Source organism: Bacteroidota bacterium (assembly GCA_016715425.1).
GTDB lineage: Bacteria > Bacteroidota > Bacteroidia > Chitinophagales > BACL12 > JADKAC01.
Map to the genome: position 1 here is coordinate 288357 of JADKAC010000001.1, position 57671 is coordinate 346027.

Sequence of the window (57671 nt, forward strand, 5' to 3'; positions counted from 1 at the left end):
TAGTTGTTCTTGATTTTGATGATAATAAAAAACGTATCAGCCTTGGCTTAAAACAACTTACTCCGCATCCTTGGGATGTATTGGAAGAAACCATTCAGGTGGGAAGTACAGTAAATGGTAAGATTGTAAATATTGAAGATTACGGTGCATTCTTAGAAGTGCAGCCTGGTGTAGAAGGATTGGTGCATGTGTCAGAAATTTCATGGAGCAATCAACCAATAAACAGTAAGGACTTCTTTAAGATGAATGATTCTTACGAAGCGAAAGTGGTAACATTAGATCGTGAAGAACGCAAGATGTCACTTTCATTAAAACAACTTACTGAAGATCCATGGAGTAAAGTGGAAGAAAAATATCCTGTGGGTAGCAGACATACAGGTGTTGTAAAAAATCTAACACCTTATGGCGTGTTTGTAGAATTGGATGAAAATTCAGGTGGCATGGTTCACATCAGCGACTTGTCGTGGACTAAGCGTTTCCAACATCCTGGCGATTTCACTAAAGTTGGTGAAAGCTTAGATGTAATCATCATGGATATTGATAAAGAAAACCGCAAAATGTCATTAGGACATAAGCAGGTTGAAGAAGATCCATGGGATACTTTTGAAACTGTTTTCCCTGAAGGTTCAGTGCATGAAGCAACTATTATCCGTAAGGATGATAAAGGTGCTATCGTTTCTTTACCTTATGGTGTGGAAGGATACGCTCCAAATCGTCATCTTGAAAAAGAAGATGGTACTTCAGCACAAATTGAAGAGACATTATCTTTCCGGGTGATTGAATTTGATCGCAACGATAAACGTATACTTGTTTCTCATACACGCTTCCATCAGGATAAAAACAATGAAGAGCAAAAGGAGAAAAAAGAAACCATGCGCAAGGAAGAGAAGAAAACCAAGACTGTGATGAAAGGTGTTCAGAAAAACATCGAGAAAACTACACTTGGCGAATTGGATGTGTTAAATCAATTGCGGGATAGAATGGAAGCCGATTTGTCTGCTCCTAAAGCAAAAAAGGTTACTAAGGAAGAATTGCCCGCAGTAAAAGAAGTAAAGGAGCCGATTAAAACGGAAGATGCACCTGCTTTAAATACTGAAGAAACCATTGCTAAGGAAGAAGCACCTGCGGAAAAGAAGAAAAAAGCAGTTGCGAAAAAAGAAGAACCTGCTATAGAGAATGAAGATGCTGTTGCAGAAAATGAAGAACCAAAGGAAGATTCTACGGAAGAAACCGAAGGTGAAGACAAAGCATAACAGTTTTTTTTTTAAATAATAAAAAAGCCATTCGGGTGTGAGTCCGGATGGCTTTTTGTTTTTTTGTACTTTATAAAATTACAACTATGCAATATTGGTTAATAAAATCAGATCCCGAAACTTACGATTGGAACGACATTGTAAAACAAAAAACAGATGTGTGGGATGGTGTAAGAAATTATGCCGCTCGTTTGCATTTGCGGGCCATGAAAAAAAATGATTTGGTGTTATTTTATCACAGTGGTGACGACCGTTGTATTAAAGGCATTGTGCGCATTGCAAAAGAAGCATATCCTGACCCAACAGCAACGGAAGACGACTGGACGGCAGTGGATATTACTTATGTAAAACCCCTGAAACAAGATGTGAGCCTTGCAGAAATAAAAGCAGAACCAAGTTTAGCAGATATTCTCCTAATTAAAATCAGCAGACTATCCGTAATGCCAATTACCACTTTTCAATTTCAGAAAATTTTGGAAATGGGGAAGACGGGGATGTGATTATTGATTTGCAACGGCAAATTGTCTTGTCCTTAATTAAGTTTATATAGATTTACAGGAAATACTAAATTGTATTTTTTAAAGAAAATTAAAATATGAAAAACCGTTACCTGATTATCTTAACCATTTTGAGTTTTAATATATCTGCACTTGTTGCGCAGAATTTTACTGATGATTTTCAAATACTACTCGAAGCAGAAGACATCTCTGATTTAAAAAATGAGTTTACATCCTACAGTGAGGGTTTAGATGCAAACCTTTACACGAGTCGTCAGGAATTAGAAGGATTTTATATCACTATTGTAGATCAGGCCGGGTATTGGATTATTTACGGCACATCTAATGGGGATCTTCCAAAAGTATTAAACGCACTTAATATGATGGAGTTAATTCCACCTACCGGATATACAATGTTTGATTCAAATGATGACGAGTCAATTGCCCTTGGAGAAGGTACAAAAAGAAGAGTAACGTTTGTTAGCGATGACCGCTCATCCATTGCAAACTTTAATTATTCATTTGATAATTCTCTCACATTCACAATTACGAAAAAATAATAGATGGGTTCGTAAGAAAATTTTTGAGCAGCGCAGTTTTGAAGTTGGCTTGTTGAAAAAAAATTAAATAATAATGTACCTATTGCTGTAAGTTTTTATATAGGGGAAATATCAACCGATAAATAATTGTCTTTTATTACAGTTCTAAACATCTATATATCTATATATTTATATATCCAGTGTTTACTTTCGCTATTAGCCATCGTTTTATCACACTAATCCTTTCGAAAATTCGGCATACGCTTTCTCTAATTTTTCATCGTACTTATTCTGTTTATAACCACCACCATTATATCTTCTTGCAAACTCTGCCCATTGTTTTTTTTGAAGGTAGGGAATGAGTTTATTTACCATTAAAAATTTACCAAATATTTTTAAATGATTGTCTTCACTTAATTTCATTTCGCTTACAAAATCCATAACCGAATTATATCCTAATGAAGCATAATGAAAACCCATAATTTGAAACAGTCCCCAACTTGCACTTGCATGTGCAGCTTCCACACAAGCAGAGCTATTTAATATGTTACAAGCCTGATCTAAGCGATCGAATTCTGCTGCGCCACCTTTATAAAATTTCTTTGTCCATTTAGGATACAATACATTTTCATTTCCCGCAACTATTGCTGCCGGATCAATTTTTCGTTTCTTTAATTCACTCCAGAAAATATGTCCTTCAAATAAAATTTTTGGTCTGCCATCAATTAAAAATCCACGTCCGCTGCTTTCTACTTTATTCACAGCTTTTACAACTGCAGTTTCTAAACCTAATTGATCTGCAAGAGAAATAATAGCAGATTCTGATAAAAATTTCTGATCTATTTTTTCCAGACTCAAAGTAGAATTTTGCAAAAGGCGAGTCCAGGTTTTTGTAAAAACAATGCCGTCAGAAACCAAATTATTTTTCAATTGAAAATCTTTAACAGCGGCTACTGTTTCCGTATTCATAATTCCGGTAACGGCGATTGTGTAACCGGCTTCTTGTAAAAGTTCCTGCAATAAAACAACTGCATCACCTTTAGAATTTTGTTTTAGTAAAAGCATAATAATATGTTTTAATTATGAGCTAATAATATACGAAAGGTAGTTCCTTTTTTTTTGTGGTAGAGTCACCCGCCGATAGTTAAATCTGTTTTTCAGTTTTACAATTCTACAGTTTCATTTACTCAGTTCCCCAGTTCGACGATTAAACAATTAAACAATTCTACATTTCTACAATTCTACAGTTCTACAATTCCAGCCATCGCTATTTTTCAATATCACAAATTTTACTCTAAGTCAGATTTGCGGGAATGGTGAAAGCGATATATTTGATGAAAATTAGAATATGAAAAACAGTTGTTTAATTATCTTAACACTATTGAGTTTTAATATTTCTGCACTTATTGCGCAGAATTTTAATGATGAGTTACAATCACTTCTGGATACAAAAGATATATCCACTTTGAAAGGGGAGTTTACATCCTATAGAGAGAGTATAAATGCAAATCTTTATACAAGCGTTAAGCAGTTAGGTGGATTTGATCTCACTATTATTGATCAATCAGGAGACTGTATGATTTACGGTATTTCAAACAATTTTAGCATTGCGAATTTAAACATTACCATGCTAAAAATGCTTTCACCTGAGGGTTATACTATATATGATTCAGATGATGATTCGTCTATAGAACTTATGGAAGATGCAACAAGAAGGCTGACGTTAGTTAGTGCTGACCGCACCTCTATTGCAAACTTTACGTATTTTAATGACGGGTCTATCGGAATTACAATTACGAAAGAATAATTCAGCCTTCGCCATTCGTTTTTGCTTTCTCTTTTTTCGATTATACAATTCTACAATTCAAGCCATCACCATTTGCCTTCGCTTTTTCCTAATTATGAGGTAACATTATTCGAAAGGTAGTTCCTTTTCCCGGACTAGAAGACTTGACAAATATTTTTCCGCCATGATAATTTTCAACTATTCTTTTTGCCAATGTTAACCCAAGGCCCCAGCCTCTTTTTTTAGTGCTGAATCCCGGTTCAAATACAGTAGTAAATTGAGTGCGTGGAATTCCTTTTCCAGAGTCCTGAACATCTATTGTGATATGTTTATTATCCGCCGTTAATAGCAATTGAATTGTCCCGGTTCCTTCCATTGCATCCAATGCATTTTTTAATAAATTTTCAATCACCCAATTAAATAGTGTCGGATTTAATTTGCCGATAATTATATCTTGAGGATGTTTAAAAATGAATTGTACTTTTTTTGATGAACGACGCTTTATATAGTCTAAAGAATTTTCTAATTCGCTGGTAATATCTCTTTCAATCAAGTCTGGCATAGAACCCACTTTCGAAAATCTATCTGCAATTAACTCTAATCGTTTCACATCTTTTTCCATCTCATCCATGATGTTGCGTTTGGCTTCTAAATCGCCACTGCTTTCTTTTAAATAATCCACCCAAGCCACTAAAGAAGAAATAGGTGTGCCGAGTTGATGTGCTGTTTCTTTTGCCATACCTACCCAAACACGATTTTGTTCCGAGCGTCTTGCGGTATTAAATAAAGTATAAGCAAAAATTAAAAATGCGGCAATAATAAATAGTTGAATGATTGGATAAAACCGCAATTGCGTATATAAGTATGAATGTTTAAAAAAAATGAGTTGGAAATTTTCTTCTGAAATTTTAAAACGAATTGGATCCGCATAATTTTTCATTGACAATAATTCTTTTTCTAAATATTGCGGATTTGTACTTGCCTTCACACTATCTAAATTCAGAAAATCAATGATGTTACCGTTGTTATCGGTGGAGATGATAGGCACTGTTTTATTGGATTGAATCAGATCAATAAAAAAACCATAATCTTCTATATTTTCTGCAGTGCTGATGTATTGATATACATCCGCAATTTGCTGCACACGTTGTAATTCTTCATCTGCAATTTTTCCTGCTAAGCGATTGGTATATAATAATGTAGCAGTTACGAAAATGAAGGCTGTAGTTATCAGCAAATATTTCCATCGGTTATGTTTCTCAAAATTAGGTATGCTCATGCATCAGTTATTCGTGCTGCTAATTTAATGTGTAACATTTACTATTCATCTTCCCAATCAATATACTCAATAGTATCAATAGGAGTGGTAGCTTGTTTCTGCGATTCTTTTTTTAATTCTTTTTTCTTTTCTTCTACTTGATCAGGTTTAAATATATCCAGAAAATCAGGCTCATCTAATCCACTTTGTTCTAATTTTTTCTTGCCTTCTTTTTTATTGAAATTTATTTCAGGATGTTCCACTGTTCCTTTCATTACAAGATATACATTAATACCCCCTTCTGCTTTTTCATAATCATCAGATGATTTTGATCCTTTGAAGAATTTTTTCATCATCACATCTGCCATACTCAGTTTTAATTGATAGTCAATTACATTATCAAAAGTATGTGTGCCACTGATATATAAATCCATTGCAGAAGAGCGGATAGAAGTGGCAGGTATATAAATAGTGCGATCTTTTATTTCAATTTGATTTTGCAGTGTTTCGAATTTAATGTCTTGTAATTCTTTTATATCTACAAATTTTGAAAGCGATTCCAATACAGAATAATTAATCAATTGGCCATTATCAATTTTTACATTTGCAAGTGTATAAATACTTTTTTCAATCACTTCAAATTGTGGTGTAAAACCAATGGTAAAGTTTTCTACCAATACTGTTGCTTTCCCTTTTATGTTTTTATCTGTTAGTGTGGTTTGACCAAAATTTTCAAGCTCTCTAAATAATTCTGTGATATCTATATTATTTAAAATCCCCGAAGACTCCAATAAATAATTACCACCGTTTAAATAGCGAAATGTTGCAGCTAATTGCACATTGCCATTTTGAATATCTGCCGTCATATTTCTTGCAGCGATTATAGAGCCACTGCAACTGATATTTGTTTTCACATTGTTGAGTACAATGAGTTTGTATTTCATTTCATCAAATTGCACATTCAACATACCACTCATTTGCATCCATACAGGTTTGCTAATCGTGGTATTTGATTCAGAGATATTTGTAGAAGAGCTTTGAGTAAAATAGTTTCTGAGTTTATAAATATCAATTTGCTTTGAGTAAATAGAACCGTTTACTCCTAGCAAATTGCCATTAAAATTTTTTGCTAATAACAATAACCAATTATTGATTGTAACTTCTCCGGAAATATCTGCACCCGGCAACACACAATTTAAATTATTGATTACTAAGTTTTGATTTTGCAATGCTATATCCGCAGAATTAAATTGCATCAACTCATTTTGATATTTACAAGATACATTTTTTAAATGTACATTGCCCGAAGGGGGATTGCGGGAAATATTTGCATTACTAATATTATTGGGGTCACCTTTATATTTCACCTGGTCAAATGCAATAGCACCTGAAATATCCGTTGCACCCGGCAGAAATGCAGGCAGTAAAATAGAAGCAGGTAAGGTGCCATTCAGATTACAATCTATACTTGGATTGGAAAGATTAATTACATGCAGATAACCGGATAAAATTTCTCCTTTATATTTTCCTGTAAAGTTTTGAAGTTTTAATTCAGAAGCTGTATTTTTTTTCCCACCGCCATTTGAATAATAGCCACTAAATTTTACATCGGTTAATTTATCACCAAACTTTTCGTGATTAATAGTGCTTTTTTCTAAATCGAATTTTGCGGTTACTAATGGAATGGATCTCTTATTAAAAGGTCCTTTAATACTTGCAGTGAAATTGAGTTTTCCCTTGCTTTGCAATCCGTTTAAACTATTTCTGTATTTACTTGGAATGGTAATCAGCAATGCTTCAATGTTCACATTTTTTGAATCCAATTGCAAATCATAAGTAACTCCATCCGATATTTTAAAATTACCGGCCACTGCAAATGTGTTGTTATTAATTTGAACACTTGATTTTGAAAATGCATATAATTGTTCTTTCAGATTTACATCCAAATTGCAATTGAGAGTCACCTCTCGTTCTTCCAGATAAGTTTCGTTACTTACAATTAAAAAGTGCGAGAATATTTTTCCTTTCGTATCCACATCAAATTCCTCTGTATAAAAATTACCTGTTGCCGAAAGATCCTGGACAGTAAAGAACATATTTATATCATTGTTATCATCAAGATATTTAAAGTCAACATTTTTAAGAAGAATTTCTTTTAGTTGAATTTCAAATTCTGAAGATGTACTATTGCTATCTGTTTTCCAAAATTTATAATTGATATTGCCCTGCGCATCTTCCGATAATATAATTGCCGCATCCTTAATCACTAATTTATTGATGTTGTATTTTTTGTTGATGAGATCTTTGATATTAAACACCAGATTTAATTCACCGGCCTGAATAAAAAAATTATCAGACTCGGGAGTACTTTCCTTAATACCGATATTTTCAAAAGATAAAGCTAATTGTGGCCAGTTGCGCAACATGGAGAGATGAATATCTTTTTCATTCACCACCACTTCCGTAGCTAAATTTTTATTGAGCTCATTAATAAAAATCGCTTTTATTTTATTTTCGAAAAGGAGGGGAATAGCAATAATGAGCAGTAGGATTAAACCCAGCAAAGCACCGACGCCGATGAGAGAGTATTTAAGATATTTATGCATGAATAAAAAAAGTGCTCAACCAGAAATAAAGATATGTAGGAACATTAACGACCTGCACCATCAAAATTGTGAATTATGTGTATAAAATTTGCAAACTGCGGCCTGCTTGTTATATTTGCGCTCACTTTTCAGGGAGCTTAGCTCAGTTGGTTCAGAGCATCTGCCTTACAAGCAGAGGGTCACTGGTTCGAATCCAGTAGCTCCCACAAATTAGACTTCAAATTTTGAAGTCTTTTTTTTTTGAGAAAATAAGAATAAAACACTAATGAAGTATCTGCCTTACAGCAGACCCCGATAATTATCGGGGTGGTTCGAATCCAGTAGCTCCCACAAATTAGACTTCAAATTTTGAAGTCTTTTTTTTTTGAGAAAATAAGAATAAAACACTAATGAAGTATCTGCCTTACAGCAGACCCCGATAATTATCGGGGTGGTTCGAATCCAGTAGCTCCCACAAATTAGACTTTAAATTTTGAAGTGTTTTTTTTGCAATTTGCAGAACAAAATATTTATTAAGCATCTGCCTTACAGCAGACCCCGATAATTATCGGGGTGGTTCGAATCCAGTAGCTCCCACAAATTAGACTTCAAAATTTTGAAGTCTTTTTTTTGCAGTTTACGGAACAATATATTTATTAAGCATCTACCTTACAGCAGACCCCGATAATTATCGGGGTGGTTCGAATCCAGTAGCTCCCACAAATTAGACTTCAAAATTTTGAAGTCTTTTTTTTGCAATTTGCAGAACAAAATATTTATTAAGCATCTACCTTACAGCAGACCCCGATAATTATCGGGGTGGTTCGAATCCAGTAGCTCCCACAAATTAGACTTCAAAATTTTGAAGTCTTTTTTTTGCAATTTGCAGAACAAAATATTTATTAAGCATCTACCTTACAGCAGACCCCGATAATTATCGGGGTGGTTCGAATCCAGTAGCTCCCAATATAGCCACACATAGGTGTTGGAGAATTTTTAATCCTAAATATTTATTTGTTTGTTTGGTTTATTGACTTTCTTTGACCGGACTGTATTTTTCTGATATGATGGTATTATCCGCATAAATATTTAACCAGATAAAATTGTACATATTAGTAAAAGCACTATTTTAGATTATATAACAATTGTGATCTATGAAAACATTGCAGAAAAAATTAATCAGTTTATTTCTTCGGCACCCGGATTATTTTATTAGGAGCATTTCAAGTGGATACCCATTCACAAATGAACAATTAAGAAAATATTCTGATAAGCTATTATGGGGGCGCAATCATAAACCACTATCAAGTGGCGGGCTTTCAATTAATGATTCTCTGCCCTGGACTAAAGAACTTGTTAATGAACATATAGAAAAATGGAGTTGGAGTGCACTAAGTATTCAGATGATAGGAGCTAAATTTTGGTATAATGGTTTGCTGGATGATTATTATGAATGGATAAATTGGAATGGATTCTCTTATAATATGGAGCTACCTTGGACAGATGCAATAATTAATAAATATAGGGACAATCTCAATTGGGAATTTTTTAGTTCAAATGAAGGAGTTGAATGGACACCGCAGCGAATAAAGAAGTTTGAAAACTATATTGATTTTGAAGGTCTTAGCAATAGTTTAAATACGCCATGGGGAAGGCCAAGTAAATTGAGAAATCCATTTCGATTTAGTAATAAAACTTCACCATTACTTTCATTAACATTACTTGAGAAATACGAAGAAAGATTGGATTGGGATCATTTGGTTTTTCAATGGGATAAAGGGTTGAATAAAGAAGAAACTGATGAAGTGATTGAGGGGTTTATGAATCTTGCTTTTTGATAGTTAATTCAAATAAAGAACTCTGTTTGATATTTTTTAGCGATTTGATAGATTTTTTTAGACGTTTATATACTTTCATATTTGGTATTATTCCTAATCATTAATAATTTACATTCCAATGCCCTCACTCCCCAACATCCCCCTCTTCTTTCTCCTCACCATCACCTTACTCGCTTGCAAGCATAATGATGTGGTGATTAATGTTATTAATAGTGGAGATACATTAATTGAAAGAATCGCAACGCCTTCGGGTTATTCAAGAGAAACATATTCGCAGGGTACTTGGGAATATTATTTACAACATCTGGAGTTGAAGGCGCATAATTCAAAAATTTTAGATTATAAAGGGAATCCTATTTCAAATCAATCAAGTCATATAGCAATTATTAATTATGATATCGGCACTAAAGATTTACAACAATGTGCAGATGCGGTGATTCGATTAAGAGCTGAACATTTATTTGCAAATGGTAAGTCGGATGAAATACAATTTGAGTTTACCAGTGGTGATAATTTTAAATGGCTAGATTATGCGAAAGGAATGCGACCTGTTGTAAATGGTAATTCGGTGAGTTTTCGACAATCAGGTGCATCGGATAAAAGTTATGCGAGCTTTAGAAAATATCTGGATGTAATTTATATGTATGCCGGTACCATTTCATTATCGCATCAGTTAAATAAAAAGTCAAGAAGCAATGCATTGCCAATTGGCGATATAATTTTAAATCCCGGTAGTCCGGGTCATGCCGTGATTGTTATTGATAGAGCATTCAATAGTTCGAAAGAATATATCTATTTATTGGCTGAAGGTTACACACCGGCTCAATCAATTCATGTGCTGGATAGTAAAAATAATAGTACAAGTCCATGGTTTAAGATACCTAAAACCGGCACTATAAATACGGGTAGATATAAATTTAATGATCCGAATATTGTTACCTTCAAATAAATGTATTTGTAAATAAGCTATCAATTTTATTATGGCAAATAAGCGCAGTTATATTACTAAATCAGGTTACTTACTTGGAGTAAAATGTGAACTTGCTTTTCATAACTGGTGGAATAAAGTGGAAGCTGAATATTCGGAAGGTGCCGAAGCTGTTATGCAAGCGGGAACGGATATCGGAAAGCTTGCACATTCATTAGTAAGTGATGGTATTGATATGAATCTTTTTCCTGATCAATCTCCCTGGAAGCTTGCGGATAAAACATTGGAATTATTAAATAAGCACAGAGCAATTTTTGAAGCAACATTTCTCACAAAACAGAATCCGAAATTATTATGCAAGGTGGATATTTTGATTCCCGATGGAAAGGGCTGGATGATTTGGGAAGTGAAGGCAACTAATAGTGTGAAAGATGAGCATCGGGAAGATTTAGCATTTCAATATTATGTGCTTTCTGCATTAGGATTAAAAATTACACGAGCTGCAATTGTACATTTAAATAAGGAGTATATAAAAAATGGAGCTCTTGATATAAAACAATTATTTACCATTTCAGATCAAACACAAGTTGTAAAAAATTTACAAGATTCAATTCAGCAAAATATTTTTGAATTAGTTGCAACAGGTAAGTTAGAAAAAGTGCCTGTTATTCCAATTGGCAGCCATTGTAGTACTCCGTATGATTGTCCTTATTTATATATATGCTGGAAAGATTTTCCTGAGCAAGATACAATTTATACAATTCCAAGAATAGGAGCGAAGGCAGATATTTATTTGGAAAAAGGTATGTTTAACTTATCAGATATTGATCCGAATATTCTATCAGAAAATCAGAAAAAAATATATGATGCACATATCACTAATACAGAAATAATTGATAAGCCGGAAATTCAATCTTTTATAAATGGACTTCAATTTCCAATTCATTTTTTAGATTTTGAAACTATAATGCCGGCATTTCCAATTTGGGATGGAACGCATACTTATCAGCAAATTCCTTTTCAATATTCATTACATATAGTTCAAAAAAAAGGAGATGCACCTCAGCATTTTGAATTTTTAGATGCAGCATTAGGTAATGATCCAAGAATACAATTTATAGAACAGCTACTTGATGATTTGCAATCCTCAGGAACAATCTTAGTGTATAATAAATCTTTTGAAGAAGCAAGATTAAAAGAGATTGCAATTGCTTATCCCAAGTATGAGAATGCAATAATTAAAGTAATAAATAGAATACAAGATTTATGGATTCCATTTCGAAATTTTTGGTTTTATCATCCGGATATGCAGGGCAGTAGTTCCATTAAAAAAGTATTGCCTGTTTTGGTACCCGAATTAAGTTATGCAAATCTTGAAATTGGTGAAGGAGGCGCAGCGATGAATGCATTTCTCCAATTACTGCAAACAGATATTTCTAAAAATGAAAAAGAAAAAGTACTGAATGATTTAAAAGAGTATTGTAAATTGGATACACTTGCTATGGTGAAAATTCTGGAGAAGTTGCAAGATATAATTTCTAAGTAGCATCTTCTATAAATCAAATTGGAACATGTAGCATTTCACAATTAATAGTTACTATATTATTTTATTCTGTAGTTATTCTAAATCAGGTATTCTTATTTTCATACACCTCCCCCAATAGACGCTTAGGTTTCTATCAACTTCATATATGTAAGTTTTAATTGTATAATTAAAGCTATTCATTTATAAATAATCTATTGATGGTTTGCGAACAAAACGTCAAAAAAGAAATATGTAAAAAAACTTGGCAACATAGTTTCTAACCATTTACTTTGTCGCTATACATATTAAAAAAATAAATATATAATTATGAATAATCCAATAACAAATAATGAAAATAATAATAGTCAGATAAACAGAATTCGTTTATTAAAAAAGAAAATTATTGTAAAAGAATTAATATTAAAATACCGGCAACAAAAAAATCTGACACGTCAATTATATATTGAGCAACGGTTAAATCTAAAAGCATTAAGTAATAGAATTGCTATACAGAATTTAGAAATGCTTACCAACATGCTTGCAATTCAAATGACTGACCCTAACAGTTACTTTCCGGGATGTGATGCTACTGCAATTCCGGTAATTCCGGATGAAGAAAGAACTTTGATTTTAAAAAAAATTACAGAACAAATTAATTTGCTGAAGTGAGTATGATTAATGACAGTGAAAAGAATTGTGTGATGGTTTCTGAACTATTGCAATTCCGCCATCCAAAATTATTTAGGCAATTGAAACATATATTAGTTAAGAATAACATTTCATTTAGCACATTGACTGCAACAAAAGATATATGGGTTATTGATTTTATGCCTTTTCAATTAAGAGAAAATAAATTCATTTATTATTCCTATAACCCGGATTATTTAAAGCTGCCGAAATACAACCATTTAAAATCAAATGCTAAATTGGTTTGTAATTCGAACATTAAAATCCAGGATTACATTATTTGTCCTTTAGTAATTGACGGCGGCAACATTGTGCATTTTGATAACAAGATAATTTGTACTTCAAAAATATCATCTGAGAATTCACATTTATCTGAAAATGAGATAAGGGAAATAATGGAAATCTATTTTGAATCAGTAATAATATTGATACCTGTTCCGCCCGGTGACTGGCTGGGTCATGCGGATGGTGTTGTGAGATTTATTAATAGAGATACAGTACTTATTAATCGCATTGATATTAAAAATAATAATGAAAAAAAATATTTTGATGCATTAACTAAAGTCTTTTCTCAATATGGATTGCATTGGGAAATAATTTCAAAAGGTACAAGTGAAAAATTTAAAGGAGCAGAAGGATTATATCTTAATTATCTGGAAGTGGGAAATTTAATTGTTGTTCCTGAATATGGAATACCTGAAGATGAAATTGCGTATAATGAATTAAGTATTTTTTTTCCTGAGAAAATTATCCTTTCACTTAAATCGAATAGTCTTGCAAAAAGCAATGGTGTGTTGCGATGTGTGAGTTGGGTGATAAAGCAAGAATTTCAAGAAGTCCTTTTGAATAATTCTACAGTAATGTAAACCTGTTTAACGGAATTCAAGATGGTAATCTAATTAATTACACGGTCACATAAATTTCATTACATTGAAAGCTAAACTTTCTATTTAAGTAGAAATTTCATTTATATGCAGCAATTGTTTATCTATATAAATTAATGCTATTGCCTTTGAATTAATAGGGTAAGTATTAGAATTTAAATTTCTACAAGGAAACCTTTTCTTAAATTTGCGCATCAAATAACTATTACCTCATTTAAATCAATTCAAAATGAAAAACTTTTTACATTCTTCTATTAAACTGAATTCATTGATCTGCACAATACTGTTTGTTGCCGGATCAATAACTGTGCATGCACAAAGAGATTGTACTACAACGAGTGTGGGATTTACTCCATTAACTACATTAGGTACGGATACTTTTATGGGAGAGCAAGGTGGCTTATATCCTGGTGGCACTAATGTAATGCCCTCTTCACATACGAAAGCAGGCAAGTCTATTGGCAATGCAATCAAACCTCTAAATGCAGCCGGCGAAGTGGATTTTGAAAATGGTGTTGTGCTTTTTGCCGGATTTGGTGCATCTACTGCCGGAAATACTTTTAATTATTTAAAGAATACCATTGATACTTCCACAATAGGTATATATAATCCTTGCTTAAAATTTATTACATGTACAATTGGCGGAAAAGGTCTTGAAACAATGATTCCTCCACAGCATAATTGGTATTGGACTTTTATTGGAGATACTATTCCTCAATCGAAAGGATATACCCGTGATCAGGTTCAAATAGGCTGGTTAAAAACAGCATCAAAGACTGATTCTATTTCAGAATTTCCTTTGCAACCGGATTCATTATATGCTAAATATATTCCTTCAATTCAAAGACTAAAAGAAAATTTTCCAAACTTAAAAATATTATATATCAGTAGTCATGCTTACGGTGGATACGCCGGTGAATTTTCCGACAATGCAGATTTGGCTGGAGAGCCTGCTGCATATTATGGTGGATTTGCTGTGAAATGGGTAATAGAGGATCAGATTGCTGGAAGTCCGGCATTAAAATATAAAGGTGGTGCAACTAACTCACCTTGGCTTTCATGGGGTCCTTATTTTTGGGCAGACGGACTTACACCACGAGCAAACGATGGCTTAACTTGGGAGTGTGAAGATTATTCTGAATATGGTGGTGGATTCCATTTGTCAAATCAAGGCTTGCAAAAAGAAATGGATATGCTTATTAGTTTTTTCATGACTAATTCAAGTTCAAAGAAGTGGTTTAAAAACGGCCCGACCTGGAACAGTTGTGATCCAAGTATGCGACTTGCAAGTAGTACTGATCCTGATTATAATAATTTCTATTCAGATGAAATTTCAATTTTCCCAACGCCGAATAACGGTATTTTCTCCGTTGCTTTTTACAATGAAGATGGTGCTGCTAAAGTTTTGAAAATTATAAACAATCAAGGACAGGAAGTTTATGAAAAAGTAATTGATGAAACTAAAGGAGAAGTGATGTTGGAAATAGCACTTCAAAATATTCCTGCAGGTTTATACCATGTAATAATTATTGGTTCAGAAATGCACATTGAAAGATCTATAATTATTACTAAATAAAATTCTCAGAATAGAGATATAGAAAATCATTTGAGAAACTGAATTTTCAACTAACAAGAAAAATATTTTTTAAATTTTAACTGTTGCAATACTGAAATCAGAAATTATAAACTGATTTAAATATTGCAACACGTTTTTGTTTTATACATAAGCTGCTTATCCCAATTCAATTTTCTATGAACACAAATTAATTGTGAGTATCTACGGTGTAAATCTATTGCACAAAGAATTTTTCTATAATCGTTAATCTTATTTTTAATTTCACAAGGTGAAAAAATATGTGATATGCATTGCCTTCGTGCTTACTATACTTCCTATTGCAGCACAACAAATTACGGAACATTGGATTGACGTGGATAAAGGTCGCTTATATTGTCAAACAATAGGGAAGGGCGAACCACTTTTATTCATTCATGGCGGACCGGGTTTAAATCAATCTTATTTAATTCCTGCATTTGAAACGCTGGCGAAAAAGTATATGTTGATTTTTTATGATCAACGTTCATCCGGAAAATCGGCGCTATCTGTAAAAGCTACAATGAATTTCGAAACCTTTGCAGATGATATTGATTCCATCAGGAAATATTTTGTATTGGAAAAAATAAATATCATTTCACATTCCTGGGGAAGCCTGATCGCTATTAATTATGCTGCCGTTTACCCTAAAAATATCAACACTTTAATTTTATTAAATCCGGTTCCGGCAAATACCAGTTTCACTAATCAGATGAATACACTCTCCATTCAGCGCACTTCCTCCTTTGATAGTCTGGAACGAGCTCGCATTATACAAACAGAAGATTTTAAAAGTGGAAAATCAAATGCTATTCTTCAATTAATGAAACTCTCTTTTAAATTAAATTTTTGTGATACTTCATCTCTCGGGAAATTGAAACTTGAGTTGCCGGAAAATTATGCGGCTGCTGCTTTGAGTTATGAAGGATGGATGAAGGATATGAAAAATTATGATGTATCTCCTCAATTAAAAAGGATTCAATGTCCGGTTTTTATTTTATATGGCGCTTGTGATATTATTCCGGTAGAAGCGGCTGTGCAAATTCAAAATCTTATATCAAACAGTGATATAAAGATTTATGCAGATGCAGGGCATTTTTGTTTTATTGAACAAAACCGACGCAGTATTAAAGATATTCAGCGCTTTTTACAATCTGTTTCTAAACGGTGAACATGTTAATTAGGTTTTCTAAGCGCTCATGGCTATTTTTGTCTTTAGAATAAATCTAAATAGTGGCTATTACCAAAATACTTATTGCTGATTCTCAGTATCTGACTCGTGAAGGATTGAAATGCATTTTCAAACAAGAGGCACAGTTTAAGGTAATTGGTGAAACCAACGATAAGCACGAAACTTTCTATCTGCTGAAACAATTGAAACCCGACATCCTGATTTTAGATTACAATAACCTTATAGGTTTTGGTACCGAAGATATTGCATTGCTGGGTGCTATAAATAGTAAAGTGCATGTATTGATTATTGCCGATACTACCGATCATTTTGTAGTGAAACAAGTGATGGAGCAAGGCGTGGATGGCTTTCTTACAAATACTTGTGAGCGTGAAGAAATAATGGATACCATGCTTGCTTTAATCCGTGGTAAAAAAATGTATTGCCATAAAGTATTGGAAATTGTGATCGAAGATAAAAATGCAGTTGCCGATTGTAATGCTTCCATTTTATCGGATAGGGAATTAGAAATTATTCAATTAATTGCAGCAGGTTTTACTACTCAGCAGATTGCGGAATCGCTTTTCAGAAGCTATCATACGATAGCTACACACCGAAAAAATATTATGAAAAAATTACAGCTTAAAACCACTCGTGAATTAATGCTGTTTGCCATACAAAATGGTTGGGTAAATACTAATGCAACCCCTGCAATCAATATTTAGCCTTATAGGTAAATTTGTATTTATCCTTTAATTCGTAAGTTGTGCCATGAATATGTTAATGATGCGTTGGGTTATTCTGTTGGCATCCATTGCCATTGCAGGAATTATTATATCCCAAGCCTTCTGGATTCGAAAAGGGTTATTGATTAACCAATCTAATTTTGATAATGCAGTGAGCAGAATCTTAACTGAAATTTCCAATGATCTTGAAATACAATCTATAGGAGAAGTGAAAACAGAAGATCCGGTATTGCGCATTTCTCCAAGATCTTATTTGCTCAATATCAAAATTCCAATAGATGTAAATTATCTTGCTGATCGTCTTCAAACTGAGTTTGCAAATCCATTTCACAATGTGGATTTCTCATATGAAGTTTATGAATCCAGCAATAAGTTATTGGTATTTAGTGATACAATTTTTATTAAGGATCAGCAGCTAAGAAAATTTAAATATCTACCCAATTTAAATAAGTCCAGATATTATGTGATGGTTAATTTTCCGGATCGTCCCATTATTCCATCGGTTATGCTCACCATTTGGATTACCGCTATAATTATTCTCACATCTGTAATTATTTTCTTTGCATACACACTGCATGTTATTTTCAAACAACGAAGGCAAAGTGAATTTCAGAAAAGCTTTATAAATAATCTGGCGCATGAGTTTAAAACTCCTATCTCCACCATTAGTATTTCTGCACATGTATTGCAAGAGGACGATATTCTGGATGAACCAAAGCGATTAAAAAATTATGCAATGGTTATTTCTAATGAAGTAAACCGATTGAAAACTCAGGTGAATAAAATTCTAGAAATTGCTAGTATTGAAAGCAATGAAATGGCTTTAAGTCATGAAGAGTTTGACTTGAATGTACTGTTGGATGAAATAATAATGGCCTTTGAAGTAAATGTGCAAAAACGCAATGGTACGGTTACCCGAAATTTTTTATCCAAGTCTTGTATCATATATGCGGATAAGGTACATTTTACGAATGTTATTAATACCTTGTTAGATAATGCTTTGAAATATTGCGATAGAATACCTGCGATAGAAATAGAAACAAATTGTTTTGAAACGAAAGCATATATCAAAATAAAAGATAATGGTATTGGTATTGCAAAAGAAAATTTAAAACGAGTTTTCGATAAATTTTATCGGGTTCCAACTGGTGACATACATAATGTAAAAGGCTTTGGTTTGGGACTTAATTATGTGAAGATGGTAGCGAATGCACATAGCTGGAATATAAATGTGGGTAGCGAAGTGAAGAAAGGAAGTATATTTACCTTAACGTTTCCAAAAAATTAATATATGAGTAATCATAAAAAAGTAAAAGTGTTATATGTGGAAGATGATGAGAGTCTGAGTTTTGTAACTATGGATAATCTGGAGAGAAAAGGATATGATGTTACATTGTGCGCCGATGGATTATCTGCAGTGCAGGAGTTTCAACAAAAGAAATTTGATATATGCATTCTGGATGTGATGCTGCCTAAAATTGATGGCTTTGCGCTTGCCCAAAAAATACGTGATAAAGACAGTCATATTCCGATAATTTTCCTCACAGCTAAATCTATGATGGAAGATAAAATGTATGGATTTAAATTGGGTGCAGATGATTATATAACCAAGCCTTTTAGCATGGAGGAATTGTTGTATAAAATTGAAATATTTATTAAACGCAGTAAAGTGTTTACCGAGAATACTGAGTTAAAAACTATTCTGAATATCCGCAATTTTGAATTTAATTTTAAAGAGTTGAAATTAAAATATCAAGATACTGTATATGATCTTACATTGCGTGAAGCTGAATTGCTCCGCATGTTTTGTCTGAATAAAAATCAAGTAATAAAACGGGATGATATTTTAAAGCAAGTATGGGGTGAAGATGATTATTATATAGGCCGAAGTCTGGATGTATTTATTTCACGACTGCGCAAATATTTTCAAGATGATCCCGGAGTTACTATTGATAATATCCGTTCCGTTGGATTTAAATTATCTGTGAAAGATTAATTTCAACTCAGATCATTTACCAAGCGGCGAATATTTTTAATGTGTCCATAAATTACAATGATATCGTCTGTCAAAATAATTGTGGAGTTATCTACTAATCCAATAGAATTCTTCACTGTTTTTTCAAATCCAAAAATGCTTTCTTTACTTTCAGGTCTCAATAATGTTATTACCTGCAAATCATAATTTTCGAAAATTTTACTGTCGCCAATACTTATTTCATTAAATTTTAAAGTAGCTTTTACTTCTACGACATAATAATTATTACTTATTTCAAATGACTCTATAATCTGTACGAGATCTAATTTCTTGCTGAGTTGCTCGGCAGCATCTTGTTCAGGATGTACTACTTCATCTACACCAATAGCTGTTATCACTGTTTCATGTAAGGGAGAAATTACCCGACAAATTATGCGTTTTATTTTTAATTGTTTTAAAAGTGCCGTAGTTTGAATAGAAGCACCTACATCTTCTCCAATACAAACTACAACAGCGCTTGCATCTTTTAAGGGCAGCGTCTTTAAAGCAGTAATATCTGTTGAATCTATTTTTACCACATGTGTAATTTTATCTTTCAATGCTTCTACACGAATCATATTGGTATCAATACCAATTACATCATGACCTGCTGACGTTAAACTTTGTGCTAACCATGCACCAAAATTTCCAAGTCCGATAATTATAAATTTCATAGTAAGTTTTTTAGCTGATAAGAATAGATTCCTTTGGATAAGCGTAATTCAAAGTTTTTACTTTTCGGAATAAAGCAACAATAAGTGTAAGCGTACCAATGCGCCCAACAAACATAGTTAGTACTAACACTAATTTTGCAGCATCGGATAAAAAAGGGGTGATTCCCAATGTTAATCCTACCGTACTGAATGCAGAGATACATTCAAATATTACTGACATCAACTCAAATTCCGGATGCATCAGTGTAATTAGAAACACGGAAATGCCTATAAATAATAATGCAAGCGCCAATACAGATAATGCTCTTCTAATCGAGCCCACACTAATTTCTCGTTTGTATAATTCCACACGATCTTTTCCTCTTGCAATGCTGAGTGTATTGATAACTGCAACAGCAAATGTGGTGGTTTTTATCCCACCGGCAGTGGAGCCTGGCGAACCGCCAATAAGCATCAGTAAATAATAAATCAAAATAGTTGAAGGCATTAGGATGGTCATATCTACTGTATTAAATCCGGCAGTACGGGGAGTAATGGATGCAAATAAGGCGGTGATTAATTTTCCGGATAAACTTCTATCTGCAAGTGTATTTTCCCATTCTAAAATTAAATTCATTATAAAACCAAATACGATCAGACTAAAGGTTGTAATGAATACTATCTTAGAATTGATATTGATAAGCCGGGGCTGATGTAAAAACTTTTTTTTATAAAATACAGAGCGAAATTTTTGAATCAGATAATATTTTACATATCTCAGATAGTTGAAGATAATATTAAATCCTAATCCACCTAACACTATTAAGGTCATTAAAATAATTTGCAAAGAATAATTAAATCTGTAATTCACGTCGTACATTCCATCTGTTAATAAACTGAAACCCGCATTGCAAAAAGCAGAGATAGAATGGAAAATTGCAAATCTCACCTGCTCTGTATGGCTGCTGAATAAGTCGGGTTCCAAAGTAAAAAATATTAAAACTGCAGCTATAAATTCTAATGAAAGTGTAAGTACAATTATTCGCACTACGGTTTTAAAAATATTGCTGAGTTGAGCTTCATTATTCATACTGCCCAGTAGTAACTGATCTTGATAAGAAATTGAAGTGCGCAAATACATACCGAAAAAACTGGTGAATGTGAGAATACCCAGCCCACCTATCTGAATTAAAATCGCAAGAATATTTTGTCCCATCGGAGTAAAGCGATGAGCCGTATCCACCACGATTAATCCGGTAACACATACTGCACTTGTAGAGGTAAATAGCGCATCTGTAATCGTCATACTTGTGTATGTTGCTTTAGGTAGCATCAGTAAACCGGCTCCTATAAGAATTACAATTGCAAAACTGAAAATAAATATTGCTGCAGGATTTTTATTGAGACGACTTATATTTAATGACCCAATGGAAACCTCAGTAAAAAATAAAAACAGTATAAGAAATCCATTGACATAAAATTGAAAAGTTGAATTCAAAAATGTATATCCCGGAAAAAGTACCGGTAACACAAATTCATAAATCCAGATACAACTAAATGTGAGAAACAGATAATACTGGGAGCGCAAGTATTCAAATCTTTTTGCACGCAATTTTTTATAATCAATACGTAACAAAATGAAAAAATAAACTACAAATACAAATTTGCTATAGTAGGTTTTTATCTCTGTGCTGAAAGTTTCTGATTGTGTAAATCCCAGATCATAAATTAATAACAAGGTGGCGGCAACACTTAAAAATGGAATTAGAATATGAGCGATTTCTTTGAGAACCGATAACACTTTTTCTACTATGTTTGTTGTTGGTATCAACTATGTTGCGAATGCGGGGCTAAGTTAGAAGAATTGCGAATAACCCCTAGTCTTTATAATAATAATTTCTTCGTGTCAGGCAGTGTATCCAGCATTTTAAAAGTATTACTACTATGAATAATTTCTGTGCATATTGTATCATTGCCATTGCTGATAACCAAATAAGGAACTTTCAAAACCAGATTATAACGTCCTGCCTGATCCAATACATTCTGAGATAATTTTATGGCAGGTGCTTTACATTCAACAAGCATAACTGGTGTTGCGTGTTTATTAAATAAAACAATGTCCGTTCGTTTTGTTAACCCGTTGAGGGTTATTTTCTTTTCGATGCTTATTAATGCTGCCGGGAATCCGTGTGTTTCGATAAAGTACCAAACCAAATGTTGACGCACCCATTCTTCAGGAGTAAGCACAACAAATTTTTTTCGAATACGATCGAAAATCAGCTCTTTATCACCGCTGCGTTTTATGTTGAATTGATATTCGGAAAAAAGAAGTTGCACAAGCGGCTAATTTAAACTAAAATTAGGGTCAGAAGTAATGATTATGCAACAAGACGATTTATTAAATAATATTAAAAATAAAAAGCTGTCCGCAATTTATCTGTTGCACGGCGATGAATCTTATCATATTGATACTATTACCGATGCATTGGAAAATACGTTGTTGACTGAAGATGAAAAATCATTTAATCTCACCATATTTTATGGCAAGGATGCGCAGATTAGAGATATAACGGATACCTGCCGTCGATTCCCGATGTTCAGCAATTTACAAGTGGTGATTTTAAAAGAAGCACAACATTTAAAAGGTATTGAAGAATTGGAACCTTATGCTGCGAAACCGGTACCGACTACTATCTTTATTATTTGTTATAAAGGCGGCAAATTAGATGCACGAAAGAAATTATTTAAATCCATTCAACATAATGGAACTATCTTTTTAAGTGAATCGCCAAAAGAAGATCAGATTCCAAAATTTATTAAGAATTATCTTCAAGAAAAAAATCGCACTATTGATGCAAAAGCTGCAGATATACTCACCGAATATCTGGGTAACAATCTTTCTAAAATAAGTAATGAACTAGATAAGCTATGCATAAATTCAAAACCGGAAAAGGCGATTACGATTAGTGATATTGAACATAATATCGGCATCAGCAAAGAGTATAATGTGTATGAGTTGCAGAGTGCTTTATTGCAGAAGGACCTGTCTAAAGCCTATCATATTATTTTTTACATGAACAAGAATTTGAAAAATAATCCATTTGTATTAACGCTTTCAAATCTGCACAATGCATTTATAAAACTCTATCAATATATGCGGACACCAAATATCAAAGAGGGAGATTTATATCGCACCTATGGAATTCACTTTTCGCAATTACGGGATTATAAAAGAGCAAAAGATATTTATACTTTAGAACAGGTGGAGCATGTATTTGAATTGCTGATGGAGTACGATCTGCGTTCCAAAGGATTACAAAATAACTCTACGGAAGCGGCCGAGTTAGGGGTTGAATTGATTTTCAGAATTTTACATTTTCAAAATGAATTGTCAAACAATATTTCGCAGAATTCTTTATCTTGAGCCATTGCCTGTTGTAAGGTTTCCCGATTAATAAATTTTTCTTCTTTGCGAATAAATTCTATAAATTCTACAGTTAACGTATCACCATAAATATCTTCTTGTAATTGAAAAATATGTACTTCTATTCTTGTATCTGTTCCATCAAAAGTGGGTCGTGTACCGATACTCATCATACCATAAAATAGATTTGAGTTTTGACGAATAGAAACCTTAACTGCATAAATACCATTTGCAGGAATTAATTTTTCTGTATCCTGAATTTGCAAATTTGCTGTGGGATAACCCAACTCTCTTCCTATTTGATCGCCTCGAACTACTATACCTGACATCATATAATTATATCCCAATAATTCATTTGCCAAATGCAGATTTCCTTCCTTCAGATAATTGCGAATTTTTGTAGAGCTGATCGTAATATCAGAAATTTCCTGCTTGCCAACTTCATGCACTGTGATATTATCTAATTTGGCAATCGCTTTTAATAAATGAATATCACCTCGTCTGTCTTTTCCAAAACGATGATCATATCCAAACACAATTATTTTAGGTTGAAATTTCCCAATCAAAAAATCTTTGATGTAATCTTCAGCTTCCATTTCTGAAAACTCTCTGCTAAATGGCACCACCACCACATTATCCACTCCCATATCTTTTAGCAATGCAAGTTTTTCTTCTATTGTATTTAAATGTAAAAGTGCTTGTTGTGGATTAATAATATTTCTTGGATGCGGATGAAAAGTGATGATTACACTTTCTCCGTCATTTTCTTTTGCGGATTGCACAATATTGCGAATAATCACTTTATGACCATTATGTACGCCATCGAAAGTCCCGATAGTAATAACGGCATTTGAAAATTGTGGTAACTGATCCAGGTTTCTGAAAACACGCATTGCGGCAAAAATAACAGTTACAGTTTTGAATGTATTATACAAGTATTTATTTTCACCCAATGAATCATAATTGGAAACAACAAACCATGTTTTGGTTACCCGGCGTTTTGTTGTTTGTATATGTTTTAATTCGTGCCATTGTAATTCCTGTAACACATGATGAATCGAATACGATATTGACTTATGCTGCATATCCGGTGGCAGACATTATGTTATATACTGATCCTATCCCTAATAATCATATTTTAAATACCTTGCTTATTAAATTATTGGTGGCGGTTTTTGGTTTACATTCTCTTGTGGTCAGATTGCCTAATGTGTTGGGTTTTTTATTGTATTATATTTTTCTGATTCGCATTATCCGGAAAATCCAGTTGCCTCCGCTAATAGGTTTTGCTTGCATTATTCTCATGACTTGTAATCCATATTTTCTTGATTTCTTTTCGTTGGCAAGAGGATATGCATTGGCATGTGCGTTTGGTATGATGGCCGTATTTTATGCTTACTGTTTTATAACGGAAAAGCAGCAAAGTTTTTTAATTAAAAGTGTAATCTGGTCAGCAGTTGCAGTTTATACCAGCTTTACTTTTTTAAATTTTTACGTAGCACTTCTTTTCTTATTTATATTGGTATTAATTGTAAATCAAAAAGAAAAAGCGACCTCTAAATACTCAGATTTAAAAAAGCCTTTTATTTATATGGGATTAATTTCTCTTCTATTAGGTGTATTGATTATTATTCCAATAATGCGTATGTTAGAAACTGAGCAATTTGTTTTTTGGGGGAGTAAAAATTTTTATGATGATACATTACTTACTCTTGCCAAAGGGTCTTTTTACGGTAAACTATTTCTCGGTATTAACTATCATGTCTGGTGTAATATTTTTATTGTAATATTTAGTATTGTTGTTACACTTGGCGCTTATTCATTATTCAGACGAAAGTTGAAGGGCTTAAATGACTCCTTTATTTTTTTTCTATTATTGGCACTCGGTACTGTTTGTGTAAATATTTGTCAATTTTATTTAGCCGATACGCCTTATCTTACTTCCCGCACTGCATTATTGTTTATTCCAATTCTAACCTTACCGTTTATTTTTCTTGCAAATGCAGTACAATCAAAAGTGTGGTTTTGGAAATTGCCTTTTTTAATTGGAGCAAGTTTGCTGTTGGGTATTTTATTTAAAAATATGAATATTGAATTCACTTATGAGTGGTGGTTCGACAGAGATACGTTTCATGTGTTGAATTTGTTGGAACAATACCATACATCCACAGGAAATAATGTTTCGCTCAATACAAATTGGTTGTATTATCCATCATTTAATTTTCATGTTCAGGAGCGGAATTTGGAATGGTTAGATCTTACACAATTTCATTTTGATACTGATTCTTTATCCACTACTGATTTTTATTATATCATAGATAATGAAGCAAATAAATTAAATTCAAACTACAGATTGTATAGTGCCTATGGTGACTATTCCAGACGATTATTAATACATCGCTAATCCACTTTTAACGATTGCAAAAACGACTCTAAGGATAATGCATCAACTAAAAAATAATCACCAATACGAGTTCTGCATAAATTGGATAAATATGCTCCAGAGTTTAAAGCTTTACCAAAATCATTTGCCAAGGTGCGGATATAAGTGCCTTTGCTACAGTTCACTTTAAAATGAACCAATGGCATTTCAATTCCGGTAATTTCAAAAGAACTGATTTCAATTGGTCTTGCTGCAACTTCCACTTCAATTCCTTTTCTTGCATGTACGTATAAAGGTTTGCCTTGCACTTTCACTGCGGAATGCGCAGGAGGAAATTGCATTATAATACCTACAAATTGTTTTGCAGTTTCATGAATTAATTCTGATGTAATATGTGCTGTAAGATAATTGCTGTTCACTTCAGTTTCTGCATCAAAAGAAGCTGTTGTTCCTCCTAAAAAAAAGCTTCCGGAATATTCTTTATCCTGAGTAATTATAGAATCTAATTGCTTAGTAAATTTCCCTGTTGCAAGAATTAATAATCCGGTTGCCAACGGATCTAAAGTACCTGCATGTCCAACCTTTAATTTTTTTACTTTGCAATAACGTGATAAATGATAACGCACTTTATTCACCACATCATGCGATGTCCATTTGATTGGTTTATCAATTAATAAAAAAGTACCCTCTAAAAATTGAGAAGCGGGAAACATTAAATCACTTGCAGGTTTACATCTAATGCAAGAAGTATTATAATTATTGTTCCTATTATAATGCGATACCAACCAAATATTTTGAAGCCATGTTTGGTAAGATAGCCAACAAAACTGCGCATTGCCAACATTGCAATAATAAATGCTACTATATTGCCAACAATAAATGCAAGCATATTTTCTGATGAATTAAAAAGCAGTGTATATGCTTTTTCTCCGGCATCATTGTCTTTTAAGAATAAGGTATAAACTGTTGCAGCAAACATGGTAGGCACAGCAAGAAAGAATGAAAATTCTGCTGCTGTTTTGCGATTTAATTTTCTGGTTAGTCCGCCAAAAATTGTTGCTCCGGAACGGCTCACTCCGGGCAATAATGCAAGACATTGATATAAGCCAATGATGAATGCGTTTTTATAATCAATCGTATCTTCAGTTAGGGTCTCTTCAGGAAACCATTTATCAATAAATAATAAAACAACTCCTCCTAATAAAAGAGATACAGCAACCACCCAAACATTTTCTAATAATGCATCTATATAATCGCCAAATAAAAATCCCATAACCATAGCGGGAATAAATGCAACAAAAAGAATTGTATAAAATTTAAAGGATTGAAGAAATTTTTTAAAATATAAAACAACTACGGATAAAATTGCGCCAAGTTGAATGGCAACAGTAAATGTTTTTGTAAAATCATCTTCGGCAATTCCCAAAAGGGAAGATGCGATAATCATGTGTCCTGTACTGGATACCGGTAGAAATTCTGTAATGCCTTCAACGATTGCAAGGATTACTGCATGAATAATATTCATCAGATGTAGAGATTATTTTTTCTGCTTATAAAAGATGGCAAATATCTCGATAGCAAAACCAAGTAACACAACGATAGGAGCAATTGTAATCCGACGTGTACTGTATAATTCATCGCCGTTAAATACATTCGGATCTGTATATTTTCCGCCACTCATTAATATGAAGCCGATAACGATAACAACTACACCTAATAAAATAAGGTAGTAATTCATTTTGCCTAATACCATACCTTCTTCTTGTGATACGTTTTTAATCGGTTGATTTTTTATTTCCATGATAAAATTTAATAGAGATCGTCTAACCTCATTTTAATATATTTATGAACTGCTGCTCTGGTGCTTACCCATGTAATTAATATTCCCAGAGCCAACAAAATTAAAGCTAATATTCCTATTCCCGTAGTTAAACGTTGATCTGTAAAATCCCAGTAATGAAACTTTTGCTGAACAAAAAATAATATGCCGCCAATTATTGCAATTGCCACCAGCGCACTTGCAATACCATTTAATATACTGCGCTTCACATAAGGTCCTGTAACGAATTTTCTTGTTGCTCCCACCAGCTGCATACTGCGAATTAAAAAGCGATTGGAATACATACTCAAGCGGATTGTTTTATCAACGATTGCGATGGAAATAATTAAAAACAATACACATAATCCCAAAGCAACATAACCTATTATTTTAAAACTTGCATCTAAAGACCCCACTAAGTTTTCATCCGTCTTGGTAAATTTTATTCCGGGATAAGTGGCCAATCGTGCCTGATAAGCCGCAATGCTGTCGGTAGTTACCATTTCTGCTTTCAGATAAATTTCTATGGATGCAGGCAATGGATTATAATCCCCTAAAAGCTCACTGATGTCCTCACCAAATTTATTTTTTACTATTTCTGCTGCCTGCTCTTTCGAAATATATTCAGTTGTATTTACATACGATTCCGCTTCTATTTTCTTTTGTAGAATTTCTAAATCTGCGGGTTTCATTTCATCAATTAAAAATGCAGAAATACGTATGCGTTCTTTAATACGATTTTGCTCGTGTTCAAAGGATAAAAACAATATTCCCATTAAGCCAAGCAGAAACAGCGACAGGCCTGTTACTAAAATAGCGTTCAGATAATGTGTTGCTTTTCTTTTGAGTGAAGATTTTCCAGTTTGCGACATCGCTGCAAAGATATTAAGAAATGTATGGCAGGTATATGGTTTCATCCACAGTGCAATGTGTGCTAACTTTAAGCGCCTCGAAAATGAATCAAACTCGGCATAATCAGTAAGAAATGGAATACGTATTTAGCCATATAGAATCGAAATGGAAACAGCAATGGGCAGCGGATGCATTGTATAAAGTGAGTGAAGATTATTCTAAACCGAAATATTATGTGCTGGATATGTTTCCTTATCCAAGTGGTGCCGGATTGCATGTGGGCCATCCTTTGGGCTATGTGGCTACTGATATTTTTTCCAGATATAAACGCTTGAATGGTTTTAATGTACTGCATACAATGGGCTTCGATGCTTTTGGTTTACCGGCTGAACAATATGCGATTGAAACAGGAACGCATCCTGCAATTACCACCAAAAAAAATATAGAATATTATCGTGAACAACTGAATAAAATAGGTTTCTGTTATGACTGGAGTCGTGAAGTGATTACTGCTGATCCTGCATTTTATAAATGGACACAATGGATATTTATTCAATTATTTAAATCATGGTATAATCCATTTTTAAATAAAGCGGAAGAGATTGAAACATTGATTGCGATTTTTGAAAATGAGGGAAGTAAACAACTTGTTGAGAAGGGAATTTTTGATATTGTTTTTACTGCGGATGAATGGAAAAATAAAACAGAAAAAGAGCAACAAGAAATTTTGATGCAATTCAGATTAGCATATTTAGATCATGCAGATATTTGGTGGTGCGAAACATTGGGAACTGTGTTGGCAAATGATGAAGTGAAAGATGGTGTAAGTGAAAGAGGTGGTCATCCTGTAGAACGTATTCGAATGCGCCAATGGTTTTTGAGAATCACTGCGTATGCAGATAGATTGTTGGATGGATTAAATACTCTTGATTGGAGTGATAGCATGAAAGAAATGCAGCGCAACTGGATTGGTAGGAGTGAAGGTGCTTCTGTGAATTTTAATGTTTCGGATTCTAAATATTCTATTGAGGTGTTTACAACAAGACCGGATACTATTTATGGTGCAACTTTTATGGTGCTTGCTCCTGAACATGATTTGGTTGATGAAATAACTACGGATGAATTTAAATCTGAGGTAAATACTTATTTGGATTATGTGAAAACAAGAAGTGAACGTGATAGACAAGCAGAAGTGAAAAAAGTTACCGGACAATTTACAGGTGCGTTTGCAATTAATCCGTTTACCGAAAATAAAATTCCGATTTATATTGCTGAATATGTATTGGCGGGATATGGTACAGGCGCAATTATGGCGGTGCCTTCCAATGATGAAAGAGATTTTGCGTTTGCAGAAAAATTTTCTTTGCCGGTTGTGGAAGTAGTAGATCAATCTGCTTATCCAAATGCGGATAAGCAAGATAAAGTGGGTGTGATAATTAATTCAGAAATGTTGAATGGATTAGAAGTGAAAGAAGCTATTTCAACAATGATTTTTGCCATAGCAAAAAAGAATATTGGTAAAAGAAAAATTAATTATCGCTTGCGTGATGCAGGCTTTAGCAGACAACGATATTGGGGCGAACCTTTTCCGGTGATTTATAAAAATGAAATTCCTTATGTGTTAAATGAAAATGAATTGCCATTGGAATTACCAGAAGTAGTTTCCTATAAACCCGGCGGCAATGCTCAGTCTCCTTTGGCGGCATTAACCGATTGGGTTAATCCCGATAATACTTTCATTCGTGAAACAGATACGATGCCCGGATACGCAGGATCAAGTTGGTATTTTTTGCGCTATATGGATCCAAAAAATCCGGATCGTTTTGTGGGAGAAGCTGCGGAAAATTATTGGCAAAATGTAGATTTATATGTGGGTGGAACGGAGCATGCGGTTGGACATTTATTATACAGCCGCATGTGGCAGAAATTTTTATTCGATAGAAATTTAGTGAGTAAAGATGAACCGTTTAAAAAGTTAGTAAATCAGGGAATGATTCAGGGGAGATCGAGTTTGGTGTATAGAGTTGCAGGTACAAATACATTTATTTCTGCAGGAATAAAAGAAAATTATGAAACTTCTCCATTGCATGTAGATATTAAAATGGTGGATGATGATATTTTAAATATTGAAGCATTTAAACAATGGCGCAGTGATCTTACTGAAGCAGAATTTATTTTAGAAGATGGTATTTATAAATGCGGATGGGAAATTGATAAAATGAGCAAGCGTTATCACAACGTTGTAAATCCCGATGATGTAATTGCAGAATATGGTGCCGATTGTTTTCGTATGTATGAAATGTTTTTAGGACCGTTGGAAGCGAGCAAACCATGGGATACAAAAGGTATCAGCGGTGTTGCAGGATTTTTAAGAAAGTTATGGAGATTGTTTTATGATGATAATGGTCAATTAAAATTATCGGAAACTGAACCTGATAAAGATGCATTGAAGGCATTGCACAAATGCATTAAAAAAGTGGGTGATGATATTGAGCGATTGAGTTTTAATACAGCAGTTTCTGCTTGCATGATTGCAGTAAATAGTTTTCAGGATTTAAAATGCAGCAATAAAAATATTCTTAAAGATTTTTTGGTAATCGTTGCGCCATTCGCTCCTTTTATTACTGAAGAGTTATGGCATGCTTCGGGAGAAAAAGAAAGTATTCACATTGCAACATGGCCGAAATTTAATCCGGATTATTTAGTGGAAAATACTTTTGTGTATCCGGTTTCAATAAATGGAAAAGTGCGCACAACATTGGAATTACCTCTTACAATGCAAAAAGAAGAAATTGAACAAAGTGTGCTTGCTTTAGAAAGTATTTTGAAATGGACCGAAGGCAAAACACCAAAGAAAGTAATTGTGGTTCCTGGTAAAATTGTGAATGTGGTTATTTGATAAAATAATTAAAAGTGCAAACAGAAAAGAAAACAATAAAACTCATTGAATGTCCTCGTGATGCTATGCAGGGTTTGCATACTTTTATTCCAACAGAAATAAAAGCTGCATATATAAATTCGTTACTGCAGGCTGGTTTTGATACACTTGATTTCGGCAGTTTTGTGAGTCCGAAAGCAATTCCGCAAATGGCGGATACAGCAGAGGTGTTGAGTAAATTGCAATTGGAAAATACGAATACAAAACTATTGGCAATTGTAGGAAATAAACGAGGTGCAGAAGATGCTTCAGAATTTTCGGAAATTAATTATCTCGGTTATCCATTTTCCATTTCTGAAACTTTTCAAATGCGCAATCTCAATTCAACCATTGCAGATTCTGTAATTCGTTTGGATGAAATAATGGAAGTGGCAAGCAAGCATAATAAGCAAATGGTGGTGTATGTTTCTATGGGTTTTGGAAATCCGTATGGTGATGTTTGGAGTGCGGAAGTTGCAGAGCAATGGGTTGATGTTTTAGTGAAAAAAGGAGTAACAATTATTTCTCTTGCAGATACAATTGGCATTGCGACACCCGAATCTATTTCGTATTTATTTTCTCATCTAATTTCTAAATTTCCACAGATAGAATTTGGCGCACATTTGCATACAACACCTGAAAGTTGGTTGGAGAAAATTGATGCAGCATATAATAGTGGTTGTCTTCGATTTGATGGTGCTATAAAAGGATATGGCGGATGCCCTATGGCTGCCGATGATTTAACAGGTAATATGGCCACCGAAAATATTCTTCAATACTTTGAACATAAACATGCGCAAACAGGAATTAATAAATCTGCATTCAGAGAAAGTGTGCGCATGGCATTGAAAGTGTTTTCGGAGTAGGTAGTATTAACTTTGACTATTGACTTTGAAAAAACTCATCATTTATTGAACAGCTATTAGCTATTGGCCGTTAGCTTTTGGCGAATTACTTTGACTTTGTCTGTTGAAGATAAAAAAACTCATCATTGATCATACATTACTGATTTTTTTATTCACTACTCGCTACTCACAATTCACTTTTTTTACCGCAAAGGCCGCAAAGTGCACAAAGTTTTTTTGGGAATAGACAATGGATAGTGGGCAGTTGACAATGGATACTCATCACTGATTACTCATCACTCATTTTTTTACTCACTACTCATTCCGATATCCATCGGGACTTTCAGCTACTCAATATTCACTATTCACCATTCACTTTTTGCATTTATTCGTTTTAATTAAATTAGTTCTTATCTATTTCTATCACCATTAATACAGCACCATCGTCGCCACCATTAGTTTCAAAGCCGATTGTTTCTCCTTGCTTCCATTGAATACCATCTAATAATTGTCCGCCTAAAGCATCGGCAATTTTATTTTCATAATTGCCCTGCATACTATTTACTTTATCATTAAAAGATTTATAATCCAATGGTTGTTTTGTTACTACAATAGCTATAAAATCTGCATTGCCAATATCATCTGCCTGCATGCTATAATCTTTTGGAAATAATCGTGTTCCTGTAATTCCACAATAGGGAGAATGTTTTTCTGTGTAGGGGAATAATGTATAATTACTACCATCCGTTTCTTTGCCAAATACATAAGTATAACACTCCTGCGAATTCGTTACTTCAATTTTAAATTTATCGCCTTTTGCAATTGGTTTTATTGTTTTAAAAATATAAGGACCTGTTTTGCTTAATGCAATATGATCGTTCGTTTCTGTATTTACTAATCCAAATGCAACATTGAATTTATTAGATAATGGTTTGTTTGGATTTCCCATAGGATAAATGCCATACGCCTCTTTTGTAAACGTTGCAAAATCCTGATAGCGCACCCATGCAAGACCATTCTTCCCCCATTCACTTCCCCAACTATTCATCAATTGAAAAGCACCACCTTCTTTATAATCATCATAGCCAATTACTGTCATACAATGTCCGCCGAAGCCCCGCATATTATAGTCTGATGAAGTAGGAATCCAAACATCAGCGCCCATCATATCCTGCATAAAAGATCCACCTACCATCATTCCAATTACAACCGGTGCACCTTGTGCTAAATTTTGTTTTATAGCCAGCATATCCACCTGCTCATTTCCAATACCTTTTGTATCCCCTTGTGTAAGTCTGTTATAACCCGGCATTTTAAAAGCAGCGGCCGCTTGCATTTGTGCAGCACTCGGTTTTTTCGAACATTCATTTTCATTATATGGAAATTGTTGGAAAGGCAATAATCCTTCTCCTTTCATCACATCCATTGCTTCATTTAAATAAGCACCCTGACATCCATCTAAACTAATTTGATTATATAAAAAGGAAGGACTGAATGCAATATCATTTGGATTTTTTCCGGTGCGAATAGATTCCAAAATTGTGCGGGCAGAATAAGCACTTCCCCAACCAACGCAACTACCTTGTTGCCCTTGATTTAATCGCTGAGGTGCGAATTTTTCTAAACTTATTTTTTCGGGTAATGGATTATTTACATTGTCAGCAAGTGGTTCAAATATTTCTACATTATCATATTGTTCAGGATTAAAATCCAGACCGGTAAATAAGGAACTCATTATAGAACTGTCGCCGGAATTGCAACTCTTACTTCCTGCAAAATAATAAATAGCTATACCGGCAATGATTACAAATATCATTGACTTTGGATTTTTGCGGAACAGCGAAAACAGCAATGGAATTAATGCTGCTCCCATACCACCTCCACCGGTGCTGCGGGTATTTCTTGAAGTATTACTAGATCGCTTTTCATTAGGATCTTCCACCATTCTTATAGGCATAAGGCTTAATTTTTTTTGAAAATAAAAAGATTAATTCGTTTGACACTAAATTTCGACATGTTTTTTTTCAAGTACTGTAATCATAGATATTTTGTTTTCCTTATTTAGACTTGTATTGAATAGATAAATTGCCTGTTAGTATATTTAAATACATTTGTTGTAATAAAATAAATAGCAATGGGAAAAAAAGATAATGCAAAAGAAAGATATGAAGACCTTTCTGAATTTAGTGAAAATGAATTGACAAAAATCGCTGAACAGTTTTCAAAAAAATTCAGAGTAACCGATGGTTCAAATTTTCAGCTTAAAAATTTTGATCCAACAGAAGATGGAGGTATAAAAAAAGATGATAAGTCATCCGCAAAAAAAATATTGCAATTAGGTGTGGACTTGTTGGCAGATATGCAGGAGAAATTATACGCACAAGATAAGTGGAGTGTACTTGTAATTTTTCAGGCAATGGATGCCGCCGGAAAAGATGGTGCAATAAAACATGTGATGTCGGGAATAAATCCGCAAGGGTGTCATGTAACATCATTTAAAGCACCCTCTTCAGAAGAATTGGATCATGATTTTTTATGGCGATGTATTAAAAATTTACCAGAACGTGGACGCATTGGAATTTTTAATCGCTCCTATTATGAAGAAGTCTTGGTGGTGCGTGTGCATGAAAATATTTTAGAAAATCAAAAACTTGCTGCTAAATTAAAAACTGAAAATATTTGGGATGAACGTTTGCGTGATATTCGAAATTATGAAAATTATCTAGCTGCAAATGGCACTTTAATTTGTAAGATATTTTTAAACGTTTCTAAAGAAGAACAGAAAGAAAGATTTATTGAAAGAATAGATACACCGTCGAAGAATTGGAAGTTTTCTGAAGGCGATGTGAAGGAGCGTCAGTTTTGGGATAAATATATGCATGCCTATGAAGAAGCAATAAAAGCTACTGCTACAGATAAGGCACCCTGGTATGTAATTCCCGCTGATGATAAAGCATTTGCACGAATCGCAGTGGCTTCAGCTATAATCCATACTATGAATTCTGTTGAGTTGCGTTTTCCGAAATTGCCTGCTGATAAAATTGCTGCTTTGCAAACTATTAAGAAACAATTGTTGGAAGAAAATAAAAATTACTGTTAATTGCAGTTTAAAATAATGACTTATCTATAAGTTTTATTTAATATTGGTGAGTGGAACACATTTTAAAATATTTTCCCAATCTCTCTGCGTTGCAAAAATCACAGTTTACACAACTCGGAAATCAGACTCGCTTTTGGAATGAAAAATTAAATCTTATATCACGTCAAGATGCGGATAATATTTATGCGCATCATGTGTTGCATTCGTTGGCAATCGCAAAAATGGTTGAATTCCAACCAGGAACTCGCATCTTAGATTTAGGAACTGGGGGTGGATTTCCCGGTTTACCACTTGCAATTCTTTTTCCTGAAGTAAATTTTTATTTGATTGATTCTATTGATAAAAAAGTACGAGCTGTGGAAGCTATTCAAAAAGCATTGGGATTGCGCAATGTGGTTACTCAACAAATGCGGGCAGAAGAAGTAGGAGAGACTTTTGATTTTGTAGTAACCCGTGCGGTGGCTGATTTGATGATACTTTATGAATGGACAATAAATCTGATAAGCAGAGGAAATTCATTTAATGATGTACCTAATGGATTAATCGCTTTAAAAGGTGGTTATCTCGATTTGGAATTGGCTGCTTTTAAAGATTTGGTTTATAAATTTCCAATACCAGAATACTTTTCTGAACCTTGGTTTTTGGATAAATGTATTCTGTTTATTCCAATGGATTAATATTTGTTCAATCCTGAATTATATAAATAAAAAAAAATTTTTTAATTCTATTCAGAAAGAAATAATATACTTTATTCAAGCTTTAAAATCTACTTTTTTGTCCTTCTCGATTTTCTGTTTGTGGTTTTGGTATTGGTTGAATTTTTAGATGCCACAGTTTTGTTCCCGGATTTGTTTTCACCTGATTTACTTTTCTCCTTTTTTGCTGATTCCTTTTCATTATCCTCCTCCTCCTTTCTATTTATTTTTTTAATTCTTGCATCATCTGCTTCTTCCACAGAATGCGATTTAAATATATTGTTATCCTTCTTACTAATCTTCACCAATTCACTATAAAATTTGGATAGTGCTTTCATTTCATCTTCCGTCAAATCTTCCACATCAATAAGTCGGTTACTTGCATCATGACTGGAAGCAATTAATTCATTTAATTTCAATTGCGTTGCCAACGATTCTTTGTTTTGACTCCGTTGTATTAAAAAAACCATTAAAAAAGTTACGATAGTAGTGCCTGTATTAATTACTAATTGCCAAGTATCTGAATAGCTGAAAAAAGGACCAGATACCAGCCAAATTATAATGGATGATCCGGCTATTAAAAAAGCAGCGGAACTGCCTGTGCTTTTTGTAACAGCGGAAGAGAGTTTTTCATAGGGACTTTCTCTATTAAATTTAAAGCTCATATTGTTTGATTTTAATTTTTTTATTGATTAATAAGCAAGTATAAAAAATTGAATGCAAAATAAACTACTGAAATAATTGTATGCAAAATTTTAGGAATAACAACCCAATATCTATTTTGTTTTTAGTTATTCTTAATCGTAGAATGTATGAAATGTCGAGATTGAAACTGTATTATACCGTTTTCAATTGATCGGAATTTATAGGCTCTGTATATTTTAAATTCACAAAAAACATTTGTAAATCTCCCTTTCCTTTTGCATTAATAATTCCCCGTGATTCAAAAATAAAATCAGGATTATCTTTAATCAGATTATAAGTAGATTGAGAAATATTTACTTTGCCCACTTCGCCATTGCTTTCCATTCTTGATGCTGTGTTTACTGTATCACCCCAAATATCATATTGAAATTTTTTAGTACCTACAATTCCTGCAACCACCGAGCCGGTATGGATACCACAACGCATTTCAAATTTAGAAAATACAGTTTCGGATAATTCACTTTCTCTATGGGTGATGTATGCTTGTATTTCTATAGCTGCCGTTACTGCAATTTCCGCAGAGTTTTCAACAGGAGTAGGTAATCCAACTGCGGCCATATAGCTATCACCAATAGTTTTTATTTTTTCAATATTATATTTTTCTATGATTGCATCGAATGCCGAAAAGCAGGTGTGCATTTCCTTTACAATTTGCGTAGGTGTAAGTTTTTCGGAGAGAATGGTGAAATCTTTAAAATCTGTAAATAGCACACTTACTTGTTCGAATTGTTTTGCTTCAGCAGTTCCAGTCTGTTTTAATTCTTCAGCAGTTTTCTCTGGTAGAATATTCAGCAGCAAAGTATCACTACGCTTTTTTTCTTTCGATATTCGCATGCGTTGTTTTAATAGGAGCAATGCAAGCACAAACACAATTAATAATCCGCCACCTAATGTATTGCTAAATTGTTTTTGTCGTTTTAATTCCTGTTGAGCAATAGCCGCTTTTATTTTCTGTTCGGTTTTTTCGTTTTCCATTTCCTGTTGCAAATCATACTTGCCTTTCATCTCTGTAATGCGTTGCAGAATATTATTACTTGAAATAGAATCCTTCAGATTATTTAAATCTCTGAGATAATAAAATGCTTTAATATAATTTCCTGTTGATTCATATGCTTTATACAAACTCTCCTCTGCTTCAATAAGATAAATTCCAAAAGATCCTTTACCCTTGCATAATTCCACTGCAAGTGAACCATACTTTATAGATTGATTGTATTCATTTATATTTAAATAAGCTGTGGAAATAAATGCATACGCCGGCACCAATGCCGTGTTGTCTTTTAATTGTGGATTTGCATTTATTATTTCAGAAAGTATTTCAATTGCTTTTGAATAATTTCCTTTATTGGTAAACATTTTTCCATAAAAGGAATTAATCTGCATAATGCGTTCAGGGTTATCTCCACCATAATTATTTATTGCCAGATTAAACATTTCAGAAGCATTATCAAATTCGCCTAATTCAGAATAGGAGAGTGCGAGCAGATATTGGGCAGTACCATTTATATTTTGATCTGCATTTTTATTATTAATTATTTCGAGAAAATAGCGGGATGCATCGTTATAATTTTGTATTTCAAAACTCAAAATACCTAATTGCAAATTAGCTCTTGCTATACCTTCATTATCTCGTAACTCAGTATAAATTTGCAGGCTTTTCAAAATGTTCTTTGTTGGGCGATCACGAGGGCCGAAGTTGGTCAACTCTATTTTCCCGAGCAGTAGTAATATATCCGCTTGCTTTGAATAATACGGAATTTTTTCTGCTAAAGTCAACGCCTTATTCGCATATACCAAAGCGGAATCTTTTATCAGCATTGCCTGATATTTTTTTGCAATAAGAAATAATAATTCAGTGTGTATTGAATCTTCGGTGGATATGCTTAATGTAGTTTTTAAAGAATCAATTGTAGATAATTCTTTTGCTTCATTATCAGCAAATAATTGATTGGTATAAATACCGAATGCTATTACAATTAATAATTGAAGTAAGTGGGTTTTGAAGAGCATTTGCTAAGTTAAAATCTATTTTACGGAATGTTAGAATTTATAATTCACTAACTAAATGTATTCATTTGAATTTAGAATTTCTCTAAATTGTAGTGTTGAAGTGTTATACATTTTATATTCGTAATCGTGTTTTACGCAAGCTTTGTCAAGGTGAAAATTGGAATCAATATTTATTGATAAACTGATTTAATAAATTGAACTATCACCTATTATCAGTGTATTTGAGCTGTTTGTTATCTTAATTGTATTAGCTAATTACAATTCAAATTTCCAGTGAGTGAGGTGAAAAATATTGCATTAATTTTTCTGTGCTTTAGCTTTTGAAAGTTGTAAAAGTTTTTTAAATGGAGTTTATCGATTATAAAAGAAGATAGTTTTGTCTATTAATAAAAGATAAAATAGTCTTAAATAAATTAACAGACCCTCAATCCCAACTTAAAACTTCAGAACACTATGCAAAATGAAAAACAAAATGGTTCTATGCGCTCAAAAAGCATGAACTATATTATGAACACAAAGAACTGGTTAAAGCCGCTGATTTTTATACTAATAATCAGTCTTGCCGGGGTGGGTATGATAGGAATTCAAACCTATGTAGATGCACCACCAGAAGCTACATTTAAAGATCAACAAGGAAATGTAGTTTTTACCAAAGCAAATATTCAGGGAGGACAAGAAGTTTTTCATCAGAAGGCACTCATGGAATATGGAAGTTTTTTTGGTGATGGTGCACAGAGAGGACCTGACTTCACTGCAGAAGCATTACACTTGATGACTTTGTACATGATGGATTATTATGTAATTGAGCAAACAAAAAAGACCGGAACTGAACCGGATGCTACAGGTAAAATGCTGATTAATGAGCAAGTTAAATTAGAGCTGAAGCAAAATAATTATAATAAGGAAGAAAATTTTGTAGAGCTATCTCCAGCCGAGGTGTATGCATACAATGGTATAGTAAAATATTACACAGATTTTTTTATTGATGATAATGATGGAGTGGGTTTCCCTCCAAAGGATTTTATAAAAAGCAAAGAATCTACTGCTAATCTTGCCACCTTTTATTATTGGGGAGCATGGGTATGTGTTACTTCACGTCCCGGCGAAACTTTCAGCTATACACATAACTGGCCCTTTGATCCGATGGCAGGTAATACACCAACATCACCGGTAATTCTTTGGAGCGTTTTAGGAATGCTTGCATTTGTATTAATGTGTGGAATTGTATTGTATTTTATCGGTCAGTATAATCAACTGCCGAATAAATTTTTCAAACCACCAACACGAGATTTATTTACAATAGATAGGGTAGCTAAGTTTACACCAACAGCTACTCAAAAAGCTACGTATAAATTTTTTGCAGTTGCCGTTTTATTATTCTTCCTTCAGGTATGTGGTGGGCTGGTAACTATAAATGATTTTATTCATTGGTTAGACGCATTCGGAATTCATATCACTGATGATGTTCCTGTAAATATCTCCCGTTCATGGCATATCATGTTATCCTTATTTTGGATATCTACTTGTTGGATTGCTTCTTCAATATTTATATTACCCATACTTGCAAAAAAGGAAGTTCCCGGACAGTTACGATTAATTAATACAATCTTTTGGTTATTGGTTGTTCTGGTTGGTGGATCATTGATAGGTATGACTTTAGGACCATTAGGTGTTATGGGGAAATTGTGGTATTTATTAGGTCATCAAGGATGGGAATTTGTTGACTTCGGAAAAGCATATCAAGGTTTGCTTATGGTAATTTTCGCTCTTTGGGGAGTAGTAGTTTATCGTGGACTTAAGCCTGCATTTGTGAAGGGTGAAAGATGGTCTTTACCAAAATGGATTATGTATTCCGTTGTAGGTATTCCTGTTTTATTTTTATCAGGATTTGTTGCAAAGCCAGAAACTAATTTCGTGATTGCAGATTTCTGGAGATGGATGGTAATTCACATGTGGGTAGAAGCATTCTTTGAAGTATTTATTACTGTAATCGTGAGTTACTTAATGGTATTGATGGGATTGGTAAGTCGAAATGCTGCAGTGCGTGTTGTGTATTTTGCAACGATACTATTTTTAGGAACGGGGTTATTAGGTATTTCACATAATTTTTATTGGAATGCAAAACCTGTAGCGACAATGGCATTGGGTAGTGTGTTTTCAACATTGCAATTTGTGCCTCTGATTTTATTAACTGTAGAAGCTTACAGATTTAAAAATATGCCTCGACTTGCTGTAGGTGATGTTGCACATAATCAATTAGGAAACTTTGGTTTCCCTGAAGTATTTAAATTTTTAATTGCAGTGAATTTTTGGAATTTCTTTGGTGCAGGTGTACTGGGAATAATTATCAATTTACCAATAATGAATTATTTTGAACACGGTACTTATCTCACTATTAATCATGCGCATGCTGCGTTAATGGGTGTGTATGGAAATATCTCCATTGCAGCTTTATTGTTTGCTTCCAGGCTAACTGTTAAACACAATAAGTGGAATGCTAAGATTGTGAACTTCTCTTTCTGGTCAATAAATATTGGATTGATGTTAATGGTTGTTCTCGATTTATTCCCAGCAGGTGCAATACAATTTAAAGCGGTGGTTGAACAAGGATTATGGTTTGGAAGATCTTCTGAATTTGTTGATTTCGGTACATTCAAAGCATTGACTTATATGCGTGGTATCGGTGCGACAGTGTTTTTTGCTGGAGGTGTTGTTCCGCTTACTTACTTCATTGTTTCCAGATGGAATTCTTTGAAAGATAGAACTACCAATATTTTGGAAATGGATGCAGCTATTACTTACGAAATTAATCATGGAATAACTAATGAAGAAGAGCAAGAAATTGAAAAAGAAATTGAAGAATCTGAATTGGTTAATGGATAAATAATCAATTTTTATTTGGATTAGGTGAAATGAAGTATATACAGTATTTCCGGAAAGACACGGTTAGTGTGTCAGAAGGAGATACTGTTTTTTTTGGTTGATAATTGACTTCTAATTTTAGTCGAACACTTGTATACTTTTTAAAATGGTTACTTACGAATACCAAAGCATAATTATTAATGATTATTATATTTGATTCTTATTTCAATTAAGAACTTACCATGCGCACTCTTTCAAAAGCAACTGTATATTGTCTCCGGGCAATGATTTATATAGCTACTAAAACCGAAAAGGATAAGTACTTTAATATTGGTGATATCTCGCAGGAGTTAGAAATTTCCTACCATTTTTTAACGAAAACATTTCAAACAATTACACAGGCAGGATTACTTACTTCACTGCGTGGTCCTTATGGCGGAATAGCATTAGCAAAACCTGCTGAAGAAATTTTTCTTATTGATATTATTCATGTTTTGGAAGGAAAAAATTTTTTCGATAAATGTTTGCTTGGTCTTCCCGACTGCGGCGCAGCAGATCCTTGTCCGGTTCATAATTTTTGGAAGGATGTAAAGGAATCATTGCAATTGGAATTTGAACAAACTTCACTTGCTGATTTAGCAGAGGGAATTTCTCAAAAGAAAATGCGTATTTAATACTGAATCAAATTCAAGATATACTTTCTTTTTAAAATTGCATTTTTACATAATTCTTTTTTTATCCATACATGATTGCATTCGTGCTCAATTGAAATTATTTCTATTCTATTTTATTCAATCAGTTTTGCAGTTTAATACAAGGTAATTGAAGATTAATTCTTTTTGGGTGCTATTCAATTTAGCCTTCTCTTCCATTTCTTCCACATTTATTTCCCATTGATGTAATGTATATTGTTTTGGCAGATATAATGAATGGCAGGATGCACATTTTGATATATACAAATTGCGTCCGGTAATAAGTGAATCTAAAGAATTACCACTAATAACTTCATCCGCCGCCACAGGCATGTAAAGTGCCGAACTGCATCTTACCAAAAGGAATAAGCCAACAGCAAATAAAAAATAGTACTTAATTAAATGCATAAGAAAATATCAAACGACATTGCAATTTTTCAAATTCTTCAAGATCGAGGTGAGAATTATTTTGTTCTTTAAAAGAAACAATTTGGGGCATCACGGTAAAGTTTGCCCAGAAATTTTTATATACGTAGGAAAATCCGGGGCCTGCATAATAAGCACTATGTTCCCATTCGCCATCTTCAATCACATTGCGATACAAATTTTCAACAGTAATATTCATGCTTGGCGAAATCTGGTAAGCAAAACCAAGACTTATTTCTGCTTTATGTTCTTTTTCCCAATCTGTACCATCAAATTCCGGTTCAGGTTCTAACTCCATTTCATAAATCAAATTGGTGGCAATAGTTAGCTTATCAATTTTTTTATCCAAAATTATTTTGCCTTCTAATTCATATTCTGAAGTACCAATTCCGTATTCAGCATATAGTGCCAGCCCTACAGGATTAGCTACCGGATCTAATAATTTCAATTTCCATTCATTAGAAAAACTAAAGTCGTAGGTTGTGCTCAACGCCATTGCATCCACATCCCCAATTGCTTTTGTTGCTGTTGAAATATTTAAATAAAAGGCGGTTTGCAGTTTTCCTCCCAAACCAATTTCAAATTCAGATCTGTTGTCAAATCTGGAATAGTATTGTTCACGTCCGGTGCGCAGTGTATTCCATATTTCTAATTCCTTTTGACCTTGGTTTAATACACCACTTTGATAAGTATATGTAAATATGCGATCCTGACTATACACAGTAGAAACAGTTAGAATACAAAGTATGATTATAAATAATTGTTTCATTAATATTTTGATTTGTTGGCTGCAAAAGTAGAGATGAGTATAATGGATAGCAATACCTATTTGTAGTGATTCTAAATAAGGAGAGTAAAGAATTGTAAAATGAAAACCTGCCTATTATTAAAAATTGGTGATAAGGTTTTTGGAAGAATTTAGATGCAAGTGATTAATCGAATATTGTTTCACCTTGATGAATAAATGCATTATCCCGCAGTTGTAATAAATTTCCTTTTTTGGATTTTTGTTTTGCAGGCATATCTGTTATTGCACTTGTTCGCAAATTAATTATTTTAATTCCTGTGCTTTGAGAATTTGAATGAGCATAAAAATTATCATACAACACATACTGCAAACTATCGGATTCGAAATACACATAATTTAAATCCAGACCTTCATTTGCAACACCACCACCTCGCAAATAATAGGAATAACTTATCTGTTTCCAACTCATGGAATCATTTGCTGGAAATTCTAAATTAATATTGTGTTTAGTACCGTATCTAAAAATGATATAGGTATTGTTTTCCTCTGTACTAAGAGAAACAACTTTTCCTTCTGTTGTTTTAAAAGAAAGAATTAAATGCTCACCTTCTTTAATATATTCTGCATTAGAAATATTGAAACCAAAAAGATGTAATGAAAAAAATAGAGTAAGTATTAGCTGCATAATTTTTTTTGGGAGTCTATTAGTAAACATTATTTAAATAATGCATGCAATTCTTTAATTTAAATATTGATGGATATTAAGCTTAATTGATTATAAATTTCCCGGCTCCAAAAAATGCATTATTCATTTCTACATTGAAATAATAGAATCCCCTTGCAAGTCCATCCCGGTTTATTCTTAATGGATATTGAGGATTAAATTGAATAGTTCTCAGTCGCATTCCTGCTGAATTATAAATGTATAAATATGCTTGAGAATACTGCGTAGAAAATGCTTGTAAATGAGTTTCGGTACTGAACGGATTTGGATAAAGATTAATAGAATTAAAATTCTCTTCTATGGATTCAATATCTGTCCAATGATAATTGCAATCGCCTTCATATAATGTGGTTACATAATATTGTATTTCGTCTTTTGTTGAGCATAATAAATAATGACTTCCCACTTGATCGTGGTCATCATGATAAGTGATTCCAGCATTACAACCTAATCCTTCTGTGAATTTCAGTTTTTCGTAAATACCACTTACACCTAAGTAGTAATTAAATTGAATAATTTTTTTTGAATCCAAATAATACACAGAATCTACAATAGCATAATTATTATCATCTGATCCTACATAGGTTAGCAAAAAAAATGTATCTGCAATGCTTAAACTCAGATCCATTATTAATATCTCATTTGTGTCCGAAGCATATAAATACCAGGCTTTACCGGTATTAATGTCTTCTCTTATAAAGCCACTTATATAGCTATATATAAATACAGTTTTATAGGTATATCCATTTATAATTGTATCAAATGTGGTATAAAATGAATCAGTTTCCACTGCATCGGGTACTTCGTGAGCAATATTCCATGTTGTAGAATTTTCACCAAAAATGCTTTCGTAAGGTTGTGCATTCACCTTTTGAATTATAATTAGAAGTATAATCAGAATACACTTATTTGATATGGTAAATATTGATTTCATTTATATATTTTAAGTATTTAAAAGTAATACAAAAAAATTTGTATTTACTAAAAGTTGTCTTGACTAGATCTTAATTCTGATTTAGTAAAATATGTAATCTTATAATACTATAAATCAAGAAAGAAATATTACAATGATTTGAATTATTATACAGCAACTATTTCTCTTACTAAAACGCCCTGTTAATTCCAACTACCCATCTCAACTTAAAATAATCTTGTTCTTCAAATGGTGGATGATTTAATAACAATGGAAAATCAATGCGCAATGTCAATGGATTTACAGTTTGTAAAACTCCCCAATCCGTTATGCTAAATGTAGCACCAATTCCGCCATCAATGCGCACAGCAGAAAAAGCATGTGAATTATCTTCTAATTGATACACCATACTTCCTGCGTCGGCAAATACATAAGGTGTCATTTTAATAAATTTCAACAATTTAAAATTGAATAAACGATTAAATGCTAATTCAGCATTTGCTGCTGCTCCACTTGTTCCGGAATACACAAAATATAAATTGCCATCCTTGCCTTCATCCACTACAGTATATCCGTTATATCCTCTTAGATTTAAACCGCCACCCATTTGAAAATGATTCGTAACATCACTATAATCCACCCAATCATTTGGCACCCAACCAGCAGCTCGTGTGAATTTATTTTCTAAATATTCTTCGGGGTTTGCACCTGCCATATATAATTGGGATTCGGGTGCGCTATTATTATTGCTGTATCCTGCTTGTATAAAAAAACGTGTGCGTAAATCAAATTTTCCAAGACGATTATTATTTATTGCTTCCACATTTACACGACCAAATTCCACTTCACTAAATGGTGCATTTGCACGAAGTGATGTAATTATTTTTCCATTGCCAGTAAAGTATTTATAATGATGTTCGTAAGCTAAATTCAATGAACTGTTGTAGGTAGTTCCGAAATGTGTAGTGTCTAGCAGATAAGATTTTTCAGTAGCTTGAAATCCTTTAAGTGCAACCGTAATTTTATTTTGTTGCGACCAGCCAATGCGTTTTTCAATTCCAATGGTACCACCGGCAATGCCATCCATATATTTTGCATTCATGAAGAAATCGCTGTAAGGAATAATGCGATCCGTTGCTGTTTTATAATCTAAGTTAAATGCAAATGGTTGCGCATAATACATTGCTTCATCGTTGTTGTAATTATAAAATCCACCTTGGAATGCAGTTGTATTATACCATGCAGTGAAATTGAAAATGTGCTTGTAATTAAAATAATTTCCGTTGAAATGTACACCTGCTTTTAATCCATCTGTTTCATTAAACCAAAGTTCAGGTCTCCAATATAAACGATAATGATCCGGGTCAGGATAGTTAGCAACTTTAGAATCAAAGCGGGTAATGATTGGACATTTCTTTGCATCATTTAATGCATTGATATCTGCAAGACGATTTGTAGGATCAATAATTACATTTTCTAATTTGCCGGGTACCACCACATTTGCCTTGTAAGTTGTATTTAATTTATCCCAACCATACCATTTTGGTAACACTTGTACAACGTCAAATGCATACGGATTTATTCTTGCATTATCTGCATTGATATTACTACCAGATTTGCCTTGCGGAAAATCTTTTTCCCACCATGTGTTTGGAATATAATAAGAAACAGTATCTGTATTTGTAATCACATCAAAATCCAACGGCATTTGCATACGTCCTATTCTTTTAAATGTAATTTCATATTGATTCAATGGTAAATTCGCATTGGCTAAAGCTTCTGTTGGTTGTATTTTTTTAACACCAGTAATTGCATAATCAATATTTTTAGTTGTCTCCAACCATTGATCAAAAAACCAATTTAAATCCACTCCTGTAAATTGAATAATACTATTGCGAAAATCCTCCGGATATGGATGGCATAAAGTCCATTGAGAAACATAGTGTTGCATTGCTTTTAAAAATAAAGTATCACCCAATACATATTGCAGATTATATAACATAGTTCCTCCTTTATAATACACATTGCCATATCCGCCACCATGTCTGAGTGCACTATTAAAATAATCGGAATGTGTGTTTAAAGGTGAGTCATCAAATCGTGTTGCATCACGCAAATAACCATAATCCAATTCATCAAATTTTATTGGTGTAGGTTCTGAAAATTTTTTCAGATATGAATTACTTTCTTCATATACTATTTTTATATCACCATCAATTTTACGATACACATAAGTGTCGGCAAATTGAGTAAAGCCTTCATCTAAAAAAGCACGATAAGTTTCATTACTACCTATCATTCCAAAAAACCATTGATGACCAACTTCATGAGCCAGTACATCACGATAATACGGATCAAATCCACCATCTAAAGTGAGCATAGGATATTCCATTCCATCCTGTGCATCAGCAACAATTATTTTCGGCCAGATATATTCACCAAAATTTTTAGAGTAGGTTTCTATTAATGCTTTTGTGTAATCCGCTGCATACACCCATCCTGCCGCATGAGGTTCTCGTACTAATGCAATGCAACGCACTAATCTTCCATTCACCATTGCTGCTGTTTCACCAATACGATATGTTGGATCTGCAGTTGCTGCAAAGTCATGCACATTCACTGCATAAAATCTCCATGTTTTTTTATTCCCGGGAATAATTGGAATTATTTCAGAAGGTGGAGACTTCCATTCTTTAGTATAAAAATTGCGAATGTCTAATTGCTTGCGCAAGTTATCAGGCATTACTTCTTCCTGATTTGTTATATATCCAGTTCCATCTACAATATAATGTGCAGGTAATTTTAAATTCACTTCATAAGATCCATAATCACCATAAAATTCACGACCGAGATGCTGATCTGTTGACCATCCGAATTTTTTATCATATACAGCAATTCTTGGATACCAGTGGGTAATATCATAATGCTTATATCCATAACTGTCAAATGATTTCATGCGACGGCGAATGGTGCCATCTCCATAATAGGTTTTGAATTTTATGCGGAATGTAATGCTTCCTTTTGGTTGAATGGGTTCAGAAAGATCTGCCCGTAAAATAGTATTATCCTGAGTTAGTACAACTTGTTTATCCGTTGGGAAACCATTTATAGCAAGTACATGCAAATCTTCAATTTCAGTTCCTAAACCAGCGGCTTCATATTGAGTAAAAGTGGGTTTTATACCATTCACTTTTGTCAATGCATCCAAATAAGAATCCGGTTGAAATGCTTCTTGATATAAATGAAAATAAACAAAAGGCAATGCATCCGGACTATTATTATAATAAGTAAGAATTAATTCGCCATCAATAATATCGGTTGAATCATTCAGCTCTGCATTAATTATATATTGTACATCTTGTTGCCAATATCCTTCGTGTGGCATTTTATTTTTCCAATACCAAGGATTGCCTGCGTCACGATAATGATAGGGTGGTTTGAACGCCTCTGTTGCAATAGTGCCTACTTGTGCAAAAGATTGTGAAATAAAAAGTATAGCGACAAAATAAAATATCCAATTCTTCATTTCTTGTAATTTGTTTTTCAATTATTTTTATCCGTTCAAAAATACAAATCTTGCCGCAGTCAGAACAGTTATATAATGTTGCTTTATCCTTAGTGCCCAATGTGGGTTGTGTTACTGCTAAAAACTTAATTAGTTATTGTGGCAGCGCAGAAAAAGTGTTTAATGTTTCGAAAAAAAAATTATTGACAATACCCGGCGTAGGAGGTGCAATGGCAGAAAGTATTTTACATTTTAAAGAATTTTCACGGGCAGAAAAAGAATTAGAATTTGCAGAAAAAAATAATATCCGAATTCTGGATTTTAATGCAGATGATTATCCTAAACGTTTGCGCAACTGTATAGATGCACCTATGGTGTTATATTATATGGGAAACGCAGAATTAAATGCAACAAAAGTTATCGGAATAGTGGGTACCAGAAATGCAACTGCATATGGAAAACATTTTTGTGATACCTTGATTAAAGAATTACAATCTTATGGAGTTATGATTGTAAGTGGAATGGCGTATGGAATTGATATCGCAGCACATAAAGCTTGTATAAAATATGATGTGCCCACTGTGGGTGTATTTGCACATGGTCTGGATAGAATTTATCCTGCTATACATAAAGATGCTGCAAGAAAAATGATAGATAATGGCGGCTTGCTTACTGAATTTATTACAGGAACAAATCCCGATCGTGAAAATTTTCCGATGCGCAATCGTATTGTTGCCGGTATGATAGATGGATTGATTGTGGTGGAAACAGATAGGGAAGGAGGCAGTATGATTACAGCATCCATTGCATATAATTATAATCGGGATGTGATGGCTGTGCCGGGAAATATTGACAATAAAAATTCCAAGGGTTGTAATTATCTTATCAAAAAAAATAGAGCAGCTTTAATTGAAAATGCTGCTGATGTAGTTGAATTAATGAATTGGGAAATAAATGAACAGAAACATAAAACACAACGTGAATTATTTATTGAATTAGACGCAGAAGAAAAAATAGTGTACGATGTTTTAATTCAACATGGTGAAATGCATGTGGATGAATTAAGTCAGTGCTTACCATTCTCTCCCGGAAAATTAGCCGGATTATTATTGAATCTTGAATTTCAGAATGTCATTATTTCTCTTGCCGGCAAGCGATACAAAACGGCATAAAAAAAGAAGCTGGAGCAGCTTCTTTTTTAAGGGTGACTAGTGGGTGTTTTAATATCTTTCTACTTTGCTGAAATGAAAATCACTTTCAATCATTGCATTCTCATCGCTATCACTTCCATGCACTGCATTTTCTCCAATGCTGCTTGCATATTTTTTTCTTATTGTTCCTTCTTCAGCTTTTGATGGATCTGTTGCGCCAATTAATTTGCGAAAATCTTCAACTGCATTTTCTTTTTCCAATATTGCTGCTACAATTGGTCCATCGCTCATAAACTCCACTAACTCTCCATAAAAAGGACGCTCTTTATGTACTGCATAAAACTCACCTGCTTTTTCTTTACTCAATTGGGTGTATTTCATTGCTCTAATTTTAAATCCTGCTTCATTGATCATGTGTAAAATACCACCGATAGAATTTTTGCGAACTGCATCGGGTTTAATCATGGTTAATGTAATATTTCCTGTCATCTTTATTATTTTTAGTGGGCAAATATAGCTAAACCCATCTCCTGTTTTACTGCTTTGCTTTTCATTTAATAAAAAATTAGTGACCTTTGGCGTCTCTTTATGCTACACCTGCAACCTTTGTTTGATTTATTAAAAACGCCTAAGCGCATTGTTCTAATTGCGCATTCCAGACCTGATGCGGATGCAATGGGTGCTTGCCTTGGTCTTAAACTTTACTTTGAAAGAACAGGACATATTGCGGATGTGATTGTGCCTGATGATTTTCCGCACTTTCTCGATTGGATGACCGGAGCAGATAAAGCATGGGTGCATCAAAAAAAATCTAAAACATGTTTTGCTATTTTATCGCAGAGCGAAATTATCTTTTGTTGTGATTTTAATTCATTAAAACGTATTGACAGATTAGGTCAGGATGTGGAGAAAATGAACCAGGCAATTATGGTTATGATAGATCATCATCAGGATCCAGATCATTTTGCAAATTTTGAATTGTGGGACGATAATGCGAGCTCCACGTGCGAATTGATTTATTATTTTATTGCAGCCGCCGGTGATGAAGAATTGATTGACGCAGAATTAGGAGCAGTTTTATATGCGGGTATAGCAATGGATACCGGTGTATTTCAATATTCCAACACAACCCCGAAAGTGCATATTCTGGCAGCAAATTTGATTAGCAAGGGCGTGCATATAGAAACCATTCACAATAATCTTTTTAATCAATACAAAGAAAATAGATTGCGATTTATTGGCTATTTACTTTCACAAAAATTGGAAGTACTGGCAGAAGAGCGCACTGCCTTTATGAGTATTACCATGAAAGAAGCAGAAGAATATAAATTGGGAACAGGAGATAAAGAAGGTATTGTGAATATGCCGCTTACAATGAAAAATATAGACATCGCTATTTTATTTACAGAAGATAGAGACAAAATAAAAATTTCTTTCCGCAGTAAAGGAGATGTGAATGTGGATGCATTTGCAAGAACTTATTTTAATGGCGGTGGTCATATAAATGCATCGGGAGGATCAAGTACAAAAAACCTAGAAGAAACACTTGTTTATCTCAAAGAAGTATTACCCATATTCATCAACAATAAAACAGAATTAAATTAGTTTTCTAACACTTAATAAAAATCAAAAAAAATGAAGTACAAATTTTTTATTTTAACATTGTTAATATCAACAGCAGGAATTATGTCAGCACAAACAGAAAATGACCCAACCAAAGATTTACCTGATGGCTTATACGCCAATATGCAAACCAGTAAAGGCGATATTTTGCTTTATCTGGAATATCAAAAAACTCCACTCACAGTAGCAAATTTTGTAGGGTTAGCAGAAGGTAAAATTGAAAACACAGCAAAGCCTTTAGGAACACCTTATTATGATGGATTAAAATTCCATCGTGTAATTGCAGATTTTATGATTCAGGGTGGAGACCCTTCAGGAAATGGTTCAGGTGGTCCCGGTTATAAATTCAAAGATGAATTTCGCACGGATTTAAAACACGACAAACCCGGTACTTTATCTATGGCTAATGCAGGAGCTTTTACTAACGGAAGTCAGTTTTTTATTACGCATAAAGAAACACCTTGGTTAGATGGAAAGCATTCTATATTCGGACATGTAGTAAGCGGACAAGATGTGGTGAATGCAATTGCGCAAGGTGATACAATTACACATATTGAAATTATCCGCAAAGGAAAAGATGTAAAAAAATATGATCCGGTTCCAATCTTCGATGCAGCAAAAGCAGCCGGTGATGTGAAGATGGGTAATTAAATCTATTAATAATATTTAATACAAAAGCCATTGTGAAAGCAGTGGCTTTTTTTTTGACAATGAAAAAAAAAACTCAGACGATTGACTTTGACATTGACAAAAAAAACTCATCACTCATCACTGATTAAGAACTACTGATTACTGATTATTTATAAATGATTTTTGTTTTTAATTGGTTGTGGCTTAAACCGAAAAGTATTACAACAAGTAGGCTTTAAACCACTCATTCAAGGAGTAATATTATGGGTATTAATTTCAGCAACTGCGCTATGGGTTATAATGAATTTGGCTGCTTGAGATATAGTATTTTGCGATAGCAATAAACAGAGATTTATAGAATAAAGAAAGACTGTGTTTTGTATATTTGAGAGCGATTGTTTACCGAAAGTCACCAAAGTCTTATAAGTCCCAAAAAAATATTACAATGGAAGAAAAGAATAATAACAGCAATGGGTTTATTCCCTTACATTGAGGTTACCAAAATTTATTAACTTATCAAAAATCGGAAATCATTTATGATGGAACGGTTTATTTTACTAAGAGATTTTTTCAAAAGTATAATCGAACCATTGATCAGATGGTTCAGGCAGCAAGGAGTGGTAAACAGAATATTGCTGAGGCCAGTATGGCATCGGCAACTTCAAAGGAAACAGAAATAAAATTGACAAATGTTGCACGGGCAAGTTTAGAAGAGTTGATGATTGATTATAAAGATTTTTTAAGAACTAACAAACTAAAACTTTGGGAAAAAGAACACAAACTTGTAACCCGTTTTCGAGAATTGAACAGAACTCCAAATGCTACTTATGAAACTTACATTAAAGCAATTGAAAATCCTGAACCAGAAATTTGTGCTAATTCTATGATATGCCTTATAAATATTGTGAGTTATCTTTTAAGTCAACAGATGAAAGCATTGGAGAAAGCATTTTTAGAAGAAGGTGGTTTAAGAGAAAGAATGACTAAAGCTAGAATTGAAATGAGAAATAAAAAAAGGTAATATTATGTGGGACACGTTAGAACACTTGGGACAAGTTATCGATTTTAATAAGAAATATTGGAAATGATAACAAGCAATTATCTACATCTCCCCAAAAAAAAATCCACTGCTTTCACAATAGATTTATTAATTTATTTTCTAAAAATATTTATTTAAACTACTTCTATTACACTTGCTTCTTTCGGCAAATCTGTATTTTGCAGGGCATTATATCCGCCGGTAACATTTATAAAATTTGACTTACCATTTTTCTTTAAAATAGAGGATGCTATCATCGAACGATATCCTGCTGCACAATGCATAATGTAGGTACAATCAGAATCTAATTCACCCATTCTATTTTCAATTTGATTTAATTCAATATTTATTGCGCCATCTATATGCGAAGTTTCATATTCACCCGGCTTGCGTGCATCCAAAATTTTATAGCCCGGTTTATTGTAATAATTTTTTACTTCTTCGGCATGAATTGATTTTACTTTATCAATAGTTTTTCCTGCATTTTTCCAACTTTCAATACCTCCATTTAACACACCTTCCACATGCTCATATCCCACCCGAGCTAATCGCAAAATAGATTCTTCTTCTTTGCCCGGAGCGGTTACTACTAAAATTGGTTTATGAATATCTACCAAAGAACCTACCCATACTGCAAACATGCCATCTAAACCAATATTTAAACTGCCGGGTATAAATCCTTTTTCAAATTCATCTGCTACTCTCGTATCTAATATTATTGCATGATCTATTGCGTCTTCAAATTCTGCAACTGTCAATAGACTTGTGTTGCGTTTCATCACATCATCAATGGCATCATATCCTTTTTTATTAATTGCTGCATCTTTAAAAAAATATGCAGGTGGTGCAGATAAACCTTCTGTAACTTTTAAAATAAAATTTTCACGACTCATCGGCTGCAATGCGTAATTTGTTTTTTTCTGAATACCGATAGTTGAATATGTTTCTGCACCCATACTTTTTCCGCAGGCACTTCCCGGACCATGCGCAGGATACATGATTACATCATCAGCTAACACTTTAATTTTATTATTTAAAGAATCATACATCATGTTTGCTAATTCTTCTTTGGTCATATAACCATCCAGTAAATCAGGACGACCAACATCACCAACAAATAAAGTATCACCGGTAAAAATGCTGTGAGGTTTTCCGTTTTCATCAGATAATAAATAACATGAAGATTCTAAAGTATGTCCAGGTGTATGCAGCACTTTAAAAGTAATTGCACCCAATTTAAATTCTTCTCCATCCTTTGCATTATACACAGAATATTCTGTTGCAGCTTCGGGACCGTAAACAATTGTTGCACCGGTTTTTCTTGCAAGATCTATATGTCCGGAAACAAAGTCTGCATGAAAGTGTGTTTCAAAAACATATTTAATTTTTGCTCCACGGCTTTTTGCTTTTTCAATATATGGATCTGTTTCACGCAATGGATCAATCACTGCTGCTTCACCATTACTTTCAATATAATATGCCGCTGCTGCTAAGCAATTCGTGTACATTTGTTCTATATACATAATGTTGTCTTTTTTTATTTCTGAATACTCAGGTAAAGATGCACATGCAAATTAAAATGTTCAGTGACTATTGTTGCAATAGTTTATAAATTCCAAATTACACTTCTCTGGAAATATCAAAATTTTCCAATAGTTGACCGACACGAGTTAAGAAAGTACTTCCCAACATACCATCAACTACACGATGATCATAACTCATGCTCATATACATCATGTGGCGAATTGCAATCACATCGCCTTGTGGTGTTTCTAATACTACCGGACGCTTTTTTATTGCGCCTACTGCAAGTATTGCCACCTGTGGTTGATTGATTACTGGAGTACCCATAATGCTGCCGAATGTACCCACATTGGTAAGTGTGAATGTGCCATCCTGAATTTCTTCGGGTTTTAATTTATTGATACGGGCACGACTTGCATAATCATTTACAGCAGCAGTTAGTCCTACCAGATTCATGCGGTCTGCATTTTTAATTACAGGCACAATTAAATTTCCAGAAGGCAATGCCGCTGCCATTCCGATATTGATATCTTTTTTATAAATAAGATTATAACCATCCACTGAAATATTTATTCCTGGAAATTCTTTTATCGCTTTTACAATTGCTTCGATAAAAATTGGAGTGAACGTAATTTTTTGACCTTCACGTTTTTCGAATTTAGATTTAATATTGTTTCTCCAGTTTACAATATTGGTCATATCAACTTCCATAAAAGAAGTAACATGAGCGGATGTACGTTTACTCATCACCATGTGATCGGCAATTAATTTGCGCATGCGATCCATTTCTACAATTTCAACATTACCACTTGAAGCAGTTGAAGATGATTTAGAAACAGTTTCTTTCACCACCGGTTTTTCTGCAACTTGAGTCTGCACCGGAGTAGAAGTTACAGGTTGAGAATCTTTATTTTTTACATAATTCAGTATATCCGATTTTGTAACTCTTTCATCTTTTCCTGTACCATTAATTGCTTCTAGTTCCGTCATTGATATTCCTTCACTACGAGCAATATTTAAAACCAGCGGAGAATAAAATTTATCGGCAGAACCATTCGAAGAATTTGTATTTGTTTGTTGCACAGCAGGTTTAATTTCCGCTTGCACAGCCACTTGTTTTTCTGCTGTTTCAGTAACAGGTTCTTGTTGTTTTACAGGTGGAGCAATGGCATCGCCACCACTATTAATTACTGCAATAGTTTTTCCTACTTCCACAACATCACCTTCATTATATAATAGTTTTGAAATGGTGCCGGCAAAAGGAGAGGGCACTTCACTATCCACTTTATCCGTTGCAATTTCCAAAACAGGTTCATCCAATTCAACAGAATCTCCTTCTTTTTTCAGCCACTTTAATATCGTAGCTTCCATTATACTTTCACCCATTTTCGGCATTATAAGATCTGACTGCGCCATTATTTCTATTTTTTAATTAGGAAATGATTATGCTCAAAGTTAAACTGTTTAGGCCTGTTTTTCAAGATGCTTCTGTAACATCATGCGTAATTCGTGCAAGGCAAACATGCAGGTGTATTCAATATTTACAGGTCTGTCGTTGGCAAATAAAAACTTTTTTATAACGATATCTCCTTTTCCTGCAACTCCGATAAATACAGTTCCCACTGGTTTATCTTCTGTTCCGCCTCCGGGTCCGGCAATTCCTGAGGTAGCAATTACATAATCTGATTTTAAGATTTTTAATCCACCTTTCAGCATTTCACGAATAGCTTCTTCGCTTACTGCGCCATATTCGTTTAATATGTTTTGTGATACGCCGAGAATAGTTGTTTTTATATCGTTGTGATATGCGACAATACTTCCCAAATAATAATCAGAACTTCCGGGAACAGAAATTATTTTTCTTGCAATTGAACCTCCTGTGCAACTTTCAGTAGTACCTAATGTAGCAGATAATTGATTCAACATACTTCCGATTTTTTCTTCCATTGTTTCAGCGCTTACACTAAATACTTTATCGCCAAGTCGTTTTATAATTGCATCCACAAATGGTTGTGTAGTTGTTTGCAAGACAGCATAATTTTTTCCTCTTGCTGTTAAGCGCAACTTTACAATTCCCGGTGATGGTAAATAGGCAAGACCAATTGCATCCGGCAAACTATCTTCTATATCTGCAATTTTTTCTGAGAGCCATGATTCACCAATACCGGAAGTCATAATATGAATATTGTAAATTGCAGGTAATTCAAAACGTGATTGCAAAAGTGGTATAACAGAATCCTTCACCATCGCCTGCATTTCATAAGGCACACCCGGCATTGAAATAATAATAGAATTATCTTTTTCGAACCACATTCCGGGAGCTGTGCCCATATTATTTTTTACAACAGTGCATGCAGCCGGAACCATTGCCTGTTGTTTATTTAATTCTGTTAAGGTCAATCCTCTTTTTGCAAATCGCTTTTCAATAAATTCTAATACTTCAGAATTCATTATTAATTCAGAGTTAAAATAATCTGCGAGTGTATGTTTTGTGATATCATCTTTTGTGGGACCTAGTCCGCCGGTAATAAGTATCAGTGGAAATTTGCCGATATAATTTTCTAAAGATTCAAGAATATGTTGACGTTTATCAGAAATGGTAATTTTCTCACGCAAAGAAATACCAATCAATGCAAGTTCTTTACCGATAAAAGCAGAGTTGGTATCAATGGTAGTTCCGTTTAATATTTCATCACCTATAGTAATTATTGCAATGTCCATTTTCTTTTTTCGTAAAATTAGTCGGGCAATTTATATTTTTGATAAATTCATTTTAATAAAACTAATTATGTATAAAATTGGAATAGTGATATTGTTGGCTGTGTTTTCGGTGCAGTCTTCTTGTGATCCTGCTGTAATGCAACAGGTGATAGATACAGTTTTGGTAGTTACTCCCACAGATTCAGAAGTGGCGAATGGATTGAAAGAAGCATTGGTGCAAGGAGCAACTAACGGCAGTGAAACGCTATCGAAAGTGGATGGTTATTTTGCCAATGCATTAGTAAAAATATTATTTCCTCCGGAAGCTCAAAAAGTGGAAACTACATTGCGCAGTATTGGAATGGGAAAATTATGTGATGATGTAATCTTGTCTGTAAATCGTGCTGCGGAATCTGCGGCAGTGGAAGC

At 33.6% G+C, this 57671-nt stretch carries 49 protein-coding genes, 1 tRNA gene and 1 pseudogene (2 of these 51 cut by a window edge); 28 read left to right on the top strand and 23 right to left on the bottom strand.

Going from position 1 to position 57671, the window contains the following annotated elements; genetic code table 11:
* The 3 genes from rpsA to IPN31_01225 all read left to right on the top strand — a co-directional run.
* Nucleotides 1–1253, top strand: partial view of a 30S ribosomal protein S1 gene (rpsA, locus tag IPN31_01215; protein MBK8680535.1) — the 3' portion only. It extends 907 nt beyond the left edge of the window; the window shows 1253 of its 2160 coding nt (coding positions 908–2160); the start codon falls outside the window, past its left edge; its stop codon occupies nt 1251–1253.
* Between the two features lie 86 nt (nt 1254–1339).
* Complete coding sequence (locus tag IPN31_01220) at nt 1340–1753, top strand: EVE domain-containing protein (GenBank protein MBK8680536.1); 414 nt, start codon at nt 1340–1342, stop codon at nt 1751–1753.
* A 95-nt stretch (nt 1754–1848) separates the two neighbouring features.
* Complete coding sequence (locus IPN31_01225) at nt 1849–2310, top strand: hypothetical protein (GenBank protein ID MBK8680537.1); 462 nt, start codon at nt 1849–1851, stop codon at nt 2308–2310.
* A gap of 210 nt (nt 2311–2520) precedes the next feature.
* Here IPN31_01225 and IPN31_01230 read toward each other — a convergent pair whose 3' ends face one another.
* Nucleotides 2521–3354, bottom strand: coding sequence for an N-acetylmuramidase family protein (locus IPN31_01230; GenBank protein ID MBK8680538.1), 834 nt, complete (start codon nt 3352–3354; stop codon nt 2521–2523).
* A 283-nt stretch (nt 3355–3637) separates the two neighbouring features.
* Here IPN31_01230 and IPN31_01235 point away from each other — a divergent pair, with 283 nt between their 5' ends.
* A complete protein-coding gene (locus tag IPN31_01235; GenBank protein MBK8680539.1) occupies nt 3638–4096 on the top strand; it encodes a hypothetical protein in 459 nt (152 codons plus the stop codon).
* Between the two features lie 88 nt (nt 4097–4184).
* On the opposite strand, the gene IPN31_01240 is transcribed toward IPN31_01235, so the two are convergent.
* Together IPN31_01240 and IPN31_01245 are read right to left on the bottom strand one after the other, a co-directional pair.
* A complete protein-coding gene (locus IPN31_01240) occupies nt 4185–5354 on the bottom strand; it encodes a HAMP domain-containing histidine kinase (GenBank protein ID MBK8680540.1) in 1170 nt (389 codons plus the stop codon).
* Between the two features lie 41 nt (nt 5355–5395).
* Nucleotides 5396–7939 carry a hypothetical protein gene (locus IPN31_01245; GenBank protein ID MBK8680541.1) on the bottom strand — a complete coding sequence of 848 codons (2544 nt, stop codon included), beginning with the start codon at nt 7937–7939 and terminating at the stop codon, nt 5396–5398.
* 131 nt (nt 7940–8070) lie between these two features.
* Here IPN31_01245 and IPN31_01250 point away from each other — a divergent pair.
* The 11 genes from IPN31_01250 (at nt 8071) to IPN31_01300 (ending at nt 19284) form a co-directional block, all read left to right on the top strand.
* A tRNA-Val gene (locus IPN31_01250) sits at nt 8071–8145 on the top strand.
* Between the two features lie 927 nt (nt 8146–9072).
* Nucleotides 9073–9756 (top strand): hypothetical protein, encoded by a 684-nt coding sequence (locus tag IPN31_01255; protein ID MBK8680542.1) that lies wholly within the window; start codon nt 9073–9075, stop codon nt 9754–9756.
* 118 nt (nt 9757–9874) lie between these two features.
* Nucleotides 9875–10705, top strand: coding sequence for a hypothetical protein (locus tag IPN31_01260; GenBank protein ID MBK8680543.1), 831 nt, complete (start codon nt 9875–9877; stop codon nt 10703–10705).
* 31 nt (nt 10706–10736) lie between these two features.
* Nucleotides 10737–12230 (top strand): DUF2779 domain-containing protein, encoded by a 1494-nt coding sequence (locus tag IPN31_01265; GenBank protein MBK8680544.1) that lies wholly within the window; start codon nt 10737–10739, stop codon nt 12228–12230.
* Nucleotides 12231–12536: 306 nt separating this feature from the next.
* Complete coding sequence (locus IPN31_01270) at nt 12537–12878, top strand: hypothetical protein (GenBank protein MBK8680545.1); 342 nt, start codon at nt 12537–12539, stop codon at nt 12876–12878.
* A gap of 80 nt (nt 12879–12958) precedes the next feature.
* Nucleotides 12959–13762: an agmatine deiminase family protein gene (locus tag IPN31_01275; GenBank protein MBK8680546.1), complete on the top strand. Its 804-nt coding sequence runs from the start codon at nt 12959–12961 to the stop codon at nt 13760–13762.
* A 247-nt stretch (nt 13763–14009) separates the two neighbouring features.
* Nucleotides 14010–15356, top strand: a complete 1347-nt coding sequence (locus IPN31_01280; protein MBK8680547.1) for a T9SS type A sorting domain-containing protein — start codon at nt 14010–14012, stop codon at nt 15354–15356.
* A 268-nt stretch (nt 15357–15624) separates the two neighbouring features.
* Complete coding sequence (locus tag IPN31_01285) at nt 15625–16542, top strand: alpha/beta fold hydrolase (GenBank protein MBK8680548.1); 918 nt, start codon at nt 15625–15627, stop codon at nt 16540–16542.
* Nucleotides 16543–16604: 62 nt separating this feature from the next.
* Nucleotides 16605–17267 carry a response regulator transcription factor gene (locus tag IPN31_01290; GenBank protein ID MBK8680549.1) on the top strand — a complete coding sequence of 221 codons (663 nt, stop codon included), beginning with the start codon at nt 16605–16607 and terminating at the stop codon, nt 17265–17267.
* Between the two features lie 61 nt (nt 17268–17328).
* Nucleotides 17329–18576 carry a HAMP domain-containing histidine kinase gene (locus tag IPN31_01295; protein MBK8680550.1) on the top strand — a complete coding sequence of 416 codons (1248 nt, stop codon included), beginning with the start codon at nt 17329–17331 and terminating at the stop codon, nt 18574–18576.
* A gap of 3 nt (nt 18577–18579) precedes the next feature.
* Nucleotides 18580–19284, top strand: a complete 705-nt coding sequence (locus tag IPN31_01300; protein ID MBK8680551.1) for a response regulator transcription factor — start codon at nt 18580–18582, stop codon at nt 19282–19284.
* A 2-nt stretch (nt 19285–19286) separates the two neighbouring features.
* Here the strand turns inward: IPN31_01300 and IPN31_01305 are convergent, their stop codons facing one another.
* Genes IPN31_01305 through IPN31_01315 form a run of 3 tightly spaced genes read right to left on the bottom strand, consistent with a single transcriptional unit; the run spans nt 19287 to nt 22292 of the window.
* Nucleotides 19287–19976 carry a TrkA family potassium uptake protein gene (locus IPN31_01305; protein MBK8680552.1) on the bottom strand — a complete coding sequence of 230 codons (690 nt, stop codon included), beginning with the start codon at nt 19974–19976 and terminating at the stop codon, nt 19287–19289.
* 10 nt (nt 19977–19986) lie between these two features.
* Nucleotides 19987–21786, bottom strand: coding sequence for an ATPase (locus tag IPN31_01310; protein ID MBK8680553.1), 1800 nt, complete (start codon nt 21784–21786; stop codon nt 19987–19989).
* Between the two features lie 53 nt (nt 21787–21839).
* Entirely contained in the window at nt 21840–22292 is a 453-nt protein-coding gene (locus IPN31_01315) for a type I restriction enzyme HsdR N-terminal domain-containing protein (protein MBK8680554.1), read from the bottom strand.
* Between the two features lie 43 nt (nt 22293–22335).
* On the opposite strand from IPN31_01315, the gene holA reads away from it, so the two are divergent.
* Entirely contained in the window at nt 22336–23379 is a 1044-nt protein-coding gene (holA, locus tag IPN31_01320) for a DNA polymerase III subunit delta (protein ID MBK8680555.1), read from the top strand.
* On the opposite strand, the gene IPN31_01325 is transcribed toward holA, so the two are convergent.
* Nucleotides 23334–24272: a bifunctional riboflavin kinase/FAD synthetase gene (locus IPN31_01325; protein MBK8680556.1), complete on the bottom strand. Its 939-nt coding sequence runs from the start codon at nt 24270–24272 to the stop codon at nt 23334–23336. The genes holA and IPN31_01325 overlap by 46 nt on opposite strands.
* A 59-nt stretch (nt 24273–24331) precedes the next feature.
* Between IPN31_01325 and IPN31_01330 the strand changes: the two genes are divergently transcribed.
* Nucleotides 24332–25783 carry a hypothetical protein gene (locus IPN31_01330; GenBank protein MBK8680557.1) on the top strand — a complete coding sequence of 484 codons (1452 nt, stop codon included), beginning with the start codon at nt 24332–24334 and terminating at the stop codon, nt 25781–25783.
* On the opposite strand, the gene truB is transcribed toward IPN31_01330, so the two are convergent.
* From truB to IPN31_01350, 4 genes are read right to left on the bottom strand one after another with little or no spacing between them, the layout of a single operon-like run.
* Nucleotides 25780–26475, bottom strand: coding sequence for a tRNA pseudouridine(55) synthase TruB (gene truB, locus IPN31_01335; protein MBK8680558.1), 696 nt, complete (start codon nt 26473–26475; stop codon nt 25780–25782). The genes IPN31_01330 and truB overlap by 4 nt on opposite strands.
* Nucleotides 26475–27287 (bottom strand): undecaprenyl-diphosphate phosphatase, encoded by an 813-nt coding sequence (locus tag IPN31_01340; GenBank protein MBK8680559.1) that lies wholly within the window; start codon nt 27285–27287, stop codon nt 26475–26477. The genes truB and IPN31_01340 overlap by 1 nt, the downstream gene beginning before the upstream one ends.
* Before the next feature lie 12 nt (nt 27288–27299).
* Nucleotides 27300–27563 (bottom strand): DUF3098 domain-containing protein, encoded by a 264-nt coding sequence (locus IPN31_01345; GenBank protein ID MBK8680560.1) that lies wholly within the window; start codon nt 27561–27563, stop codon nt 27300–27302.
* Nucleotides 27564–27571: 8 nt separating this feature from the next.
* Nucleotides 27572–28498 (bottom strand): hypothetical protein, encoded by a 927-nt coding sequence (locus tag IPN31_01350; protein ID MBK8680561.1) that lies wholly within the window; start codon nt 28496–28498, stop codon nt 27572–27574.
* Nucleotides 28499–28566: 68 nt separating this feature from the next.
* Between IPN31_01350 and IPN31_01355 the strand changes: the two genes are divergently transcribed.
* A complete protein-coding gene (locus tag IPN31_01355) occupies nt 28567–31332 on the top strand; it encodes a leucine--tRNA ligase (GenBank protein MBK8680562.1) in 2766 nt (921 codons plus the stop codon).
* 65 nt (nt 31333–31397) lie between these two features.
* Nucleotides 31398–32216 carry a hydroxymethylglutaryl-CoA lyase gene (locus tag IPN31_01360; GenBank protein MBK8680563.1) on the top strand — a complete coding sequence of 273 codons (819 nt, stop codon included), beginning with the start codon at nt 31398–31400 and terminating at the stop codon, nt 32214–32216.
* A 382-nt stretch (nt 32217–32598) separates the two neighbouring features.
* Here IPN31_01360 and IPN31_01365 read toward each other — a convergent pair whose 3' ends face one another.
* Nucleotides 32599–34152 (bottom strand): peptidase C1, encoded by a 1554-nt coding sequence (locus IPN31_01365; GenBank protein ID MBK8680564.1) that lies wholly within the window; start codon nt 34150–34152, stop codon nt 32599–32601.
* A 177-nt stretch (nt 34153–34329) separates the two neighbouring features.
* Here IPN31_01365 and IPN31_01370 point away from each other — a divergent pair, with 177 nt between their 5' ends.
* The gene (locus tag IPN31_01370; GenBank protein ID MBK8680565.1) at nt 34330–35295 is read left to right on the top strand and encodes a polyphosphate kinase 2 family protein; all 966 of its coding nucleotides are present in this window, start codon (nt 34330–34332) and stop codon (nt 35293–35295) included.
* 50 nt (nt 35296–35345) lie between these two features.
* Nucleotides 35346–35972 carry a 16S rRNA (guanine(527)-N(7))-methyltransferase RsmG gene (gene rsmG / locus IPN31_01375; protein MBK8680566.1) on the top strand — a complete coding sequence of 209 codons (627 nt, stop codon included), beginning with the start codon at nt 35346–35348 and terminating at the stop codon, nt 35970–35972.
* Between the two features lie 89 nt (nt 35973–36061).
* Here rsmG and IPN31_01380 read toward each other — a convergent pair whose 3' ends face one another.
* Nucleotides 36062–36655, bottom strand: a complete 594-nt coding sequence (locus tag IPN31_01380; GenBank protein ID MBK8680567.1) for a low affinity iron permease family protein — start codon at nt 36653–36655, stop codon at nt 36062–36064.
* Between the two features lie 172 nt (nt 36656–36827).
* Nucleotides 36828–38705, bottom strand: coding sequence for a tetratricopeptide repeat protein (locus tag IPN31_01385; GenBank protein ID MBK8680568.1), 1878 nt, complete (start codon nt 38703–38705; stop codon nt 36828–36830).
* A 480-nt stretch (nt 38706–39185) separates the two neighbouring features.
* Here IPN31_01385 and IPN31_01390 point away from each other — a divergent pair, with 480 nt between their 5' ends.
* Both IPN31_01390 and IPN31_01395 read left to right on the top strand, forming a co-directional pair.
* On the top strand, nt 39186–41588 hold the full coding sequence (locus IPN31_01390; GenBank protein MBK8680569.1) for a cbb3-type cytochrome c oxidase subunit I: 2403 nt from the start codon (nt 39186–39188) through the stop codon (nt 41586–41588).
* 221 nt (nt 41589–41809) lie between these two features.
* Nucleotides 41810–42241 carry an Rrf2 family transcriptional regulator gene (locus tag IPN31_01395; protein ID MBK8680570.1) on the top strand — a complete coding sequence of 144 codons (432 nt, stop codon included), beginning with the start codon at nt 41810–41812 and terminating at the stop codon, nt 42239–42241.
* Nucleotides 42242–42358: 117 nt separating this feature from the next.
* Here the strand turns inward: IPN31_01395 and IPN31_01400 are convergent, their stop codons facing one another.
* The 5 genes from IPN31_01400 to IPN31_01420 all read right to left on the bottom strand — a co-directional run bounded on the left by IPN31_01400 (nt 42359) and on the right by IPN31_01420 (nt 48596).
* A complete protein-coding gene (locus IPN31_01400) occupies nt 42359–42667 on the bottom strand; it encodes a hypothetical protein (GenBank protein ID MBK8680571.1) in 309 nt (102 codons plus the stop codon).
* The gene (locus IPN31_01405; GenBank protein ID MBK8680572.1) at nt 42654–43454 is read right to left on the bottom strand and encodes a hypothetical protein; all 801 of its coding nucleotides are present in this window, start codon (nt 43452–43454) and stop codon (nt 42654–42656) included. The genes IPN31_01400 and IPN31_01405 overlap by 14 nt, the downstream gene beginning before the upstream one ends.
* Before the next feature lie 163 nt (nt 43455–43617).
* Nucleotides 43618–44118 (bottom strand): hypothetical protein, encoded by a 501-nt coding sequence (locus IPN31_01410; protein ID MBK8680573.1) that lies wholly within the window; start codon nt 44116–44118, stop codon nt 43618–43620.
* Nucleotides 44119–44200: 82 nt separating this feature from the next.
* Entirely contained in the window at nt 44201–45091 is an 891-nt protein-coding gene (locus tag IPN31_01415) for a T9SS type A sorting domain-containing protein (GenBank protein MBK8680574.1), read from the bottom strand.
* A 169-nt stretch (nt 45092–45260) separates the two neighbouring features.
* Nucleotides 45261–48596, bottom strand: a complete 3336-nt coding sequence (locus IPN31_01420; protein MBK8680575.1) for a M1 family metallopeptidase — start codon at nt 48594–48596, stop codon at nt 45261–45263.
* A gap of 50 nt (nt 48597–48646) precedes the next feature.
* Between IPN31_01420 and dprA the strand changes: the two genes are divergently transcribed.
* Entirely contained in the window at nt 48647–49747 is a 1101-nt protein-coding gene (gene dprA / locus IPN31_01425; GenBank protein MBK8680576.1) for a DNA-protecting protein DprA, read from the top strand.
* A 48-nt stretch (nt 49748–49795) separates the two neighbouring features.
* Here dprA and IPN31_01430 read toward each other — a convergent pair whose 3' ends face one another.
* Entirely contained in the window at nt 49796–50215 is a 420-nt protein-coding gene (locus tag IPN31_01430) for a nucleoside-diphosphate kinase (protein ID MBK8680577.1), read from the bottom strand.
* A gap of 117 nt (nt 50216–50332) precedes the next feature.
* Here IPN31_01430 and IPN31_01435 point away from each other — a divergent pair, with 117 nt between their 5' ends.
* The 3 genes and pseudogenes from IPN31_01435 (at nt 50333) to IPN31_01445 (ending at nt 53000) form a co-directional block, all read left to right on the top strand.
* On the top strand, nt 50333–51331 hold the full coding sequence (locus IPN31_01435) for a DHH family phosphoesterase (GenBank protein MBK8680578.1): 999 nt from the start codon (nt 50333–50335) through the stop codon (nt 51329–51331).
* A gap of 81 nt (nt 51332–51412) precedes the next feature.
* Entirely contained in the window at nt 51413–52000 is a 588-nt protein-coding gene (locus IPN31_01440) for a peptidylprolyl isomerase (GenBank protein MBK8680579.1), read from the top strand.
* Nucleotides 52001–52424: 424 nt separating this feature from the next.
* Nucleotides 52425–53000, top strand: a pseudogene (locus IPN31_01445) (four helix bundle protein).
* A gap of 152 nt (nt 53001–53152) precedes the next feature.
* On the opposite strand, the gene IPN31_01450 reads toward IPN31_01445, so the two are convergent.
* The 3 genes from IPN31_01450 to IPN31_01460 all read right to left on the bottom strand — a co-directional run bounded on the left by IPN31_01450 (nt 53153) and on the right by IPN31_01460 (nt 57263).
* Nucleotides 53153–54541, bottom strand: coding sequence for an MBL fold metallo-hydrolase (locus IPN31_01450; protein ID MBK8680580.1), 1389 nt, complete (start codon nt 54539–54541; stop codon nt 53153–53155).
* Between the two features lie 97 nt (nt 54542–54638).
* Complete coding sequence (locus tag IPN31_01455) at nt 54639–55958, bottom strand: 2-oxo acid dehydrogenase subunit E2 (GenBank protein MBK8680581.1); 1320 nt, start codon at nt 55956–55958, stop codon at nt 54639–54641.
* A gap of 48 nt (nt 55959–56006) precedes the next feature.
* The gene (locus IPN31_01460; protein MBK8680582.1) at nt 56007–57263 is read right to left on the bottom strand and encodes a CinA family nicotinamide mononucleotide deamidase-related protein; all 1257 of its coding nucleotides are present in this window, start codon (nt 57261–57263) and stop codon (nt 56007–56009) included.
* A gap of 67 nt (nt 57264–57330) precedes the next feature.
* On the opposite strand from IPN31_01460, the gene IPN31_01465 reads away from it, so the two are divergent.
* Nucleotides 57331–57671: the 5' end (the start) of a DUF4197 domain-containing protein gene (locus tag IPN31_01465; GenBank protein MBK8680583.1), read on the top strand. Its footprint extends 382 nt past the window's final position; the window shows 341 of its 723 coding nt (coding positions 1–341); its start codon is at nt 57331–57333; its stop codon lies off the right edge, out of view.

Excerpts from the sequence above, each read along its gene's own strand:
- IPN31_01220 (MBK8680536.1), top strand. The coding sequence starts at position 1,340 with ATGCAATATTGGTTAATAAAATCAGATCCCGAAACTTACGATTGGAAC.
- IPN31_01225 (MBK8680537.1), top strand. The coding sequence starts at position 1,849 with ATGAAAAACCGTTACCTGATTATCTTAACCATTTTGAGTTTTAATATA.
- IPN31_01230 (MBK8680538.1), bottom strand. The coding sequence starts at position 3,354 with ATGCTTTTACTAAAACAAAATTCTAAAGGTGATGCAGTTGTTTTATTG.
- IPN31_01235 (MBK8680539.1), top strand. The coding sequence starts at position 3,638 with ATGAAAAACAGTTGTTTAATTATCTTAACACTATTGAGTTTTAATATT.
- IPN31_01240 (MBK8680540.1), bottom strand. The coding sequence starts at position 5,354 with ATGAGCATACCTAATTTTGAGAAACATAACCGATGGAAATATTTGCTG.
- IPN31_01245 (MBK8680541.1), bottom strand. The coding sequence starts at position 7,939 with ATGCATAAATATCTTAAATACTCTCTCATCGGCGTCGGTGCTTTGCTG.
- IPN31_01255 (MBK8680542.1), top strand. The coding sequence starts at position 9,073 with ATGAAAACATTGCAGAAAAAATTAATCAGTTTATTTCTTCGGCACCCG.
- IPN31_01260 (MBK8680543.1), top strand. The coding sequence starts at position 9,875 with ATGCCCTCACTCCCCAACATCCCCCTCTTCTTTCTCCTCACCATCACC.
- IPN31_01265 (MBK8680544.1), top strand. The coding sequence starts at position 10,737 with ATGGCAAATAAGCGCAGTTATATTACTAAATCAGGTTACTTACTTGGA.
- IPN31_01270 (MBK8680545.1), top strand. The coding sequence starts at position 12,537 with ATGAATAATCCAATAACAAATAATGAAAATAATAATAGTCAGATAAAC.
- IPN31_01280 (MBK8680547.1), top strand. The coding sequence starts at position 14,010 with ATGAAAAACTTTTTACATTCTTCTATTAAACTGAATTCATTGATCTGC.
- IPN31_01295 (MBK8680550.1), top strand. The coding sequence starts at position 17,329 with ATGCGTTGGGTTATTCTGTTGGCATCCATTGCCATTGCAGGAATTATT.
- IPN31_01300 (MBK8680551.1), top strand. The coding sequence starts at position 18,580 with ATGAGTAATCATAAAAAAGTAAAAGTGTTATATGTGGAAGATGATGAG.
- IPN31_01305 (MBK8680552.1), bottom strand. The coding sequence starts at position 19,976 with ATGAAATTTATAATTATCGGACTTGGAAATTTTGGTGCATGGTTAGCA.
- holA (MBK8680555.1), top strand. The coding sequence starts at position 22,336 with ATGCAACAAGACGATTTATTAAATAATATTAAAAATAAAAAGCTGTCC.
- IPN31_01325 (MBK8680556.1), bottom strand. The coding sequence starts at position 24,272 with ATGCGTGTTTTCAGAAACCTGGATCAGTTACCACAATTTTCAAATGCC.
- IPN31_01330 (MBK8680557.1), top strand. The coding sequence starts at position 24,332 with ATGAATCATAATTGGAAACAACAAACCATGTTTTGGTTACCCGGCGTT.
- truB (MBK8680558.1), bottom strand. The coding sequence starts at position 26,475 with ATGTTTCCCGCTTCTCAATTTTTAGAGGGTACTTTTTTATTAATTGAT.
- IPN31_01340 (MBK8680559.1), bottom strand. The coding sequence starts at position 27,287 with ATGAATATTATTCATGCAGTAATCCTTGCAATCGTTGAAGGCATTACA.
- IPN31_01345 (MBK8680560.1), bottom strand. The coding sequence starts at position 27,563 with ATGGAAATAAAAAATCAACCGATTAAAAACGTATCACAAGAAGAAGGT.
- IPN31_01350 (MBK8680561.1), bottom strand. The coding sequence starts at position 28,498 with ATGAAACCATATACCTGCCATACATTTCTTAATATCTTTGCAGCGATG.
- IPN31_01355 (MBK8680562.1), top strand. The coding sequence starts at position 28,567 with ATGGAATACGTATTTAGCCATATAGAATCGAAATGGAAACAGCAATGG.
- IPN31_01360 (MBK8680563.1), top strand. The coding sequence starts at position 31,398 with ATGCAGGGTTTGCATACTTTTATTCCAACAGAAATAAAAGCTGCATAT.
- IPN31_01365 (MBK8680564.1), bottom strand. The coding sequence starts at position 34,152 with ATGCCTATAAGAATGGTGGAAGATCCTAATGAAAAGCGATCTAGTAAT.
- IPN31_01370 (MBK8680565.1), top strand. The coding sequence starts at position 34,330 with ATGGGAAAAAAAGATAATGCAAAAGAAAGATATGAAGACCTTTCTGAA.
- IPN31_01380 (MBK8680567.1), bottom strand. The coding sequence starts at position 36,655 with ATGAGCTTTAAATTTAATAGAGAAAGTCCCTATGAAAAACTCTCTTCC.
- IPN31_01385 (MBK8680568.1), bottom strand. The coding sequence starts at position 38,705 with ATGCTCTTCAAAACCCACTTACTTCAATTATTAATTGTAATAGCATTC.
- IPN31_01390 (MBK8680569.1), top strand. The coding sequence starts at position 39,186 with ATGCGCTCAAAAAGCATGAACTATATTATGAACACAAAGAACTGGTTA.
- IPN31_01395 (MBK8680570.1), top strand. The coding sequence starts at position 41,810 with ATGCGCACTCTTTCAAAAGCAACTGTATATTGTCTCCGGGCAATGATT.
- IPN31_01400 (MBK8680571.1), bottom strand. The coding sequence starts at position 42,667 with ATGCATTTAATTAAGTACTATTTTTTATTTGCTGTTGGCTTATTCCTT.
- IPN31_01405 (MBK8680572.1), bottom strand. The coding sequence starts at position 43,454 with ATGAAACAATTATTTATAATCATACTTTGTATTCTAACTGTTTCTACT.
- IPN31_01410 (MBK8680573.1), bottom strand. The coding sequence starts at position 44,118 with ATGCAGCTAATACTTACTCTATTTTTTTCATTACATCTTTTTGGTTTC.
- IPN31_01415 (MBK8680574.1), bottom strand. The coding sequence starts at position 45,091 with ATGAAATCAATATTTACCATATCAAATAAGTGTATTCTGATTATACTT.
- IPN31_01420 (MBK8680575.1), bottom strand. The coding sequence starts at position 48,596 with ATGAAGAATTGGATATTTTATTTTGTCGCTATACTTTTTATTTCACAA.
- IPN31_01430 (MBK8680577.1), bottom strand. The coding sequence starts at position 50,215 with ATGACAGGAAATATTACATTAACCATGATTAAACCCGATGCAGTTCGC.
- IPN31_01440 (MBK8680579.1), top strand. The coding sequence starts at position 51,413 with ATGTCAGCACAAACAGAAAATGACCCAACCAAAGATTTACCTGATGGC.
- IPN31_01450 (MBK8680580.1), bottom strand. The coding sequence starts at position 54,541 with ATGTATATAGAACAAATGTACACGAATTGCTTAGCAGCAGCGGCATAT.
- IPN31_01455 (MBK8680581.1), bottom strand. The coding sequence starts at position 55,958 with ATGGCGCAGTCAGATCTTATAATGCCGAAAATGGGTGAAAGTATAATG.
- IPN31_01460 (MBK8680582.1), bottom strand. The coding sequence starts at position 57,263 with ATGGACATTGCAATAATTACTATAGGTGATGAAATATTAAACGGAACT.